Raw genomic sequence first — 55176 nt, 5'->3', positions numbered from 1 at the left:
GTCGCCGCGGGGCAGATCGGGCTGGCAAGCGGCAGCGCAACCGTGTCGTCCGCCGTGCTCGTCCCGGCTGTCACCACCTCGCCTTCTTTCTCCGAATATTGCAAGGTGCAGGGCTCGATCGCTCCGCTCTCCGCGGGTGCCGATCCGATTCGCTTCCAACTCAACCTGCCCACCACTTGGAATGGAAAAGCCGTCATGGTCGGAGGCGGCGGCTTCAACGGCACGCTCGTCGATGCAGTCGCCGCGCTTCGCGACGCTGCGCCTGGCCAGGCGCAGCCGATCACCCAGGGTTTCGCGACCTTCGGCACCGACTCCGGTCACGACGGCACGGCTTACGGAGCGACCGACCCCGCCAAATTCGCATTGAATGACGAGATGCTGCTGAACTTTGCGCATCAGTCATACAAGAAAGTCAAGGACGTCGCGCACGTGTTGATGCGGCAGTACTACCGGCGCGCACCGTCCAGACAGTATTTCTACGGCGGCTCGGAGGGCGGGCGCGAGGGCCTCACCATGGCGCAGCGCTACCCGCAGGATTTCGATGGCATCGTCTCCGTCGTGCCGGTGATTCAATGGACAGGGCTCTTCAACGGCTTCGTCAACTACCAGTTGCCGCAGTTCGCCGGAGGGGCCATCAACGCCAGCAAGGTGCGCGTGCTCGCCAATTACGTGAACACCGCGTGCGACGCGCTCGATAACAGCGCGGACGGCGTGGTGAGCAACTACCTTGCCTGCCCCTCGCGCGTCGACCTGCAGACCTTGCGTTGCCCGGGCGGGAAGGACACGGGGGACACCTGCCTGTCCGATGCGCAACTCGCCGTCCTCAAGGCATCGTACGGGCCGACCGTGATGCCTTTTCCTCTTGCCAACGGCCTCACCACCTATCCGGGCCGCCTGTACGGCGGTGAGATCCAACTCGGCGGCGAGGGCGTGGGACGCTGGGTGACGACCGGCAAAGCGCCCAACCTGCCACCGACTGCGGCAGACGCCCGCGGTGTGATCTACGGCAGCAGCTACGCGCGCTATGTGATCGCGAAGAACGCCGCTTTCGACATCCGCACATGGAACGCCGCGAACTTCAAATCGCGCGTTCAGGAGGTGTCGGCGCTGATGGACTCGACCAATCCGGATCTTGCGGCTTTCCGCGCGCGAGGCGGCAAGCTCATCATCCGCGAGAACGCGGGCGACTGGGCTCAGAGCCCGGTGGCGGGCATTCAGTATTACCGCAGCGTGGTCGACAAGCTGACCCAGCCGGTCGTCGACGAGTTCGTGCGCCTTTACGTGTCACCGGCATCGAACCACGGCGGTACGGCGGCCAGCCTCACGACAGGCACCGAAATTCCCACCAATCACGATTTGCTCACGACGCTCGACAACTGGGTGACCGGCGGCAGCGCGCCGGCCGACGCACTCGTGCAGGTGCGCAACGCGCCCGCCGCCCCTTTTGCCACGCTTGCGACGCGCCCCATGTGCCGTTACCCGAACCACCCGGCGTATCTGTCGGGCGATGTGACGAAGGCTGAAAGCTATCGCTGTGTCGCATCGTTGCCCTGACTCCTTGGGCGTCTGCGCAATCAGGTCTATGGCAGACGAAGCCAAGCGCTTGGCAGGCTGAAGCAAGGACGGCGGTGATCACCGCCGTCAGCTTGCCATCCGCCGCGATGCGATGGACGTTGGTCGTTGCCTGCTCAGTCGGCCGCCGCGCCTGACTTCTTCACCAGTTCGGCCCAACGCGGAATCTCCCTGGCCATGTGGTCGCGCAGTTCTTCCGGCGTGCTGCCCACCAGCTCCATCGCAAGTTGGCCCGAGAGCTTGGCCTGCACGTCGGGCTGCTTGAGCGCCTTCACGATCTCGGCGTTGAGGCGCTGCACGATGGGCTTGGGCGTGCCTTTGGGCGCGTACACCGCCTGCCACGACGACATTTCGAAGCCCGGAATGCCCGACTCCATCATGGTCGGCAGGTCGGGCACCAGCGCAATGCGCTTGGCGGTGGTCACGGCCAGCAGCTTGAGCTTGCCGCTTTTTACCAGCGGCAGCGCGGCCGTCACCTGGTCGAACATGAACGGCACCTGCCCCGCGGCCACGTCGGTCAGGGCCGGAGGCGTGCCCTTGTACGGCACGTGGGTGAGCTTTACGCCGACGAGGTCGCGAACATTTCGCCGGCGAGGTGGGTGGAGGTGCCGGCGCCCGAAGAGGCAAAAGTGCGCTTGCTCTCGTCCTTCTTCAGCAGGGCCACCAGTTCGGCCACGGAGTTCACGCCGAGCTGGCTGTTGACGATGAGCACGTTGGGCAGGCGCGCGACCAGCGAGACGGGTTCGAAGTCCTTCATCGGGTCGTAGGACAGCTTCTTGTAGAGGCTGGCGTTGATGGCGTGCGTGCTGATGGTGCCGCCAAAGAGCGTGTAGCCGTCGGGTGCAGCCTTGGCTACATAGGCCGCGCCGATGCCGCCGGCCTGCCCGGGCTTGTTGTCGACCACCACCGACTGCTTGAGGCTTTCCCCCAGCTTCTGCGCCAGCGTGCGGCCCACGATGTCGGTGGAGCCGCCGGGGGTGAAGGGCACCACGTAGACGATCGGCTTGGCGGTGGGCCATTCGGGGGCCTGGGCCATGGCGGCCACAGGAACGAGCGCGGCCGAAAGCAGCGCCGCGGCGAGGCGGAGGAATTGCATGACTTTGTGTCCTTGGATTTTTGCCGATGGGCTCAGCGGCCCGTGGTCTGGCGCCACGCCGCGAAGTCGTTGCGGCTTTGCTCGTCGGTGGGCGGATAGAGGCCGAGGATGGAGCGGCCCTCGAGCACCTTCTCCTGCACGAAGTCTTCGAAGGCGGTCATCTCAGTGGCTTCGGCCGCAACCTCGTCGGCCATGTGGGCCGGAATGACGATCACGCCTTCGGCATCGCCCACGACCACGTCGCGGGGGAACACGGGCGCGTCGCCGCAGCCGATGGGCACATCGATATCGATGGCCTGATGCAGCGTGAGGTTGGTCGGCGCGCTGGGTCGCTGGTGGTAGGCGGGAAAGCCGAGCTTCGCGATGTCGGGGCTGTCGCGAAGGCCGCCGTCGGTGACCACGCCGGCCACGCCGCGTTTCATCAGCCGCGTGACCAGGATGCCGCCGGCCGATGCGGCGCGCGCGTCCTTGCGGCTGTCGATGACCAGCACCGCGCCTCGGGACACTGCTCCACGGCCTTGCGCTGCGGATGGTCGCGGTCCAGGAAGACGCTGATCGGGTTGAGGTCTTCGCGCGCCGGCATGTAGCGCAGCGTGAAGGCCTCGCCCACCATGTTGGGCAGGCCGGGGTCGAGCGGCCGCACGTCCTGGATGAACTGGTGGCGCAGGCCGCGCTTGAACAGGGCCGTGCACAGGGTGGCGGTGCTCACTTTCATGAGCAGCTCGCGGGTGACTGGATTCACGTGTCGTCTCCGTTGTCGATTGAAATGAAATCGGGTGGTCGAAGTTGCGGGGCGGGTCAGAAGATGTCGGGCTCGGGCACCGGCTTGCCGAAGCTGGTCTCGAGGAAGTCGAAGTCGCAGCCTTCGTTGGCCTGCTTGATGTGGCGCCCGAACATCCATCCGTAGCCGCGCTCGTAGCGCGGCGGCGGCGGTGTCCACTGCGCCTTGCGGCGCGCGAGTTCCTCATCGCCGATGTCCAGGTGGATGCGCCGCGCGGGCACGTCCACGGCGATGCGGTCGCCGGTCTTCACCAGTGCGAGCGGACCGCCGATGGCGGCCTCGGGCGAACAGTGCAGCAGACAGCCGCCATAGCTGGTGCCGCTCATGCGTGCGTCCGACAGGCGCAGCATGTCCTTCACGCCCTGCTTCAGCAGCTTGGTGGGAATCGGCAGCATGCCCCACTCCGGCATCCCGGCACCGCGCGGGCCGGCGTTGCGCAGCACCAGGATGTCGTCGGCCGTCACATCGAGCTCAGGGTCTTCCACGGCCTTCTTGAGCGCGGGGTAGTCGTCGAACACCAGCGCGCGACCGGTGTGCCGCAGCAGGTGCGGCGCGCAGGCGCTGGGCTTGATCACCACCCCGTCGGGCGCCAGGTTGCCGCGCAGCACGGCCAGGGCGCCTTCGGCGTAGATAGGGTCGGACAGCGGCCGGATCACGTCGTCGTCGTAGACCTCGGCGCCTTCGATGTTCTCGCCGAGGGTGCGGCCGTTGACGGTGAGCGCTTCGGTGTGCAGGTGGCCGCGGATGCGCTCCAGCATCGCGGGCAGGCCGCCGGCGTAGAAGAAGTCTTCCATCAGGTACGCGTCGCCGCTGGGCCGGATGTTGGCGATGACGGGCACGCGGCGGCTGAAGGCGTCGAAGTCGTCCAGACTCACGGCGTGGCCGGCGCGGCGCGACATTGCGATCAGGTGCACGACGGCGTTGGTGCTGCAGCCCATGGCCATCGCGCAGGCGATGCCGTTCTCGAAGTTGGCGCGCGTGAGCATCTTCGCGGGCGTGAGGTCTTCCCACACCATCTCGACGATGCGGCGGCCGCAGTCGGCGCTCATGCGGATGTGGTTGGCATCCGCTGCGGGAATGCTCGAGGCGCCCGGCAGGCTCAGGCCGACTGCTTCGGCGATGCCCATCATGGTGGCGGCCGTGCCCATGGTCATGCAGGTGCCATGGCTGCGCGCGATGCCGGCCTCCATCTCGGCCCAGGCCTGCTCGCCCAGCCGACCGGCGCGGCGCTCGTCCCAGTACTTGAAGGCGTCGGAGCCCGAGCCCAGCACCTTGCCCTTCCAGTTGCCGCGCAGCATGGGACCGGCGGGCAGGTAGATGAAGGGGACGCCCATGCTCAGCGCGCCCATCACGAGGCCGGGCGTGGTCTTGTCGCAGCCGCCCATCAGCACCGCGCCGTCCACCGGATGGCTGCGCAGCAGCTCTTCGGTTTCCATCGCGAGGAAGTTGCGATAGAGCATGGAGGTGGGCTTGACCATGCTCTCCGAAAGCGAGATCGCCGGCAGCTCCAGCGGGAAGCCGCCCGCCTGCAGGATGCCGCGCTTGACGTCTTCCACGCGCTGCTTGAAGTGCGAGTGGCACTGGTTGGCGTCGCTCCAGGTGTTGACGACGGCGATCACGGGCTTGCCCATCCAGTCGGCATAGCTGTAGCCCATCTGCAGCACGCGCGAGCGATGGCCGAAGGAGCGGAAGTCGTCGGGCGCGAACCAGCGGGCGCTGCGCAGGGATTCGTAGGGGCGTTTCATCAGGGTTGTCTCCACGGGCGCCGCACGGTGGACGCCGCCTTGCCGATGGCAATCCGGAAATTAAAACACTAGTATATTAGTGCGTCAATGACACAATCACCGGCGATGAGCGCCACTCCCAAGATCCGACTCGACCGCACACGCCTTGCCGCGCCCCAGGTGCTGGAGAAATTGCGCGAAGCCATCCTCGCACTCGAACTCGTTCCCGGAACCGTGCTGGCGCGGCAGGAGCTGGCGGACCGCTTCGGCGTGAGCCAGACGCCGGTGCGCGAGGCGCTGCTGCGCCTGAGCGAAGAAGGGCTGGTGGACGTGTTCCCGCAGCATGCGACATTGGTCAGCCGCATCGACATGGCAGCCGCGCGCGAGGCGCACTTTCTGCGCCGCTCCATCGAGCTGGAGCTGGTGCATCAACTGGCGCAGCAGGAGTCACCGGGACTGGTCGAGCAACTGAAAGGCGTCATCGCCCAGCAGTCGGCGCTTGCCGCGTCGCAGCGCTACGGCGACTTCGTCAACGCCGATCGCGCGTTCCATCGCCTGATGTACGAAGCCGGCGGCGTGCTGGGTCTGTGGGACCTTGTAGGCCGGGTGTCCGGGCACGTGGACCGCTTGCGGCGCCTGCACCTGCCCACCGCCGGCAAGACCGAGGCGATCCTGCGCGACCATCGCGCCATCGTGCGTGCCATCGAGGCGAAGGATTCGGCCGCCGCTCAGGCCGCGCTTCGCAAGCATCTCTCGGGCACGCTGAGCGCGGTGAACGAGATCTGCAAGCAGTATCCGGACTACGTGGTCTCCTGATGCCCAGGCGCTCTTGCCTCGCCGCGCGGGCTAGGGCATCAGGTGCTTCGCGTTGGCGTCGACCTGGTGGGCGATCCTCTTTGTGAACGGACCCTCCAGACCAAAGTCTTGCGCGCGGACCCGCAGGCGCGTCGCGACGTCCCGGGCCAGGTCGATCTCCTTGTCGGCCCACCCGGTGTCCAGGCCGCCCTGGGCGGCCAGTTGCAGAAGGTCCGCGCGCCTGATGGTGCGCGCTTCGCCGCAGATGTCCATCTGATGCTCTGCGCGAGGGCCTTCGTTGAATGTCAGGTCATAGCCCGGCGCCAGCTTCCAGGTCCTGTCCCGGTCCAGGCGAAAGCTGAAGTTCTTCGGGTGGTCGTCGCGGTTGTTGAACACGACGTTGAACACGGCTCGACCGAAGGCCTTCTTGACCTCGCGCTCATCGCGAGTGAGCACGCGCGTGGCGCGCAAGAACGTGGTGTAGTCGACCGAACCCGGCATCGCAAAGTTGGCGTGCAGCAGTCCCGCCAGCGTGTGCGTGGGCACCCGCATGCCGTCTTCGACGTCGAATCGGCATGTGGCGAAGGCGGCCAGTTCCGGACCCAGGTCCGTGTGGCTGGTGCGCGGCATGTCCACGCCGCACTCGCGTGCGAGCTGGGCGTACAGGTCCTCCAGGGCGCAAACCTCCTTGGGCTCGCCGGCCGCTTGAAATTTCACCAGCCAGGCCTGCGAACCCGGCTGGGCGCTCGTGCTGATGTACCCGTCCTGGGTTCGATGCACCAGAACCTTGGGCCGCGCGCCGTGGGGCGAGCCCCCCAGCATCGCCAGTTCCCCGAGCGCCTCGGACTCCTCGCCTGAGAGCACCCGTTGGGCCTCGGTGGCGAGTGTCAGCAGCGCCACGTCGTGGTCTTCGAGCGGCGGCGCAGTCGCCGGCTCGAAGGACAGCGCGCCGATGGCGCGCGTTCCGACGAAGGCCAGGCGGTCCAGCGAAGACAGCTGCGCAGGACGGATGCCGCTGCGGCGGGCCAACCGGTCCAGGACGAGCCGTCCCCAGCCGTCCGGCAACGCATCCGCGATCAGGCCCGGCAGGCCGAACAGATGCTGCGGGAAGTTGCCATAGGCCTGGCGCCGGAGCTTGAGGCGAACCGGAGACAGCTCCAGCTTCTCGTCGAGTGCGCGCTCGGAGTATTCGAACAGCACGTCGCGCCCGTCGTCGGCCAGCGTGCCCAGCGACCAGTCCTGCGCCCAGCCCTGGTAGCGAACATCCAGCTTCTTCATGGTCGAGGCCTTCGAGGCGCGCGCTTGCGGGAGGGGCCCTGGGCACTCTCCATATCGGCGATGCTCCTGACATTGAGCTTGAACAGCGACTGCAGCTCGCCGATCAGACCCAGAGAATGCACGACGCGGATGAAGGAATCCATCGAGGCCTGGCCCGTGGTCTCGATGTGGCGTACGGTCCCGTAGGACACCCCCGCTCTTTGCGCCAGGTCGCGCTGGCTGATCCCCTGCATGAGCCGCTGCGCGCGAATGCGCGCCCCGAGCTCGGCGCACACTTCTTCGGCAATGGAAAATTCAAAGTCCATATTTATTGCTATTATCGGCAAGAATCCAGCTTAAATACCATTATTCTGGTGTTTATGGTGCGACGTCAATCTGCCGGGATGCTCCGCAGGCCGCGCTTGAGCGCTTTGCCGCACGGCTCGCGCGGCGAGGTCAGGGAAGGCTCATCCCGGCTGGCATCCGTTGTGCCACCTTCGCTAGCGCCCTTCGCGACTCAAGCAGGTGCTGCTTCGGCGTTGCTCGGGTTCATCCAGATGTTGGCAGCGCTCGGCATCCTCATTGCGTCGTTCGGCGGGCATCAGCCATCCTTTTTGCATCCAGCCAGGCTGACTTTCGCGCACGACGGGCTTCAGGCCCATGGCCGAGTCAGTCATCGGTGATACCAGGCTTGGAAGCGGCCCTCGAATGCGCCGGACATCGATGAGCTTCGCAGGTCGTGTTGTGCCCAAGAGTTGCGCAGCGCGTCGAGGATTTGCTGAAAGATGCTTCCTTCCACCTGCAGCCGCCGCTGAAGTGTGCGTGTGCTCAAACCAAGCTTCTTGCAGACTGCCTGCATGGACAACTCACCAGCAGGCAGTGCTTCGAGCAATGCGCTGCGCAAGCGCTCGCTGGCATGGCTTCCCAGGTCGGCGAGCCACTGGCGCAATGCCGGTTCGAAGAACTTCCACATGCCGTGGTTGGCCGTCAAAAACGGGCGGCGCACGTCCTCTGTCGCGAACACAACCGTCGGAACGCGCAGGTCTTCGACCGGAGCGCCGAACCTGTCGGCATATGCGCTCCTGCCCGCTTCCGAGAGGTTGGGTGCAGGCCACCCCACGCGCAGCGCATGCACCGAACTGCGCGAAGCCAAACGGGCCAGTTGCACGAAGAAGACAAGCTTGAACGCCATGAGCACGCCCGGCGGCGCCAGCACCTTGTGGAGAAATTTCAATGTCACGTCGTTCGCCGATCGCCGGCTTCAACGCGCAGCACCATCGAACCGCTCAAGCGTTTGTACTTTGCGAGGCGGCCTAGGGCACCCCCCATGTTGACTGCTTCGATCCGCGAATTTTTTGCGCATGGAGGCGATCTGCACCACCGAGGGAGCGGCGAAGCGACAAGCGCGGCTTGCCATGCCCGACAGCGCCCAAGCCCCAGCAATCGCCCGACAGCGGCATCGGTGCGAGTGCTTGGCGCTGTGCCTGCAGTCCGCGCTTTTCTTCCTCTGCCTCCCGTCGGATTGGAGTCCGGGCGATCTGTCAGAGCCGCATGCCGCCGGAGCTCTCGAGAAGCACGATGTCGCCCGAAGCAGACCTTCCAGCTACCGGCCGTCAACCCAAGTTCTCGCAGGAGTAAAAAGAGGCAGCTACCCGGGGCATACCCGGGGCTTGCGCAAGTCGTGTCGCTTGGGCTGCCTGGTACCGACCCCATGCGGACTTGGCATCGAGGAAGCGAGCCGGACGTCCGCTGGCCGGCTCAAAGGAAATGAGTTTGCGCGCCCTTGCAGCTTCTGACTGCAGTGTCTCAAATCGAGTGGGTGCGGAGGCGGTGTCCGGCAGTCCCTGGATCAGGTCGAGCACGCGCTGCGGGGTGCCGAGACCGGCCGCCCTCCCGCGCAGCCTGACGCGTCCAGGCTGCTGGCCCAGTTCTCCGCTGCCGCTTGAACTTCGCGGCACGTCCTGTCTGGAGATCGACGACACACCAGCGTTGTGTCTGCCGGTTCTGGTGGCCAAGTCGTTCTGTGTCGCGATCCGCCTGGCGCGCCATCGACTTCGAAGTGCTCAGGGCTGTGTATTTGTACAACTTGGCGAAGAGCCACCGCTTTCACATACCGGGCGAAGCAGGCCGGGAGGCCGGCACGGGAAAACGTCCTAGTCGATTGATTAATAAGAAAAAATAAGCACTGATAAAATCAACAAGGTAGGGCCACGTTGCGGCTCTGGACCCGGAGGCAACATGAAACTCGAGAGCAAGCTGCAGATGTCGCTGAGCAAGCGCGCCGATCACGTCGTGCTCCGACGTGAACTCGCGCGACTTGGGGGCAAGAGCCAACTCACGGAAGCCATCAAGCGCCTCATTGGAGAAGGCCGGCTGATGCGTCTTGCCCCCGGCGTATATGCCAGGACCCGCCGCAATTCGCACGGCGCAGTGGAGCTCGCTGCACCTCCCCAGGTCATTGCCGACGAAGTCCTGGCCAAGACGGGACGCGCCGCCGCCATCCGTCGGGTCGACTCCGGTGGTGGTCTGCCGAAGTTTGAGGCCAAGTTCGCCAACGTGCTGGCGAATGCCTCTGCGGGTGGAGTGCCGCCTCGGCGCAAGCGACGTGCGGCGGCATTCAAGCTTCCTAGCGATGTGGCCCAACTCCCCGTCAAAGATGTGTCGACCTACGTTGCGAGTTTGGCTGCGGCTCACGGGGTCGTTTTCCAGCGCACCCGGCTGGATGACTTCGCTGAAGCGGTCACACGTCTGGCTGGCGACGATGAGCGGCTCGACGCTACTGGCAAGCTCCTCGCATCCCTGCGCAAGAAGTCGGTCATCAATGGGGCGCAGCTCGCGCGGCTGATGACGAACCACATGAGAGAGCAGAAAAATGCCGTTCGATCCGTTCGGTGACTTCAGCACAGCCGGCTACCTCAGGAACATCGAAGCTGAGCAGGATATCGATCTGGTGAAGGCGCAGGAGAAGGTCTTCTTCGAGGCCCATCTCGAGGAGGCACTTGCCTTTCTGCGTGCGATCCGAGGGCCCGTAGCCTACGCACACTTTCGCGAGGTCCACGCGATTCTCTTCCGGGAGTTCTATCCGTGGGCTGGGCAGGACCGTCAACAGTTGGCCGTTGCGACCCAAGTCAGCAAGGGCGGCGTCGTCGATTTCGAGCAAGCCGCTCTCATCGGCCAAGCGGTGCAATGGGGCCTGACCATGGGCAACGACGTGGAGCGTATGCGCCAGCGGCCCGGGGCGGTCATGGGCGCCTTTGCATGGGCGCATCCATTCCTCGACGGCAACGGCCGCGCCATGATGCTGGTGCACACCGAGCTGTGCCGTCGCGCCGAGATCCTGATCGACTGGCCATCGACAAACAAAGCAGCGTACTTGGGCGCCTTGACCGCTGAACTGAAGCACCCCGATGCCAAGCACCTGGATTCCTACCTCGCGCCATTCGTGCGGAAGTCCGGCCGAGCCGATGATCTGGTCACGCAACTTCGCGAGCTGCCAGGGTTGGACGGGCTGACCGCAGCCAGTGCGGACGACATCACCTACGATGCGAGCGACGAGAAAGCGATGGCGTCGTACCTTGAGACGAAACGCTCTAGAGGTGAGGAGCGGGACACAACAGGCGAGACCCGCGCCTGACTGCGGCCCGCCTCCGCACGCTCATGGGTTGCGAGCTCAGTGAGCCGACTGCATAGCCATGCGTGTTCACGCATGCACCATCCTCGAACTTCGTATCGCTTTGGACACTCAGCATGGCACGACCAGGCGCAGCGGAGTCCACGCCGCATGGCGCGTTTCGGGCATCCACTCGGTCATGGACAACGACGGCACGCCCAAGACGGCGTCGATCAGATCACGGCTGACGCGTCATGCGCGCTTTCACGTGCACTTCAACCCCGACCTCGGCGTCGAGGCTCAACCAGGTCGAGCCTCGAGATCAACAACGCCAAGCCGAATCCTTTGTCTGGTCGAAGACCGCCGAAGACATCCTCGCCAGTGTCCAGAGGTTTTGTCTGCGAACTTCTAACTCACGACACTGGCGCTCAGGCAGTCCCGTCGCCAAGCATTTCCAATGCTGCCTTGATGGCCGCCCGGTACCCACCGGGCCCGAGGCCGGCGATCACTGCGGTGACAACGCTGGACATGTACGAGTGGTGGTAGATTTCCTCGCGGCGATGGATGTTGGAGATGTGGACCTCGATGACCGGACCGGGAAACATCTTGAGGGCATCCATGATGGCCATCGAGGTGAACGAATAGGCCGCCGGGTTGATGACAATCGCACTGCCCGTGTCGATGGCCTCGTGAATCCAGTCGATCAGCAGGGTCTCGCTGTTGGACTGGCGAAACTCCACCGGGACCATGCCGGCTTCGTCTCGGCACATGGCTTCGATCTCGGCGAGTGTGGTCTTGCCGTAAATAGCGGGCTCGCGCTTGCCGAGACGATTGAGGTTCGGCCCATTCAGGATGAAGATTGGCTTGGTCATGGATGAGTGCGGTGAGAACGGGATCCCGGCTTATCCCTTGTAGCCCATCAGGCGCGGCAGCCACAGGACGGTTTCGGGGATGAACGTGATGATCGCCAGCACGACGATGGCCATGCCGATGAAGGGCAGCGCCTCGCGCACCAGAGCCATCAGCGTCTGCTTGGTCATGTTGGCCACCACGAAGAGCAGCAAGCCGAACGGCGGCGTCAGCAGGCCCAGCATGATGTTGACCACCACGACCACGCCGAAGTGCACCGGATCGATGCCGAGCGCCTTCGCCGCGGGAATCAATATCGGGACGATGATGAGCAGGATCGTGGAGCCTTCGAGCAGGCAGCCGAGCACCAGCAGGATTGCATTCACGAGCAGCAGGTAGACCAGCGGCGTCAGGTGAAAGCCGCTGATGAACTGCTGCACCGACAGCGGGATCTGCTCGATCGTGACCACGTAGTTGAAGACCAGGGCGCCCGCGATCAACATACCGACCGAAGTTGTCGACCGGGCGCTGCCGAGCAACACGTTGTAGAGCTGCCGCCATGTCATCGAGCGATAGATGAGGGCGGACGCCAGCAGCGCGTAGGCCGCTGCGGCCGCGGCGCCTTCGGTGGGCGTCATGACGCCGCCGTAGATGCCGAACAGCAGGACCACGGGCAACATCAGCGCAGGCAGTGCGTCGAGCGTGATGCGCGGAATCTCGCGCATCGGCACCGGCGGCTCGACCGGGTAGTTGCGCCGCCGGGCGATGAACGCGTTGGTGATCATGAAGGCCACGCCCAGCAAGAGCCCGGGGATGACCCCGGCCAGGAAGAGGTAGCCGATCGACGTGTCCGACACCAGCGCATAGATCACCATCGGGATCGACGGAGGAATGATCGGGCCGATGACCGCGGCTGAGGCGGTGATGGCGCCCGCGTACGCAATCGGGTAACCGTTGCGCGTCATCATGCCGATGATCACCTTGCCGATGCCGACGGCATCTGCGATGGCCGACCCCGACATCCCCGCGAAGATGATGTTGGCCACGACATTGACGTGGCCCAGTCCGCCGCGAAATCGTCCGACGAGGACGAGGCAAAACTTGAGCAACCGGTCCGTCAGGCTGCCGCTGTTCATGAGTTCGGCCGCGAGAATGAACAGGGGCACCGCCAGCAGCACGTAGCTGTTGAACAGCCCGTTCAGGATCTGCTCGGCGGCCGTACCGAGGTCGAGGCCCGCGATGAGCAGATAGAAGATCGAGGCACCGATCATCGACAGCCCGATCGGCAGGCCCAGGATCGCCAGCACCACCAGGACGATGACGCAGAGTGTGAAATGGCTGGGCATCGTCAGGCTGCGTTGTCCGGCATGCTGCCGGTTTCGGAAGGGGCGCCTTTGAATGCGCGCCAGGCAAGGAAGACGTGTTTCACGATGATGGCCACTGCAAAGATCACGTAGACGACGTAGAGGACGTCGAACCGCATGTGCAGGTAGGCGGTGTGCTCGCGCTTCATGAACGTCACGTAGTTCCAGGTGGCAGGGAGCGACACCACAAACAGCACGACGATCGCGATGCTGGACGCCACCGTGAAAGCCCGCCGGGTACCCGGCGCGACGGCCCCGTACACGATGTCGAACCGGATTTCGTCCTGGTCCGAGAGGACGAAAGCCGCGCACCAGAGCACGGCCCACACCCAGCACAGGACCGTCACCTCGTCGGTCCACCCCAGCGGCTGATTGAGGAAATAGCGGAATCCGATCTGCAGCAGAAAGGACACGAACATGAGCGCCATGAGCGCCACGGCGACATCGTTTGCGCGCCTGCGCAACCACGATCCCGCCGCGTGAAGCCGAGTGAGCATCGTCTGGGTTTCCTGCTGTCGCCGGCGCGCGCCGCCGGCCATCGAGTGAAAGGTGAGGTCTCCCGCCACGCAGGCGCGGCGGGGCGCAGGTCAAAGGGCGTTGATACGCTCGAGTGCGCCCTTTGGCCACTCGCTGCCGTACTTGTCGACGTACTTCTTCTGGGCGTAGGTGCGGAAGGCGGCGAGGTCCGGGGTATAGACCTTCTTGCCTTCCTTCTTGAAGTATTCCAGCACCTCCTTTTCCTGGGCCACGAACTTGGCCGTGTAATCGTCGATCGATTTTTCCGCCGCCGACTGGAACTTTGCTTGCTGCGCGGGCGTCATTGCATCCCACAGCTTGGTCGTCATGACCATCACGTCGTAGCCCAGCACGTGCCCGGTGAGCACGAACTGCGTGGTGACTTCGTTGAACTTCATGAGGCGGCTCGCCACCAGCGGGTTGTCCTGGCCGTCGATCGCACCGGACTGCAGCGCCGTGTAGACCTCGGCGTAGGCCACCGGCGTGGGATTGACGCCGATCGACTCGCCCAGGAACTGCCAGTACTCGCCCGGGGGCATGCGCAACTTGATGCCGGCGAGATCGGCGGGCGTCTTGATTTCCTTGGCCGGCTTGAGGTTCACGTTGCGCGAACCGAAGTACACCGGGGTGATGATCTGGATGCCGAGCTGGTCGCGCGCCATCTTGATGAACTCGCGACCCACATCGCTCTTGAACGTCTTCTTGAGGTGATCGACGTCACGGAACAGGTAGGCCGACGTCATGAGCGACCACGCGGGGATCTGCTTGCTGATGTCGGCCGGCGCGAGGTTGCACATCTCCAGATTGCCGCGCTGCAAGGCCACCAGTTCCGTGCCCTGTTTGAACAGCGTGTTGCCCCAGTAGGGCTCGAAGTCGTAGCCGTCGTTCTTGATCGAAGCGGCGAAGTTCTTGTAGGCCTCGGTGCGCAGGTCCTGTTCGGTGAAGGCCGAACTGAAGCGCAGCTTGGTGCGGGATTGGGCGAATGCAGTGGACAGGGCGCCCAATGCCAGGGCCGAGGCACCGGCGGCGAGTGTCGCGCGACGCGAAAAAGTCGAATTCATGAAGTCTCCGTTGTGAATGCCTCGAAGGCGGCCCCGTCTCGACTGCGATGCGTCGCAGCAGACCGGTTTGATCGTAGGGGATCATCGGAGCATAAGCAATACATCTGATGATTAGGGTATTCTCTGATGATCGGCACTGCGATCAAAACAGGCGCTATGCTGATCTCTGACGCGTCCAGGAGCGACCTTTGCTGACTGACACTTCCCCCGATCCCTCAGACACCACCACCGTCGGCGAAGTCGCCTATCGCCGGATTCGCTCGGACATCGTGCTGGGCCGGTTGACGCCAGGACGCCGCTTGCGGCTTGAACGGATGAAGGAGGCCTACGGCACCAGCATCAGCACGCTGCGAGAGCTCTTCAACCGCCTGGCCACCGAAGGCTTGCTCGTTGCCGAAGGCTCGCGCGGCTTCCAGGTGACCGCGGTCTCCTCTGCAAACCTTCGCGAAGTGGCATCGATGCGGCTGCTGCTGGAGAGCCACGGACTCAAGGAGTCGTTCCAGCGCGGCGACCTCGAGTGGGAAGGCCGCGTGGTCGCGGCATATCACAAGCTCGCCACGATGGAAAAGAGGATGGCAGCCAACGATCCTTCCTCGCCGGAAAGCTGGCGCCAGTACGACTGGGCGTTTCACGTCGCGCTGATCTCCGCATGCGGCTCCGACTTGCTGCTGCAGACATATGCGTCGATCTGCGACAAGTATCTGCGCTACCAGATGATCGCCGCCACCTTCCGTGGCCAGGAGGCGGCCGACGAGCACCGGGTCTTGCTCGAGAGCGCGCTCGCCCGAGACTGGCAGCGAGCGCAGCAGGTTCTGGTCACGCACGTCGAGGATTGCGTCACGCAGATGACATCTGTGCTGGACGCCGCCGCCTGAACCGGATTCCTGTGAGGTCCTTTGCCATCGAAGCCAAGGCCTGCGCTGGATTCCCAGCCGAGGCCGAGTCGTTTCACGGTCCCGTGCGCTTCGGCTGGGACGGATGGATGGGCGCCACCCGGGCTGAGTCGATCGACATGGCGATGACGCTCGATGCAATTGCGGCCGGCAGCCGCCAAGGCATTTCGATCAAGATCGAACGATAGGCAGAAAGGGCAAAGACAATGTCGCTTCTAGGCAGCGCAGCACTGGCCATGTGGTGGGACATGGCGCCCGAGGTGAGGGCCGAGTTCGAGGACTGGCACTCTCACGAGCATTTTCCGGAGCGGCTCGCGGTTCCGGGCTTTCATCGCGCATCACGCTGGACCAGTGCCTCCGGCGGCGAAGGCATCTTCGTTATGTACGAGCTCGCGTCGTACGCGGTTCTCTCATCGAGTGCCTATGTCAGTCATCTGAACACGCCAACGCCCTGGTCTACGAAGATGATGCCCCACCACAGGAACATGGTGCGCAGCCAGTGCCACGTGCTGGAGTCACGCGGCGGGAGCGCTGCGCAGCACGCATTGACATTGCAGATCTCGCCGCAGCAAGACAGCGCTGAGGACCTGCGCGCGTTTTTCCGAACGCTTTGCGCCGCTTTGGTCCAGCGCTCGGGACTTGTGGGTGCGCACCTGTTGCGACACCGGACACCATCCGTCGCGCAAACCACAGAACAGCGCATCCGCAACTCAGCGGATCGCGCGGCCGATTGGGTGTTCGTGGCGGTGGGATACGATGCATCTGCCCTGGAGTCGCTCGTCCATGCCGATCTTGCCGAGACAGCTTTGCGGGCGGCCGGCGCTGTCGCTGGCGCGGTGAGCGGCCTCTACACGCTCTCGCATTCGGCAACGTCCGAGGATATTGCCGACGCCAGACGCCATCCTTCATAGGCAAGGGACCAACATGCCCGCTCAGGCCATTCACCACATCAACATTCGTGCACGCAAGGCGCTTGTGGGAGAGCTGAGAGACTTCTATGAGAGCGTGCTCGGGCTTCGCGCGGGCTGGCGACCGCCTTTCCAGTCAACCGGGCATTGGCTGTATCTTGGGGACACGCCGGTACTTCATCTTGTCGAAGATGAATCGGTGGGAGGCCCGGTACAAACCGGAAGCCCACATGTCGATCACGTCGCTTTTTCATGTGTAGGCATGAGAGAGTTTGAAGACTTGTTGCACGCGAAAGGCATCGCCTTCCGTCAAACAAAAGTACCGGAAACCTCGCTCATCCAGCTGATCTTCCTGGATCCAGCCGGGAACGGGGTTGAGCTTCAGTTTGCTGATGTCGATGCCTGATCTTGTGCCGGCTTTCGCAAGATTCACTTAATAAAAATCTTTGGAATCTGTTCGAATGAATGGGCCACGTCTGGTATCAGCCGAGTCGCTGCTGAAATCCGGGCCGGGGGCGCCGAAGACGGGCCCATCTGGCTGCCCTGCGCCAACGTGGCTGCGCGCGTCAGCAACGAGGTGAGCTAGGCCTGCTTTGATCGGCAGATCCATGGCTTCGTGCTGATGGGATGGGTGTTTGCGTAGGCGCACGGCCGTCGCAGCTTTGCTGCGCGGCGCTGGATGGCCAGGGTTCCCAGGGCGTCGCGAAGTCCTTGCCGTTGAGAGCGACGTTCGGTCGCGATGCGCTCATCGGGCGCTCGATGATGAGGTCGACCTGTTCCGCGTCGCGCACCGGCTGTGCAGTCGGGCCGCGGTGCCAGCCTTCGGCAACAGCGAGCACGCCGCCGCCCGCTTCGATGACTTCGCAAGTGAGAGTGTCGCTTCCGCGCGCTGTGGTTTGCTGCAACCCGAAGGGCTTCACGCGGCCACATCGGTCCAGCACTCCATTCAAGACAACCGCGTACATACGTCGATTCAGCTGTTCATTTGGCGACTTCAACCTTGGGTGCCGCGTCCGTGGCACCGCCGGAAACTGGCCTCAGTTCTTTGCGCAGAATTTTCCCCACTGCTGATTTGGGCAGCGACTCGAGGAACGTGATGTGGCGAGGCACCTTGTAGGCGGCGAGGAGCTTGCGGCAATGCGTTTCCAACTCTTCCGCCCTGAGCCCAGGTACGCGGCGGACGACGAAGAGATGAGGGACCTCCGCCGAGCGCTCATCAGGCACCCCGACGCACGCGCATTCGAGCACGTCCGGGTGCATGGCGACCACGCCTTCAATTTCGTTCGGGTAGACATTGAAGCCTGAGACCAGGATCATGTCCTTCTTCCGGTCGACGATGTACATCAAACCCTGTGCATCCATGGTGACGATGTCCCCGGTGCGGAACCAGCCGTCCTGCGTGAAAGACCTGCGCGTCTCGTCTTCGCGGTTCCAGTAGCCCGCGAAGACCTGCGGCCCCTTGATCAGCAACTCGCCGGGCGTGCCAAGCGGCACCGGTTCGCCCGCCTCGTCAACGATGAGAACGTCGGTCGATGGAACAGGCGCGCCGATGGTGCCGTTGCGCCCCGGCGCATTGAAGGTGACGCTGGGCGACGTTTCAGTCAGCCCATACGCCTCGGTGATGGGGGGGCCGCCGGCCGCAACCCACTTGGCTGCAACGGCTGCCTGGATCGAGGCGCCTGCGCCGATGACCACGTTGCAGCGGGAGAAGTCGATGCCGGACAACTCGGGCAGTGTCACCAAGGCATTGAACATCGTGTTGACGCCTATCAGCATGTCGAAGGGCGCCCGCTCGAGTTCGGCGCAAAGCGCCTTGGCGTCGCGCGGGTTGACCACCAGGCGGTTGTGAGCGCCGCTGGCAAGGGCCGTCAAAGCCATCCCGAGCGGAAAGATGTGATACAGCGGCAACGGCGTCACGATCTCGAAGTTGTCGATGTCGAGTGCCAACCGCAGCCATGTCCGCATCTGCAGCGAACTGGCAAGCACGCTACGGTGTGTCAGGCAAGCGCCCTTGGAAACACCTGTCGTGCCGCCGGTGTACTGCAGAAAAGCCAGGTCGGAGGGGTGCATGTGCGCGCTGGCGAAGTCGGCGTCCGGCAGCGCGGCGGTCGCGTCGCGCAAACCGACGACGCGAGGCCCATCGTTCGCAGCTGGCGCACCTGCATCGCTGCCCGTCGCAAACAAGGCTTGCTTCACCTGTTGCATCGGCACAGTCATGACATACCGAAGCTGTGTCTGGCCGAGAACCTCGGTGACCACACCCATGAACGGCTCAGCAGCCACCAGTGCGGACGCCCCCGAATCGGCCAGTTGGTACGCCAGCTCGCGTGCCGTGTAGAGCGGGTTCATGGTCACCGCCACCATGCCCGCGCGCAGGATGGCAGCCAAAGCCACGGGGTAGATGAGGTTGTTGTGCAGCAGCAGGGCCACCCTGTCACCGCTTTTGAGCCCGGCCGCTTGCAGGGACCGCGCGAGGAGCGCTGACGCATGCTCGACTTGCGCGAAGGTCAGCGATTCTCCGGCGCAGGTGACGGCCGTCCTGGCACCGTGCTTCGTGAACGCGCGTTCAAGCAAGGTGACGAGGGTTTCACTGTCGTCCAGGACGATCTCGCGGGGAAGCCCTGCGGGGTAAGAGGCATGCCAGGGACGGTGTTCCATGAATTTCCCTTCGTGTGATTGACGGCGAGTCAAGACAGGGCTTCGCGAACGAAGTCCATGCGGTCCTGCCCGAAGAACATCTGGTCGCCGACGAAGAGCGTGGGTGCACCAAACACGCCGCGCTCGACCGCTTCCTGCGTCGTGGCCTTCAGCGCGGCCTTGATCTCTGGGTCCTGCGCCAGGCGATCGATCTCCGCGGGATCAAAACCGCCTTCGGTCAGGATGCGGGCCGTGAGTTGCGCATCGTTCAGGTTGAGCGCGTCGATCCAGAGCGCTTTGAACACGCAGCCCAGCAATTGCTGCAGCTGCTCGGGGCGGCGCAGCTGAATTCCGGTAATCCCGCGCATGAGGAACAGCGTGATGACCGGGAAGTGCGGATTGCCCTGGAACGGCACGCCATAGCGGCGCGCATGGCGCTCATAGTCCATCTGCGTATAGCGCCCCTTGACGGGAATAGTGGCAGGCGAGGCATTGCCCGTGGCCTGGTAGATGCCGCCCAGCAGCATCGGCCGGTAGACGAGGTCGGCCCCGTGGTTGGCACACAGGCCAGGCAACTGCGTCCACGCGAGGTAGGACGAGGGGCTGCCGACATCGAAGAAAAAATCAACCGACTTGCGCATTCATGGCTCCTTTAAGTTAACGGACGTTTGGTAAACGGAAGCTATGTGATTGCTGGAGTGCCGTCAACGGGGTTTCACTGGGTTCTTCTTCGATTGACAAACGAACGTTCACTGATTAACGTGTCGATGACTTAACGGACGTTTTTTTAAAGGAGACCGTATGGACCTATCAGCCAATCACCGCGGCGTGGCCCTCGTCGTCGGCGCGGGCGACGCCACGGGCAGCGCAATCGGCGCGCGCTTCGCCCGCGAGGGCTACGTCGCGTGTCTGTCCCGGCGATCGGCCGACAAGCTGGAGCCGGCCGTCGGGCGCATTCGCGCGGCCGGCGACCAGGCGTTCGGCTATGGCAGCGACGCGCGCAAGGAAGACGACGTCGTCGCCCTCATCGACCTGATCGAGAAGGAGCGCGGCCCGATCGAGGTGATGGTGTTCAACATCGGCGCCAACGTGCCCAGCAGCATCCTGGAGGAGACGGGGCGCAAGTACATGAAGATCTGGGAGATGGCCGCCTTCAGTGCATTCCTGAATGCGCGCGAGGTCGCCCGCAGGATGGTCGCGCGGGGGCGTGGCACGATCCTCTTCACTGGTGCGACGGCCGGGACTCGAGGCGCAGCGAATTTCGCGGCCTTCGCCGGCGCCAAGCATTCGCTGCGCGCACTGGCCCAGAGCATGGCGCGCGAACTCGGACCGCGGGGTATTCACGTGGCCCATATCGTGGTCGATGGCGCGATCGACACGGAGTTCATTCGCAGCAATTTTCCCGAACGCTACGCACTCAAGGAGCAGGACGGCATCCTGAACCCCGAGCACATCGCAGAAAACTACTGGTACCTGCACACCCAGCCTCGAGATGCATGGACGTTCGAGATGGATCTTCGTCCTTACATGGAAACCTGGTGAAAGACACATGAAAACACGCATCACTGAACTCTTCGGCATCCGTCACCCGATCATCCAGGGCGGCATGCACTACGTCGCTTTGCTGAGCTCGCCGCGGCGGTCTCCAATGCCGGAGGGCTCGGGCTCATTACGGGCCTGACCCAGCGACGCCGGAGCTCCTGGCCAAGGAAATCAGCCGCTGTCGTGAGATGACGGACCAGCCCTTCGGCGTCAATCTCACGTTCCTGCCGACTCTGTCTTCGCCGCCATACCCCGAGTACATCGCGGCGATCGCAGAGGGTGGCGTTCGCATCGTCGAGACAGCGGGGCGCAGTCCCGAGGCCTACATGCCCGCGCTAAAGAAGGCCGGCATCAAGGTCATCCACAAGTGCACATCCGTGCGGCACGCGCTGAAGGCAGAAGCGATTGGCTGCGACGCCGTGAGCGTGGACGGTTTCGAGTGCGGCGGCCACCCGGGCGAGGACGACATGCCGAACATGATCCTGCTGCCGCGCGCGGCCGAGGAGCTGAAGATCCCGTTCGTCGCCTCCGGCGGCATGGCCGACGCGCGCAGCCTGGTGGCGGCGCTGGCGCTGGGCGCGGACGGCATGAACATGGGCACGCGCTTCGTTGCCACGCAGGAAGCACCGGTGCACCAGAACGTGAAGGACGCCATCGTCGCAGCCACGGAGTTCGATACGCGGCTTGTGATGCGCGGTCTGCGCAACACCGAGCGCGTCCTCACCAACGCATCCGTCGAGCAGTTGATCAGGATCGAGAAGGAAAAAGGCACCGATCTCAAGTTCGACGACATCATCGACCAAGTCGCGGGCATCTACCCGCGCGTGATGCTGAAAGGCGAGATGAATGCGGGCGCCTGGAGTTGCGGCATGGTGGTCGGCTTGATCAACGACATTCCGACGGTGCAGGAATTGCTCGATCGCATCATGGACGAGGCGGACCGGTTGATTGCCAAACGGCTTGCGGGGTTTCTGGACGCGGTACCAGCCTAGTTCACAGACGGACGGGAGCCAACATGGGCGAAAAGATCGGCAAGCCGACATTCGTCTTCGCGCACGGGGCATGGCACGGCGGCTGGCGCTGGTGGGAAGTGATGCAACTGCTCGCTGAGCAAGGTCGCGGGAGCGTGCCGCGAGCATCTATTCGCCGCACAGCCGACCGCGCCATCCCGATCGCTGCGCAGGACTACCGGATCGCGCAAGCCGATGCGTTGACGCCTGGCAACAGGTTCGCTCATAAGTCGCCGCCGACGAGCCATTCTCTGCTCGTCTCGGCGCCGGCTGACTTGGCGACTGCGCGGGTTTCCCTCGCGTAGCTGGGCCAGGCCGAGCGACAGCAAGGCGTTGGCCGCCCGGTTCGCCTCGTGCTCCAGTTGCCGGAAGCTGGATGCCGCGTCCGATTCGAGAAAACGCACCGCGATCTTGTCGGGCGTGGCAACCGCGAAGCGGCTCAGGTGCTACATGTCACCCGCTCAGAAGAGATCGACGGCCGGCTCCATCACCGCGGACGAGCCGGCCCGGATCTCGCCGCACAGCGCCGCCGTCTGGGGCAGCAGGCGTGGAAGTAGAAGCGGGCCGTGGCAATCTTCGATGCATAGATCGGGTCGGTCGACCCGGAGTGCTTCAACGCCACTTCGGCCATTCGCGCCCAGCTCCACCCGAGGGCCAGGTGCCCAACGAGGCGAAGGTAGGGCGCAGCGGCCGCGCCCGCGGCATGCGGGTCTTGCGCAGACGCGGCCACGAGCTCGCCGGTGAGCTGCCTGATGTCGGTGACCAGTTTGGCGAGCGGCTGCGCGAATTCGCGCATTGGCTCGCGCGGGCCGCAGGTCTCGGCGAATGCGCCGGCCATGTCCAGGAAGACGCCCATCTGCCGGCCCTGGTCGGCCAGCACCTTGCGCCCGAGCAGGTCCATGGCCTGCACGCCGTTCGTGCCCTCGTACAGCCCTATGATGCGCACGTCTCGCAGGTGCTGCTCGACGCCGTTCTCGCGGATGTAACCGTGCCCGCCGAACACCTGCATGGCCAGCAGCGTGCACTCCACCGCGAGGTCGCTGGACAGCGCCTTCACGAGCGGGGTCAGGAGGCCCAGCAGTTCGGCCGTCTCGTTGCGTGTGGCGGGATCGGGATGGAGGCGCTGCACGTCGCTCAGCTGCGAGGTCCACAGCGCCAGCGCGCGTGCGCCCTCGATGTTCGCCTTCTGCGTGAGCAGCATGCGGCGCACGTCGGCATGCCCGATGATCCGGTCGGCCACGTCGCCGGACGATCTCACCCCGCTGGCGCGACCCTGCAGGCGCTCCTTCGCATAGGCCAGGGCTTTCTGGTAAGCCGCTTCCATCAGACCGATGGCGATCGTGCCGACCAATACGCGCATGTGATTCATCTGCACGAACATGCCCGCCAGTCCCTTGTTGGGCGCCCCCAGCAGCCAGCCGGTCGCGCCGTCGAAATTGATGGTGCAGGTCGAGTTGCCGTGGATGCCCAGCTTGTGCTCGATGGAGCCGCAGACCACTGCATTGCGTGCCCCGGCAGCGCCGCTCGCATCGGGCAGGAACTTGGGGACGATGAAAAGGGAAATGCCCTTCACGCCGGGCGGCGCGTCCGGCGTGCGTGCGAGCACCAGGTGCATGATGTTCTCGGTCAGGTCCTGCTCGCCGCCCGAGATGAAGATCTTGCTGCCGGTGATGCTGTAGCTGCCATCGGCCTGCGCCACGGCACGGGTTCGCATCAGGCCCAGGTCGGTGCCCGCGTTAGGCTCGGTCAGGCACATGGTGCCGGCCCACTCGCCCGACGCGATCTTCGGCAGATAGAGTGCCTTCTGGTCTTCCGATCCGTTGGCCGCCACGTTCACGTAGGTGGCATGCGACATGCCGGGGTAGGAGGCCCACGCCATGTTCGCGCCACCGAAGACTTCGTAGACCGCATTGGCCACAACCGAAGGAAAACCTTGGCCCCCGAACTCGGGGCTGCAAGACAGTCCGGGCCAGCCGTTCTTCGTGAATTCGTCGTAGGCTTTCTTGAAACCGGGCGGTGTCTGCACCACACCGGCCGAGGGCATGCTGCAGCCGTGCTCGTCTCCAGGCGCGTTGAGCGGCGCAATCACCTCGGATGCGAACTGTCCGGCCGCGGCAAGCACCTGGTCGATCGTCTCGGCATCGAGCTCCGGCTGGCCACAGGCCTCCAGCATGGCCGGCACCTGGAGCAGCTCGTGCAATACGAATTGGATCTCACGCAGCGGGATTTCGTAGGTCATGGCGATGCTCCTTGCCTCAGGCGACTTCGAACAGGCCTGCGGCGCCCATGCCGCCGCCGACGCACATCGTCACCACGACGAAGCGCACGCCGCGTCGCTTGCCCTCGATGAGCGCGTGCCCCACCAGCCGGGAACCGGTCATGCCGTAAGGGTGGCCGATGGTGATGCCGCCGCCGTTGACGTTCAGTGTCTCCGGGTCGATGCCGAGCCGGTCACGCGAGTACAGCACCTGGCAGGCAAAGGCCTCGTTCAATTCCCAGAGACCGATGTCGCTCACCTTGAGCCCATGGGTCTTCAGCAGCTTGGGCACGGCAAGGACCGGACCGATCCCCATTTCTTCGGGGGCAAGGCCCGCCACCGCGATGCCGCGGTACGTGCCCAAGGTCTTGAGCCCGCGGCGCTCGGCGACCGCTCTTTCCACGAGCACGCAGGCCGATGCGCCATCCGAAAGCTGGCTCGAATTGCCCGCGGTGATGACGCCGCCTTCGATGACTGGCTTGAGCATGGACAGGCCTTGGAGTGTTGTGTCGGGGCGATTGCCCTCATCGCGGTCCAGCGTGACGTCGCGGTAGCTGATCGCGCCCGTCTGCTTGTCGGCCACGGCCATGCTCGCCGTGATTGGAACGATCTCGTCATCGAACAGACGGTGCTCCTGCGCCAAGGCAGTGCGGCGTTGTGCTTGCGCGGAATACGCGTCCTGCGACTCGCGCGAGATGCCGTACTTCTTCGCCACGAGCTCGGCCGTGTTCAGCATCGGGATGTAGGCATGCTGCACGCGTGCGACGAGCAGCGGGTCGGCCTCTTCGCCCACCCACTTGACGAAAGGGTTCTGCACGGCGGAAATGTTCTCCTGACCACCGCCCACGGTCACGTCCATGCCGTCGACGATGATCTGCTTGGCTGCCGTCGCAATGGCCATCAGCCCGGAGGCGCATTGCCGGTCCATCGTCTGTCCCGGAACGGACTGCGGCAGTCCCGCCGCGAGCGCCGCCAAGCGTCCGATGTTCATGCCCGCGGTGCCGGCGGCCATCGCGCTGCCGATGACCACATCCTCCACTTCCCCCGGGTCGATGCCGGCCCGCTGGACGGCATGGTGAATCGCGTGGCCCGTCAGTCGGCGACTTGATGTTGTTCAACGCGCCGCGAAACGCGCGGCCGATGCCCGTGCGTGCGGTGGAAACGATGACGGCTTCTCTCATGATCAGACTCCGAGGGGTTGGCTAGATAAGTTGGTGCAGCGGCTCGCCGCGGTGGAGCGGTTCAGGCACAGGGTGGGCGAGAGTTCCATATCGCCATCGTCTCGCTGGCCTTACTTTAGATAACGATCGTTTGATAAACGATGGTGAACTATAGATTTGGAACGAAGGCGGCGTCAACACGTTGGAGCGGAATTGCGGCAGGGAGAAACCCTCGCCCGGAAGGTCGATGGGTTAATGGAAGTGAGAGCGTTTAACAAACGGTCGGAATGCTATGATGGGTGCTCCACGATCTGTAGAGGCCCACCCATGCGCTATCCGGCAAACCACAAAGAGGAAACCCGCAAGAAGCTGGTCGCGAATGCCCGTGCGATCGCCAAGAAGGGCGGCTTCGGTACAACCGGTGTCGATGAGCTGATGGCGGGCATCGGCCTGAGTGGGGGCGCTTTCTACGGCCATTTCCCCTCTAAAGAAGCGCTGTTCGCCGAGCTCGTCGAACTCGAAGTTGCGAACAGCGCCGAGATGCTCGCCGGGGACCGTGAGTCGCCGCCCGACCATGTCGCGAAGCGGTTGCGCAGCTACCTGAGTTCGTATCACGCCCTGCACCCGGAAACCGGTTGCGTCTTGCCGGCCTTGGGACCCGAGATCGCAAGGGCGGGACCCGAGGTGCGCGCTGCGGTAGAGGAGGGCCTGAAGCGCTTGCAGAAGAGCTGGAGCTCACGCATCGGCGACCCGGACGCGGCATGGGCACTGCTTGCTCAGTGCGTCGGCGCCCTGGTCCTGTCGCGCGCGGTCGAATCCGAGCGCACCCGCAAAGAAATCCTGGCCTCCAGCCGCCGCTTCATTGACCAGACACACGCATTGGACGAGGCCCCCGCAAAGCCGTCCAAGGCATCCTGACGGTCGACGCCGATGTCGTCTCGGCGCGCCACTCTTGCAGATGCACGGATACAAACGCGCTCTGCACCGCAGGCCAGCGCGGCGGCTGCCGCGAGCCTTCAGCGTTCCGCCTGCACCGACACCCAGGCGCATCAACTCGCTCGCCTGGTCAGGCAGCACTACGACGCGGAGCTGAGCAAGGTCGGCCTCAGAATCACGCAGTACCGGCTGTTGATGGAAGTCGTGGCGCATGGGCCGGTGCGCCCCTGCGACTTGGCCGAGATGATGTCGCTCTCCCCCTCAACGCTGACGCGCACTCTCAAGCCCCTCATCTTGACGGGTTGGGTGGCTCTTGGACCGGGTAGCGACGGGCGCACTCGGAGCGTGCGCATCACCGCTGCGGGCCGCGGCAAGTGTGCCGAGGGCGTGCCTCACTGGAGCGTGGCCCAAGCCAAAGTGCACCACTTGATTGGAAGCCGAAATGTCAGCGCATTGCATGCGCTCATCGGGGAATGCCTGATGCGCATGTCTGCAGTGGAATGAGCCACGTCAAGCCATGTCCCGGGTTTGCGACGTGGAGAGAAAGGGATGCGTCGAGGGGTGCTCGATTGCCGCACGGAAGAAGGTTCCGGCCGCTATGTGAAGGCGGGTGAGTTGCGGTCTGCGAGCAGCGTCGCGATTGCATCGGACGAGCGCACCCGGTGCGGCGGCGTCAAAGCCCTTCAGGTTCGCGTGACCGCCCGATTGAATTTTCGAAGCCCAGTGCGGATCGCCGAGCAAAGCACGGCCGACGGCAATCAGGTCGAACTCGTTGCGTTCCATGCGCTCGACGACGCGCTGCGCGCTCGCCGCTTTCGATTCATTGCCGGCAAAGGCGTTCAGGACGTCGCTGTCCAGGCCGATGGAGCCCACGCTGATCGTGGTCGTGCCGGTCAGTTTCTTGGCCCAGCCCGCGCAGTTCAGGCCGTTATCGCCGTCGAGTTCCGGAAATTCCGGCTCCCAGAAACACCGCTGCGAGACGCACGGTCAGGTCCTGCTGCTTCCATTGGCTCACGCGCATGATGATCGGAAAGTCCAGACCCAACGCCTTGCGTGTGGCGACCACGATCTCGCTGGCGAACCGCGAATGCTCCTTGAGCGTGGCGCCGCCATACCGATGCGGCCACCGGCCGCGTACACGGCATCGATCGCCCCCTTCCAGCCGGTCAGCGCAGCTTCGCCGTGGAAGAACGGGAGGCTGGGATCGTTGCGGGAGGCAGGGCGATTGACGACCTTGCCCTTCGAAAGAATCGGCCCGACCTGGCCTTGTGCACGGCGTCGCCTGGGCACGTGCGCTTCGTCGATGCGCTGTCGACCGCGGGGGCGGGCAAGGTGCTGCGGCGGTTGCTCAAGGACATTGCCTGGTGCCGGGAAAACGACCATGGCCAAAGCCTTGGCAGCCATGCCGGGCTCCCCCAAAGTGCATCTTCACGCGGATGATTTTTGGCATTTCATCAAGCAGGGAGCCATCTCTCTGTTTCTGGAGTCGACGCATGGGTTGCACCTGACCGCGCGTTGCCAACCGTGCCAGTTGCACGAAGAACTCCAGCTTGAACATATGGCTTTCGCCTCAATGGCTTCCCGAGTTGGAAAAAATTCAAGGCAAACGTTTTGGCGAGAAATAAATCGCCCGGCAATTGCGCACGACGCAATACAGAGGTTGCGAGCCCCGCATCCTGCATCAATAGCCGCCAGCCCCATCATCAGCGGCCCGAAGCCTGCTCCATTCAACGGGGGCAAGTGATCGAACTGCCGCGCGACACGTTCTACTCTCGGGCCAACGAGCCGTCGTGGCCTTGAGCGATCTTCAGGTGGCTCAGCTTATCGAGAGCATCCAGGATGAGCTTCCCGGCTACGGCTTTCGCCGTGTAACTCATGAGCCGGAGGCTTCAGAAGCATTCCAGGTAGCGCCGTGCGGCGAGGAGTTTCCGCGCTTTCTTTCGAGTTCACCAAGTCGAGCTACCTCAACTTCGAGCATGCGAATGCGCGATTCCAAGTCCGCTACATAGGACTCGTCCATACCTTCAAGCGCCAGCATCAATTTCCGCCAGAAGCCTGGCGCAGTTTTTTCTGTAGCACCGCAGTCATCACTCATTTTGATTTCCCCCGTCCAAGTGCTTGCAAAGGGTCGTGCACGGACGGCACCTATCGAGTTGCAACCGCGTCGGTTCCGCTTGCTTGCCAGCCGCCCCCCAATGCCTTGAAGGCGGTGACCGCGGCGCGTGCCGATTCGGTCTGGGCCTGTGCTTGTGCGTCGGAAGCGCGCAGCAGGTTCTCGTCTGCCTGAAGCACTTCGATCAGGCTGACGACGCCTTTCTGGTAAGCAGCGAATGACGCGTCTCGCGCACGGCCGAGCGAGTCGACGCCCTGCGCAAGAACGCTGGCTTGCTCCTCGCGCTTGACCAAGGTCGAGAAAGCGTTTTCCACATCTTCGGTAGCACGCAGCACGGCCAGCCGATACGCGGCTAGCAATTCGGCATCCTGACCCTTGGCGAGATCGATCTGCGCGTTGATGCGGCCAAAGTCGAACAGGCGCCAGCGCAGGCCCAGCACGCCAGTGGCCTGGCTTGCGCCGCTGGAGAACAGGTTGCCGCCGGACACCGATGTCGCGCTGCCGATCAGGCCGCTCAGGGAAAGCTTGGGGTAGTACTCGGCAATGGCGACACCGATGCGAGCATTCGATGCGGCGAGGCGACGCTCGGACGCGATCAGATCGGGCCGTCGCCTGAGTAAATCGCCGGGCGTTCCCGCGTCCGTGATCTGCGGGGCGACCGGGATGGCGCCCAGGTCTGCCAATTCCGCCCGGTGCGTGCCCGGGGGCGAGCCCAGCATCACATCCAGCGCATTCATGGCCGCGTCCAGCCCCGACTCGAGCGCCGGGACGGATGCACGAACCTGGGCCAGCGCGCCTTCGGCCTGCCGCACCTGAAGTTCGGCCGTCAACCCCTTGCCATACAGAAGATTGACCTTGGACAGCAACTCCTGCTGCGTGAGCATCTGCCGGCGCGCCACGTCGAGCCGGGTCTGCAGTCCGCGGATGCTGATATAGATGTCGGCGGTCTGCGCCGCCACGGTCAACCCTGTTGCGGCCGCGCCTGCTTCCGAAGCCTGGTACTCGGCAAGTGCCGCTTCGCGTCCACGGCGCAGGCCGCCGAAAACATCCACTTCCCAGCTTGCACCGAGGTTCGCTTCGTAGGCGTTGCCGTAGCGGTCGAAGCCGGGCCTCGAGTTCAAGACTTGTCCCAACGGCGTTTCAACGGACTGATAAGCCCGGGCGGCTTGTCCACTGATGTTTCCCGAGGGCAGTAAAGTGGCATTGGCCGCGCCCAGACCCGCGCGCGCTTGAGCGACGCGTGCGGACGCCTGCGCAAGATCGAGGTTCTGCGCCAGTGCAAGCGTGACGAACCGAGCCAGTTGCGGGTCGCCGAAACCTGTCCACCATGCGAGTCGGTCGACGCTCGTTGAGGCAGGCCGTGCATCGACAGCCGCCTGACCGAGGTACTGCTGTGGCAGGGGCATATCAGGCTGGACATAGTTGGGACCGACAGCGCAACCTGCGACGAGGCTGACGGCGAAGAGCGGGACAAGAACGCGCTGGAGCATGGGCTTCTCTTGGAAAGAGGGCGGGAAAGAAAACGTTGAATTGATGTGACTATAATTCAAAATGGTCACTCGTTGTTGATTTTCCTCGCTCGCGGTAAGCTGCCGCCCCATGAGCAATGCAACTCTTTCTCCGGCTGTGGCGCGCGGCCCCGCCGACCACGACGTGCGGGACCAGATCGTTGTCGCGGCCACCGAGCACTTCAGCCGGTATGGCTACGAGAAGACGACCGTCTCCGACCTCGCCAAGGCCATCGGATTTTCCAAGGCCTACATCTACAAGTTCTTCGAGTCCAAGCAGGCGATCGGTGAAATGATCTGCGCGAACTGCCTGCGCGAGATCGAGGCCGAAGTCCGGGCGGCGGTCGATGCCGCCGACCGCTCCCCCGAGAAACTGCGCCGGATGTTCAAGGCGGTGGTCGAGGCAAGCCTTCGGCTGTTCTCCGAGGATCGCAAGCTCTACGAAATCGCGATCTCGGCCGCCAGCGAGCGCTGGCAGGCCGTGGTCGTCTATGAAGAGCGCATCCGGCAACTGCTCCAGGACATCCTGCGCGAAGGCCGGGAAATGGGCGAGTTCGAGCGCAAGACGCCGCTGGACGAGGCGGCAGGCGCCATCTACCTTGTCATGCACCCCTACATCAATCCGCTGCTCCTGCAGTACAGCTTCGACCACACGGCCCAAGCGCCGGCGCAGCTGTCCGGGCTGGTGCTGCGCAGCCTTTCGCCATGAGCTGAATTCATCGTGACTATTGACTGAATTGGTCACTAGTACCAAAATGCGGGTCCTGATCACTTCGTCACCGGGATCCTCATGTTTTGGCGCCGCCTTGCTACCTCTGCAGTCATCTGCGCATTGCCGTTCGCGCTGGCCGCTTGCGGCGAAAAGTCGCCGTCCGATCCGCGCACCCAGGCGCCGCAAGTGCGCACCGCCACCGTCCAGGAGGCCGGTGCCACATCACGCGCCTTCACTGGCACCGTAGCCGCCCGGGTCCAGAGTGACCTGGGATTCCGAGTTTCCGGCAAGGTGCTGGAACGGCTGGTGGATGCGGGGCAGGCCGTCAAGCGCGGTCAGTTGCTCATGCGCATCGACCCTGCCGATCTGAAGCTCGCGGCCCATGCCCAGCTGGAGGCGGTCGCCGCCGCGCGGGCGCGCTCGCTGCAGACGGCGGAGGATGAAGCCCGCTACCGCGATCTGCGCGGCACCGGTGCGATCTCGGCATCGGCCTACGACCAGATCAAGGCGGCTGCGGACGCCGCCAAAGCCCAGCTCGGCGCGGCCGAGGCCCAAGCCGACGTGGCCCGCAACGCGAGCCGCTATGCCGAGCTCGTGGCGGACGGCGATGGCGTCGTCATGGAAACGCTGGCCGAACCCGGTCAGGTCGTGAGCGCTGGGCAGGCCGTGGTGCGCGTGGCCCGGGCCGGTCCGCGCGAAGCCGTTGTCCAATTGCCGGAAACCCTGCGTCCGGCGGTCGGTTCCGCCGGACAGGCCGCGCTTTTCGGCCAAGAGGGCGTGACGGTGCCGACCACGCTGCGGCAGCTCTCGGAGGCCGCGGATCGGCAGACCCGCACCTTCGAGGCGCGCTACGTGCTCAAGGGCGACCTTGCCAATGCGCCGCTGGGCGCCACGGTCACCATCCGGATTCCGGACGGGCTTTCCCCTGCGCAAGGTGCCTTGCAAGTGCCGATCGGCGCCCTGTTCGATGCTGGCAAGGGGCCGGGCGTGTGGGTCATCGGCGCAGAGCCGGCCAAGGTCAACTGGCGGTCGGTCGTGGTCGGGCGCCTGGATGACGAAGGCGCACGCATCGTCGGCGGCCAACTCAAGCCAGGCGACCGGATCGTCGCGCTCGGCGCCCACCTGTTGCATGAGGGCGAGCAGGTGCGGGTAGCGGGCCAGACTGCTGCTGACGGGGTCCGCCCGTGAGCGAAGGCCGATTCAACCTGTCGGCGCTTGCCGTGCGCGAGCGCTCCATCACCCTGTTTCTGATCTGCCTGATCTCGCTGGCGGGTCTTGTTGCGTTCTTCAAACTGGGCCGGGCGGAAGACCCCGCGTTCACCGTCAAGGTGATGACCATCATTACGGTCTGGCCTGGTGCCACCGCGCAGGAGATGCAGGACCAGGTCGCCGAGAAGATCGAGAAGCGCCTGCAGGAACTGCGCTACTACGACCGCTCCGAAACCTACACCAGGCCCGGTCTCGCCTTCACGACCCTGACGCTGCTCGACAGCACGCCACCTTCGCGGGTGCAGGAGCAGTTCTATCAGGCCCGCAAGAAAGTCGGCGACGAGGCGGGCAACCTTCCGGCCGGTGTGATCGGGCCGATGATCAACGACGAATACGCGGACGTCACTTTTGCGCTATACGCGCTCAAGGCCAAGGGCGAAGCACAGCGCTTGCTGGTGCGCGACGCGGAGACGCTGCGTCAGCGTCTCCTGCATGTGCCGGGCGTGAAGAAGGTCAACATCGCCGGCGAGCAATCCGAACGCATCTATGTCGAGTTCTCGCATGAGCGCCTGGCAACCTTGGGTATCGGCCCGCAGGACGTGTTCGGCGCGCTCAACGGCCAGAATGCCCTGACGCCGGCGGGCTCCGTCGAAACCAAGGGGCCTCAGGTGTTCATTCGCCTGGACGGCTCTTTCGATGAACTGCAGAAGATCCGCGACACGCCGGTCGTGGCACAGGGCCGCACCCTGAAACTGTCAGACATCGCCACCGTCAAGCGTGGCTATGAAGACCCGGCGACCTTCATGATCCGCAACGGCGGCGAGCCGGCCCTGCTGCTGGGCGTGGTCATGCGCGACGGCTGGAACGGCCTGGACCTGGGCAAGGCGCTGGATCACGAGGTCGGTGCCATCAATGCCGAACAGCCGTTGGGCATGAGCCTGGGCAAGGTCACGGACCAGGCCGTCAACATCAGCGCCTCGGTTGACGAGTTCATGGTCAAGTTCTTTGCCGCGCTGCTGGTGGTCATGCTGGTGAGCTTCCTGAGCATGGGCTGGCGCGCAGGCCTCGTGGTTGCCGCAGCCGTGCCGTTGACATTGGCTATCGTCTTCGTGGTGATGGCCGCGACCGGCAAGAACTTCGATCGCATCACGCTCGGGTCGCTGATCCTCGCGCTGGGCCTGCTGGTGGACGACGCCATCATCGCCATCGAGATGATGGTGGTGAAGATGGAGGAGGGCTACAGCCGTGTGTCCGCTTCTGCCTATGCCTGGAGCCACACCGCGGCGCCGATGCTCTCGGGCACGCTGGTCACGGCCGTCGGCTTCATGCCCAATGGCTTCGCGCCATCGACCGCGGGCGAATACACCAGCAACATGTTCTGGATCGTCGGCATTGCGCTGATCGCGTCCTGGGTCGTCGCGGTGGTCTTCACGCCCTACCTGGGCGTCAAGCTGCTGCCCGATTTCAAGAAGGTTGAGGGCGGTCATGCCGCGATCTACGACACGCCGCGCTACAACCGCCTGCGCGGGGTGCTGGGGCGCATCATTGCGCGCAAGTGGCTGGTCGCCGGTGCGGTGGTGGGCCTTTTCGTGGTGGCCATTCTCGGTATGGGACTCGTGAAGAAGCAGTTCTTCCCCATCTCGGACCGGCCCGAGGTTCTGATCGAGGTGCAGATGCCTTATGGCACGTCGATCACGCAGACCAGCGATGCTGTGGCGAAGGTGGAGGCCTGGCTGGCCAAGCAAGAGGAGGCCCGTATCGTCACGGCCTACATCGGGCAGGGCGCGCCGCGTTTCTACTTCGCGATGGGGCCGGAACTGCCCGATCCGTCGTTCGCCAAGATCGTGGTCCGCACGGGCAGCCAGGAAGAGCGCGACGCCTTGAAGCTACGGCTGCGCCAGGCGATCGCCGATGGTCTGACCCCCGAGGCGCGCTCGCGCGTCACCCAACTCGTGTTCGGCCCGTATTCGCCGTTCCCCGTCGCCTACCGGGTCACGGGTCCGGACCCCGACAAGCTGCGCAGCATCGCAGCCGAGGTGCAGCAGGTCATGAATGCCAGTCCGATGATGCGTACGGTCAACTCTGACTGGGGTACGCGCACGCCCACGCTGCACTTCATCTTGCACCAGGACCGTTTGCAGGCCGTGGGGCTGACCTCCAGCGCGGTGGCACAGCAGCTGCAGTTTTTCCTGAGCGGCGTGCCCGTGACGGCGGTGCGCGAGGACATCCGCACGGTGCAGGTCGTGGCTCGTTCGGCCGGCACCACTCGCCTGGATCCGGCGAGGATCGCGGACTTCACGCTGTCCGGCGCGAACGGGCAGCGCATTCCGCTGTCCCAGGTCGGCGAGGTCGACGTACGCATGGAAGAACCAGTCATGCGCCGGCGCGACCGCATGCCGACGATCACCGTGCATGGTGACATCGCCGATGGCCTGCAGCCGCCGGACGTGTCGACGGCCATCACCGCACAACTGCGGCCCCTCATGGACAAGCTGCCGGCCGGCTACCGCATCGATCAGGCCGGCTCCATCGAGGAGTCGGAAAAGGCAACCAAGGCCATGCTGCCGCTGTTCCCGATCATGCTGGCGATCACGCTACTCATCATCATCTTCCAGGTGCGCTCCATCTCGGCGATGGTCATGGTCTTCCTGACGAGTCCGCTGGGCCTGATCGGCGTGGTGCCGACGCTGATTCTTTTCCAGGCGCCATTCGGCATCAATGCGCTGGTCGGCCTTGTTGCGTTGTCGGGCATCCTGATGCGCAACACGCTGATCCTGATCGGGCAGATCCACCACAACCAGCAGGAGGGGCTGGACTCGTTCCAGGCGGTCGTGGAAGCCACCGTGCAGCGTGCGCGACCGGTCATCCTGACCGCGCTGGCTGCGATCCTGGCCTTCATCCCCTTGACCCATTCGGTGTTTTGGGGCGCGCTCGCCTACACGCTGATAGGGGGCACCTTGGCGGGCACGGTTCTGACCCTGGTGTTTCTGCCGGCCATGTATTCCATCTGGTTCAGGATCGGGCCGAGTCACGGCCATCCTGCGCCACATTGACAACGCTCGTCGCCAATTCATTCATACCGAAGGAAAGCATCATGTCGGCTTTATCGGTTGTCCTTGTGACCGGCGCGTCATCGGGCATCGGACGCGTCGCTGCGGAAACCTTTGCCGCAGCGAGGCTGCCGGGTCTTCAGCACTGCGCGCGACCGACGGCCGAGGCCACGGCGCTATTCGACGCCAACGTCTCGGGCATGCTTTGCACCACGCGCGCCGTGCTCCCGTACATGCGCGAGCAGCGTCGCGGGCGAATCGTCAATGTCAGTTCGGTGTTCGGTGTGCTGCCGGCGCCGTGCATGGGAATGTATGCGGCCACCAAGCATGCAGTCGAAGGACTGTCGGAGTCGCTGGATCACGAGGTGCGACAGTTCGGAATTCCCGTGACCCTGTGCAGCCGGCGTTCACCCGGACCAACCTTGACGTCAACGGGCCCCGCGCGAGCGCCCCGATCGCGGACTACGGCCGCGAACGCGACCCGATCGAGCGCTCAATGGCCGAAGGCGGCACTGGGTCCCTGGCGCATGTGTTGCACGCCACTGGGACAGGCGTTCATCCTGACGAAACTGCGTCGCTTCATGCCCTCAGGCCCCGTCGATGCGAGCCTCAGGAAAAAACTCGGTCTCACCTGAAGAGTTCGTCTTGGGATTTTTACAGCAGGGAGAATCCATTGGATAGCCTGGATCTCTTGAGAACCTTCAGCGAAGTCGCAGGCTCCGGCAGCTTCTCCCGCGCCGCGAGTCAGCTGAAGCTGTCCAGAGGAACCGTCAGCAAGTACATCGCGACGCTGGAAAGTCGCTTCGGTGTCCGTTTGCTGAACCGCACCAGCCACGCTGTAAGTCTGACGGACGCCGGCGTATTGCTGCTCGAAAGAAGCAAACCAATGCTGGAACTGGTGGAGGAAACTCAAACGGAACTCCAGAATCGAGCGTTGACTCCCCGCGGACGTCTGCGCATTTCCGCGCCGCATGGCATAGACCAGACGCAGCTTCCAGCGCTGATCAATACCTTCCTGGGCCACTACCCGGAAGTCAGCATCCACCTGGTCCTCACCAACCGGATCGTAGATCTGGCGGAGGAAGGCATTGACATCGCGCTGCGGTTTGCGCCGACGGCCAACGAGAATCTTATTGTTCGAAGATTGATTGCGATGGAGTTGAGCGTTTGTGCAGCGCCGATGTATTGGGCAGCGCACGGCATGCCGGCTCATCCCAATGATCTCGCCAGCCACAACGCGCTTGTCAGCACCCATCTGAACCCTCAACCGAAGTGGCGTTTCGAAGTAGACGGTGCTCCATTGGAAGTTCCGGTGGGCGGACGCCTGGACGCAACGGAGGCGGCGCCGCTGATTCAGGCCGCGCTATTGGGAGCAGGGGTTCTCTACTTGCCCACGGCCATGCTGGCGCCCTACATCGAGAGCGGGCGGCTGGTGCCGGCGTTGTCGAAGTTCGTTCGCAGCGACATGTGGTTGTCGGCTGTTTACTTGCAGAGGCGACACAGTACGGCTGTACAGCGTGCCTTCCTGAACTTTCTTGAGGACCGGATAAAACCTCTCAAGCCTGCCCGCAGTGCTTGAGCGAGAACGTTCGACTTGCGCGACCTACTGCGCGATGAGGGATGAGGTTTCTTCTTTGAAGACGCGGCGTTGCCGCGTGACCGTATTCAGACGGCAATAAAGCACAGGAAAATTTCGTTCTCCGGACGACAACTTTCAGATCGATGAAAGTTTGATCCGAGAAAGTATCAGTCGAAAATTTTCAAGGACCGACATGAAGAAGATTCAAATTGCTCAGGGCGCTATTTTTGCGCTTCTTTTTGCTTCAACTGCCCAAGCAGAGGTTTACGACGGCGTGCTCCAAAGCTCCGGCGTTCGCTCTCGGGCGGACGTCGACGCAGAGGCCGCAACCGTCGCAAAAAAAGAAGACCCTTACCGGGAGTCCGCATCGAGCGGAGTCGTTGCTCCACTCGGGTATTCGAAGTCCCGGGATACCGTCAACGCTGAAGCAGTGAAAGAGGCGCATTCGGCAAATCAGAATCTCACCGGAAAGGCCTACTACAGAGACGCTATTCCCTCCCAGTACCTGAATCAGCCACAGCAGGTTAACGCCGCGAAGTAGAAGCCCCGGACCCGTCGATACCAGAAGTCGATGTGCAGGGCGTTCATCTTGAGTGGTACAGGGTGGGTGGAGTTGATGCCATCGGCAAAGGTCGAGAAAGCAGGTTCTTTTGCTACAGGCCGCGTTCGACCATGTCGGGCAATTGCTGCTCCAGTGCGGAGATTGCTGTGGCATGCATCCCGCGCAATGGCCCATCGGTGAGGAGCAGCGCCAGCCCGTGCACCGCGCTCCAGACGAGGTATTCGGCATCGGTGCGGCGCACTGGCTCGAGCGCTCCAGGTTCCACGAGTCGCTCAATGGCCTTTACCAGCAGCTGAAACGAGTCCGGTCCACCCGCATAGTGAAAGCCGTGCGGAATACGCCAAGCTCGGCCTGAGCACAGCGCAGATACGCCGCAACTGGCACTGATTCGCCTCCCGCACCCGCTTGGGAATTTCGAAGGGGAGCTCGCGACAGACGGTTTCGTTTGCGGAAACCCGGCGTGTCCCGATCGCATGACTGCCGGCGTCGAAGTTGGCGCAAGACTTGAGCTGCAGGTTCTCGCGATGAGGCCCGCAGGCGTCTTGCCCAAACCTTTTCTCTGGAGTTTCAATGAATCTCGCCAAAGCCGTGACGATTGCTTCCATCCCTGTCCTGACCTTGCCGCTCTCTTCTGGCGCTCACGCAGAAGCGTACGACGGTGTTCACGGTGCCCTTTCCACCAGGACACGCGAAGAGGTGAATGTCGAAGCCATGCGCACCGCTGCGGCACCAGACCAGAACGTGGTTCGCGGGTCTCGCGGCCCCGAGACCATAGCGGTTTCGAAGGAGCGCTCCCTCGTCGAAGCCGAGGCCATCCGCGCTGCCTGGGCGCCCGACCAGAATGTAGGCTCTGGTTCCCGTGTGAACAGCAAGGTCATCTCGACGATGCCGCACCCGGCCGACCGGCGCACCAAGGCCGATTGAGTAGAAGGGGCCAATCTGTCGCCTGCTCTGGCTCCGACAGGATTCCTCGGTAGCCAATGACCGCCGTTCCCGACCTTGCCGCATGGCAGCCGAGCTGGTGCACGTCGGGCCCTATTCCTGCTCAATGCCGCGGCGTCCTCAAGAGTCCAGGAATCTCTGTGCATCCAAGGCGGCCATGCAGCCGCTTCCCGCACTGGTGACCGCCTGCCGATAGACGTGGTCCTGAACGTCCCCTGCCGCGAACACACCGGGGACACTGGTCATGGTGGCATACCCATCAAGGCCAGACCGCGTCCTGATGTAGCCATCCGCCATTGACAGCTGCCCTTCGAAAAGAATCGTATTGGGTTGATGCCCTATCGCAATGAAACAGCCATTTACCTCCAGCTCACTGCATGCCCCCACCCGGTCGTGAAGCCGTACACCCTTGACGCCTGCTTCGTCACCCAGCACCTCTTCGACCACGCAGCTCAGCTTCAGCTCGATCTTGCCCTCTTCGATCTTCTTGTGCAGCCGGTCCAGGAGAATCGGCTCGGCCCGGAACTTCTCGCGCCTGTGAATCAAGGTGACCTTCCTCGCGATGTTAGACATGTAGAGGGCCTCTTCCACTGCGCTGTTTCCACCGCCCACAACACAGACATCCTGATCCACGTAGAAGAATCCGTCGCAGGTCGCGCACCCTGAGACACCCCGGCCGCGAAACGCTTCCTCCGAGGGAAGCCCCAAGTACTTGGCCGACGCGCCGGTGGCGATGATCAGGGCATCGCAAGAGTAGGAGTCGCTGTCTCCCTTGAGGACGAATGGTCGACTTTGCAGATTCACATCGCGGACGTGGTCGACCACCACGCGTGTATTGAAGCGCTCCGCGTGTTGCAAAAACCGATCCATCAGCTGCGCCCCCATGACGCCTTGGACATCGGCCGGCCAGTTTTCCACGTCGGTGGTCGTCGTAAGCTGGCCGCCCTGTACATTGCCGGTGATGAGCATGGGGGCAAGATTTGCTCGCGCTGCGTAGATGGCGGCGGTGCAACCGGCAGGGCCTGAACCCAGAATGATCAGTTTGGAATGCTTGAGCATGAGGAAGTCACAAATGAAGGCCTCACTCTAGGGGGCACATCGCAGCAACGCTATTCAATGTGCAGACAGGACCTTCGCTCAAGTCGATGGCGCGTCCGAGACGGGACGGATGCCAACCCACCTCCGATCCTCTAATGCCTCGCGAATCAAGTTGTCCAATAAATCGTAGACGGCGGTAGCGTCGATCCGAGCGGGAGGTGCTCTGAGGTGCACAACACCACGTTTCTCGAAATGTCCAGCGAATTGATCACCGGCGAGCGGTCGGTCCGGCTCTTGAGGTGCTTCTGCAGTGCGGACGCGGGGAGAATCGTGTGGGCGTTGCCGGTTTCTACGGCGTCGACCAAGGTTCGGAGGGAGTCGACTTCCGCAAGCGGCTCGATGTTGATTCCATGCGCGGCCAGCCCGGCTTGCACGATTCGTCTCATGCCCGTCTGGCGGCTCGAAAGAAACAGCGGCAACGTCGCAACCTCGGCGATCGACATCCCTTCATGGCGCGGCCGGATTCCCGACTCGGCGGGAGACACGAGATAGATCATCTCGTTGAACAAAGGCTGCTCCACGATGCCGGGCGATGGCTCGAATTGGTAGGTGACGGTCATGTCGAGCCGTCCCTGCAGGACCATCTCTTTCAACAGGTAGCTCATGCCCTCGGCCAGATGGAGCCTGACCTGCGGCAGCCGCGCCCGCGCCGCCACCAGGAGGTCGATCGCAAGGAGGTCTTGCACGACCACCGGCAAGCCCAGCGAAGCGGGGCCGCCCACCTCGGCGGCCGAGCGTTCCACATCCTGCGCGGCACGCTCCACCTGCCGCAGTATGGCGACCGCGTGCTTGTAGAGTGTCTTGCCGGCCTCTGTCGGAGTCACACCTGTCGAGCGGCGGGTCAACAGCTTTTGATGAAGGCGGGTTTCCAGGCTCGAGATCTGCAAGCTCAGGGCCGACTGAGCAACACTGAGTTCCACCGACGCTCGCGACATGCTGCGTTGCTCGACGATCTTGACGAAATATTTCAGCTGGCGAAGGTCCATATAGCACTCATTGGCTCGGAAGACGCGGCGCGCCATCTTCGGTTTCGATGCCCGAATCTTTCGATTGAATAGCGGGCCTCCTTGGGATCGGGATACTTCCTTTGGTACCCATCACTACTACAAGGCTCCTCCATGAGACAAGCTCCCGTGATTCGCCGACGTACGCTGCTAGGCGCTGCAACTGCAGCCTTGGGATTGTGCGTCCTGCCCGCTTTCTCGCAAAGCGTGAAGCCTTTGCGCCTCGTCGTCCCCTTTCCGCCTGGTGGCGCCGTTGACGTAACTGCCAGGCTGCTGGCCGAGAAGCTGCCAGCAGCGCTGCAAGGCAGGGCTGTGATTGTCGACAACCGTCCAGGTGCGGGCGGCAACATCGCGTCGGCTTTTGTGGCGAAGGCCGAGCCCGATGGCGCTACCCTGCTGCTAACCGCGAACAATCACACAATCAATCTGGCCATGTACCAAAGGCCGGGATATGCCCTCAGCGACTTTGAGCCAATCGCGCAGATCGGCGTCTCGGGGTTCGTCATCGTTGCGCATCCTTCGACCAAGTTCAGGACATTGGCCGACTTGCTGGATGCGGCACGTGCGAAGCCGGGCTCAATCTCGTTTGGCACAGGCGGCAATGGCCATCCAGCGCATCTCGCGGCCGAACTGCTGAAGGATCGTGCCAAGATCTCCATGCAGCACATTCCATACAAGGGCTCTGGGCCGCTCGCGTCTGATCTGGTGGGCGGCCAAGTACCGGTCGGCTTCCTTTCCACCTTGGCGGCTCAACCCTTCGTAGTCAGCGGACAACTCATCGGATTGGCGGTGACTACCAAGGAACGCTGGCCCGATTTGCCGACAGTTCCGACAGTAGAGGAATCTGGCTTGCCGGGCTACGAGTATATTGGCTGGATCGGATTGCTTGGTAGAGTCGGGATGCCGGAAGCCGAGATCGCGGCTCTTGAAAAACAATTGCTCGCGATGAACATGACCGAGGAAGCGCGCGCGAGACTGTACAAGCAAGGCATCATCGCGGCGCCGAAGGGACGAGTGGCATTCAAGGCGGCGATTGCTCATGACGCCGTCGTGAATCGAGATCTCGTCAAAGCTATCGGCTTGCAGCTGGATTGACCCACGGTTCCAAGGCGAATGGCGGCGCTGAACATTCGCCGAGTGGGTTGCTGAACCGACCCGCATCGTCGCGCCATTGTTTGCGGCCATGAACTGAAAGATTCGAGCCATTCGCAAGACGTTGCTCGCAGTCCTCGTCAACTTGAACTGTTGGTCCACACGCTGGAGCCCACGGTAGAGCCTCTGGCGGACGCGGCCGACCGTTTTGCCTCAGCCGAAGTGCTCTTCAATGTGCTTGCGATTTTGTCTGCGCTTACCGCGCAGCCAGGGTGTCGAGTCGTCCTCGCGTCAACCGCACTGCCACCCCAGCGCGTCGCGTGTCTGGCCGCGTGTGGTGTGACGCACCGCTCGCGGCACACCTGCATGAAGTCGCGCGTGTCACATGGCGCTCAGCTCTTTTCGAAATGTGGACGCGCGTGCTCTACGGTCTCGGGTGCCTCCCGTGTCCATACCCGGGCGTTGAGTTCACGGGTGCCTGCATCCGGCGGACAGCGATCTCCAATTGGGATAGCGGATTCAGAAAACGGTATCGGTTTTCCGCGTTATCCCAGTGCCTGTGGTTTGAACTAAGGGTGAAGATGGATCTATCGCAGATCAGACACCCGGAGAGATAGGAAGAGCATGAACATTGTCATCACCGGCGGCGCGGGCTTTTTAGGGGCGCGCCTCGCACGAACATTATTGCGAGCAGGTACCTTCGCCCTTGCCGGGGCCCCCACGTGCCCCATTCGTCAAATTGTGTTGATGGACCAAGTGGCCCCACCCGCTGATCTCACCGCCGATGTGCGCGTCGCTACGGTTGTCGGCGACCTCGTCGAGCAACTTGCCCAACCGGAGGTCCGGGCATGGGGCGAGGCAGATGCCATCTTTCATCTCGCGGCTGCGGTGAGTGGCGAGTGCGAGCAAGATTTTGACCTCGGGATGCGTAGCAACTTCGCGGCCACGCACGCACTCCTCGAGCGCGTACGCGCATCGGAGACAAGGCCCGTGCTGGTTTTCTCGAGTTCACTGGCGGTGTTCGGCCATTCTCCCGAGCAGCCATTGCCGACGATGATTGACGACACGACCACACCGACTCCGCAAACAAGCTACGGTATCCAGAAATACATTGGCGAACAACTCGTGGCCGATTACACGCGCAAGGGTTTCGTACGCGGTCGCAGTGTCCGGGTCATGACGGTGAGCGTACGGCCGGGAAAGCCCAACGGTGCGGCATCCGGGTTCTTCAGCGGCATGATCCGCGAACCGTTGGCGGGCATTTCCGCGGCTTGTCCGGTGCCTGACGAGACGCCCGTGGCAATCGCCTCACCGTCGCGAACCATTGAAGGCATCCTTCAGGCTGCGCTGGCCAGCGACTCCGATTGGGGGCCACGCACTGCGCTGAACCTTCCTTCCCTTGCAACGACGGTTGGGGAAATGGCAGTCGCTCTTGGAAGAATTGCGGGATCCGCAGCAACTGACCTGCTCGACCGCACGCCTGACGCTGCGATTCGGCGCATCGTCAAGACGTGGCCGGGCCGATTCAAGACCACACGCGCAAACGCTTTGGGGCTGAGGGCGGACGAGAGCTTCGATGCTGTCATCCGCGACTACATCCTGGAGAATCCGGACGCAGTGAAGCTTCAAGTCTCGACATAGCCGAAACGGCCCCGTGGGCGGCGACGCCGCTTCAGTCGGGCGGCGGTGCGATTGCCTTCACACCTCGCCATTCGTTGCTTCGAATGTGCTGAAGTATCACGTGCTCCATCATCGACAGTACGCGTTCCGTCGACTTTGTGCGTGGTAGCGCGGGTTGTGCGCAAAGCAATGCTGTCCGCCGCACCGAGGGATTGACAATCTCGACTGCTGTAAGTAGTCCTTGCTCGACCTCCGCGCTGATCGCTCCCCATCCCAAGACGGTCGGCGCGATGCCGGCAGCGGCGGCCTGCTTCTGCAGCGCGATTGAATTCAGCTCAGCACAGGGCGGGCAGAGAGATAGCCCCAACTTTGCGAGTGAACGTTCCAGATACGTGCGCACGCCCTTTCCCGCAGTCGCCGTGAGCAGCGGGATGTCCGCGAGCTCGGCCAGGTCGATTGATTCGCGCCCGGCAATTTTTGAACCTCGATGAACCACGAGGAAAAGGCACTCCTCAAAAAGAGGCGTGGTGGCCAATCCTTCCATGCTGGTGTCGTCGAAGATGATGCCGGCGTTGAGTCTGCCCGTGTGCATCCAGCTGAAAACAGTGTCTGCAGTTTCCTCATGAACTTGCAGCCTTATCCGCGGGTAGCGCGCGCGCACGGCAGAAACGATCGGAAGCGCGAGGCTCGTCGTGAGGCTGAGCGGCATCCCGATGGAGACAACACCCGTCAACTCGAAAGACGACTCCTTGACCCGCGCTTTGGTGTCATCGGCACATTGCAGGAGCTCCTGCGCATGGCGGTAAAGGCGTGAGCCTTCTTCTGTCGGCTTGACTCCTCGACCCGTGCGATCCAGCAGAGCCACGGCCAGCTCTTCTTCCAGCGACGCAATGTGATTGCTAAGCGCTGACTGGGCGACGCCCACGACGATCGCTGCCTTGGAAAGGCTTCCCATCTCCACGATCCGCACAAAGTAGCGCAGTTGCTTCAGCTCCAAGACGCTCTCCTCAACACTTGAACAGCTGCGCTGCAGGCCGGTGGCCCAGAAGCGCCGGGCGCTTTGAGACTCAACCGCCTGCGCACCGAGGGCAAGGCGCTGGCCTCATCCAAATTTTAGGACACCAAGCACGAGGGTGCCGTATAGCGAGGAGCACTCATGGCGGTGGTCGACGGATCTACATCTATTCGGCAGGAGGAGTATCTGGGATGGGGATAGCGACATATGAAAACAGTATCGGTTTGCCGCGTTAACCCGATGCCGTCGAGGCTGGCTCAAAACTATCGTGGCTGCCAGTTCTTGAATCGGTAGAAGCTCTTGTACAACTCCACGCAATACCACGAATTTCCTGACTTCCAACTCGCCTCGGGCCGGACACTGCCAGCGAGAATTGCGTACGTCACGCTTGGCGAGTTGAACGACCAGCGTGACAATGTTGTGCTGGTCGCGCACGGCTTTACCAGCAGCCATCGCTTCATCCTGCCGGACTCTGTCGCAGCCGAAGGATCTTGGGCTGAATTGATCGGCCCGGGAAAGGCCATCGACACGAATCGGTACTTCGTGGTCTCCTCGAACGCACTGGGATCCAGCTACGGCACCACCGGCGCCGCCGACATCGATGTCGCGACGGGCGGGCGCTTCGGATGCGACTTCCCGGAGATCGGGTTCTCGGACATTGCCGCGCTTCAGCACGCATTGTTGCAATCGATGGGTGTCACCCGGCTGCGGGCTGTTGTGGGTGTATCGATGGGCGGCTTTCAGGCCTGGCAGTGGGCAGTGCAATACCCGGATGTCGTCGAGCGGGTGGGGGTGATCTTGTCTGCGTTCTGTACCGCCCGGGGCGCGGCGGCGCTCGAGGCCACGCTGGCGACCGACGGTGCGTGGAACGGCGGCCACCCCGCGGCAGGGGCGATGGCGCCGCTGCTGGCGCGAATCCGTGCGGACACGCTGCGACGCTACGGTATGGGCGCCTGGCTCGAGAAGAACGGGATGACCGACAGCGAGATCGACGCGCAGTTGCAAGCGCAGGCCCGCGCATGGGCCTGCGAGTTCGATCCGTGCGCATTGCTTGTGCTCAGGCGGGCGATGGACGCATTTGACGTGCGTCCTTGCCTCAACCGCATTCAGGCTTCCGTGCTACTGGTTCTGAGCACCACCGATGTGCTCTTTCCCGCCAGTTCCGGGCCCGAGATGGTGGCGCAGTTGCAGGCAAGCAATGTCCGGGCGAAGTTCCATGTCCTGGACAGCGCTTACGGCCACCTCGCCAGCGGTCTCGACTGGCAGAAGTGGCGCGGTGTGCTCAAAGACTTCATTGACGGCTCAGAGTCCCGGGCCGATCTGCAGTAACGATCTTTTCAAGAGAAAGCCCATCATGAATCCTTTTTTGCGTTCGATCGTCGTCGCCGTCCTCGCGTGCGCCTCCCTCGCGGCGTCAGCCGAGAAGTATCCCTCGCGACCGGTGACCCTGATCAGTCCCATTGCCGCAGGTGCCGGGGTCGACGTCGCCGCCCGAGCCTGGATGAATTGCGTTTCGGATCCGAAGCGCGCCGGTGAGCAGTTTGTATTGCTGAACAAGCCTGGTGGAAACGGGGTAGTCGCCGCCAACGTCTTCCGACACGCTCCTGCCGACGGCTACACCATCATGCTCGCCGGGATGTCTCAGACGACCATCACCCCATACACGTACAAGAAAATGCCGTACGACCCTGAACAGGAGTTCGAAGGTGCCGCCATGTTCGGGGTCACCGATCTCGTACTGGTGGCAACTCCGGAATCGGGGATCAAGAGCGTGGCAGATCTGAGGGCCTACGCACAATCCCGCAGCAACATCGACTTCATCATTCCCGCGCGAGCCTCGCCCGCGCATCTGCTGAGCGAGGCCCTTGCAGCCAAGTTGGGCATCAAGTCCACCATGGTGCCGGTGGTCGGCGAGGCTGCGGGCATTGCGTATTTGCTCGGACAACAGGCTCCCGTGATGATCCTCTTGACGGGGTCGGCCGCCTCTTATGTCGAGTCGGGCAAACTCGTCCCGATCATGTCGTTCTCCGAGGCGAGGCTGGCGAAGTTTCCCAATACTCCGTCTGCTGTTGAGGCATTGGCCGACCCCTCGTTTGTCAAGAGCGCCTGGATTGGAATCACGACCAAGGCTGGCTCCCCTCCAGAAATACATAGTGCATTGGCCAAGTGGACGGAGGAATGCCTGAAGACACCGGAATTCCGCACCAACTTGGAGAAAGCGTATTTCACGCCGAAGTACAGCTCGCCTACGGAGTACACAAAGACGGTTCGAAGCGACATCGAATTCTGGAAGAGTTGGATTCTGCGGGCTGGTGTCAGTCTCGACTGAGAGGACGGTTTGCCTGCAGCTGGCAGTCGTCGATGCCTGCTCGATGATTCGGAACCTGACGTTGACGATCCGCGAGTCACAGGCGTGCCACTGCGGCGATCCAGGGTCAAGCGCGGCCATGGGTGTTCTATGGCTCAAGCAGAACAGCGACCAATTGGGCACCATCTCTTTGCTGCCAACAGCCACCCGGTGCCTTGAACGCACTCATCGCTCTGCGCGCCGATTCCGTTATTGCTTGCACTTTTGCATCCGCGACGGGGGCCGCCTGAGGAGGGTCAAGCGCCCTGGGCTGAGATGTTGCCGCTCGCGGTTTACCTGACATCTGTCGTGAGAAGTTTCACATGATCACGCTCTACCATTGCATGAGTGCCCGCTCGTTCCGTCCGCTCTGGATGTTGGAAGAATTGGGCTTGCCATACGAGTTGAAAATGTTGCCGTTCCCGCCGCGCGTGATGGCGCGGTCGTACTTGAAGATGAATCCCTTGGGAACAGTTCCCCTTCTGGTCGATGGCACTACGCGGATGACAGAATCGGCAGCCATCTGCCAGTACCTTTGTGCGTCGAGCGCGCCGAATACCCTGCAGGTACTTTCAGACGCGCACGACTTTGGCGCTTTTTTGAACTTTCTTCACTTCGGTGAAGCAACGCTCACGTTTCCCCAGACTTTGGTTCTGCGTTACGCGCGGTTCGAACCAGAGCATCGGCGCCAGCCGGGTGTGGCGGACGACTATGCAAAGTGGTTCCTCGCGAGACTGCGAATTCTCGAGTCCCACCTGTCGTCGCATGAATTTCTCTGCGCAGACCGATTTACCGCTGCTGATGTGTCGGTCGGGTATGCGTTGATGCTGGGCGATTACCTCGACCTTTCCGAGAGCTTCACATCATCGGTGACTGCCTATTGGAAGCGACTCCAGCAGCGCACTGCTTACCAGCATGCAATGGTCGTACAAGAGGAGGCTGCCGCTTCGCAAGGAATTTCTACAGTTCCCTCGCCCCTCTTGGCAACTGAGGCCGCGCAAGCCATCGCCCAGGGCCACGCTCGATGATTTCAACAAGGCTGGTTCCTGAGCTGGGTGATGGACTTGCCCCGTTTCAACGGACGGTTATTCGCTTGATTCTCAAGCCTGATTTGTCAGCCCCGCAGGGTTGTGCACGGCGTCGGTCGGCGCTTGCGACGAACCGAGCGACGCGGTGTGCTCGATCAGGCCGGTCCCTCGGCAGGGATCACTGGCGCCGATGTTGGGGGTGTCGGCGATGAAGGCAGCGACAGCGCAACAAACGCTGGCACTGATTCTTGCAACAACGTTCCGATAGTCTTGGAAGCGCCCGCGCCGCAACTTTGCACCAGGCTGCGCGCACGCGGCCACAACTTTTGCCTTGAATTCAGCGCTGTGCCTGCGCCGCGAATTGGGGTTCACGTCCATAAACGTCCAGTTAGAAGTTAACTGGACAGCATCGCTTGGCCACCGGTTCCACCCAAGGTGAGGCGGCTGGCTGCTTACCATGGAAATTCGCGCCGGCACCAAACGGCTGTTGGCAAACGTGCTGAGGGTTTTCGGCGCCGCGCAGCCGTGTTACGGGCATCTGGTATGCCAGCGCACGGCATACACGCATCAAGCTGACGGTGCACGACGGCCCCGCTCAAGGCCGTGAAGGTGGAGCGTTCGCTGACTGTGATGTGCCGGTTTGCCCGAACTACGCAGACACGGTCATCATCCAGGAGCTCTGATCCTGCGTCCGCTTGCTCGAGCCTCACCTGGGCCGCTCTCATTACCCACGGTCGGCAATGAGAATGGCAGCAGTCTATTGTGATTATTCCCAAAGCCCTCTGGGCAGGGGAAGCCCGTCGAGAACGTCACTCGTCAGGCGCCTGCCCAGAGCAATGCCGTCCGACTCCGCCCACGAAATAATCTGACGGGTGTGTTGCGCCGAATGCCAAACCGACCGCTCGAGGAATACGTGGATCGGATGAACGCCGTAAAACATCTTCAGTTCTCGGGTGCAACTGCGATCGTCAAGTTCGCGCCACCAGTCAGCCAGTTCCTTCTTCTGCCTTTCGGCGTACGCAAGAATTGCCGGGAGGTCGGTACCAGGTGGCGCGCTTTCCGTCGTCACCACCGACCAGTCCTCAATGCCGTTAACCACAGTCTGCAAGAAAGCATCCGGTACCTGAAAGATGTGGTTCGCGATGTCCCGGATGGAGCGTGGCCGGGCGGCCGGCCTCTCGTCCAAGCGTGACTCGGGCACACGAGCGATGGTGTCCGTTGCAATGTCCAGGATCGACATCCACCGGTCGACGAGTTCCGCAGGCGGCAAGCGTTCCGCCCTGTGTCCCACGCCGACAAACTTTGCGACGTCGTCAAGCGACTGGGCAAACACATAATCTTTGCCGCGCACGACGACGGGGATTGTTCGAACACCCAATGTCGCGAGAAACTTCATTGCTGCGGGATCTGCGGCCACATTCACCGAGGTGTAGCTGACTTCCTTGTCCGCAAGGAACTCCTTGACCCTGACGCAGCTAGAGCATCCAGGGGCCCAGAAAACCTTGACTTCTTCCATGATCGACTCCGTTCGTTTGTGAATGGCAAACTTTAGAACGGCAGTGACGCAGTCGCTATTCAACTTCGATAAGGCCGCTTCAGTTAAGACGATCCCATCGCAGTGCGATAGGCAACGACCGCGAGCGAGCCGGTGCCGTAAACAGTGAACCACCGATCCGAAAGCGTGAGCTCACCAACGGCGGAAGATCAGCAGCGCCTCATGGTTGAAGACCGCCAGCGGCGCAACCGACAGTTCCACCCGGTGATCGGGGGTAGACGGCATCATCAGCATGCCAATCTACAAAGCGGGCATGGTGAAGAGTGCTTCGATCTCCTGGGTCGCCGCGGCGACGGCCGCCTGCAGGCTCTTCAAGTGGCTGGGCGATGAGTACCGCGTGCAGGTGCCTGACAGCGAGAGTGCTCCCAACAACCTGTTGCGCGTGTCGAAGACGGGCGATGCAACGGCTGCGAGTTCCGGATCTCGCTCGCCCAGGCTTGTCTGCAACACGTCCGGGGAACCAGTGGGCCTGCCAGTTTCGAACTGGCGCATGACCCGACCACTGGCGCCTCGTTCCGTCGACAGGGTGTCGCCGACCTTCAGAACGTGGCTGACGGCCTGATTGCCGAAGGCGACTGCAACGCACAAACGCAGGTCGCCGTGAGGCACGAAAAAACTCGCGGTCTCTCCGGTGTTTGCCGCCAGGCGATTCAGGGTCGGCTGGACCACGGCCGCGATGCCTTGTGTCGCGTTGCCAGTGCGCTCGAGCACCGCGATGGCCGGTCCCAGCCGATAGCGCTCCTCGCCATCCTTCAACACGAATGAGTACTGCGCCAGCGAGCGCAGCAGGCGGGATGCGGTGGCCTTGTCCAGACCCGTAGCACGGGCCACCTCGCTGAGCTTCTGGCCCTTGTCATAGCGCAATGCCATCAACAGGCGAAGCCCTCGCTCCAGCGCATTGACGCGGAGCGCGGATGTCCCTGCCGGGGAGTCTTCTTTTGACATACAGCCCTTTCAACGTTAAAGTTGTTTCACTAAGCGATCATATAGGATCATCAGATGAAACACAATACCGAGAACGACAACGCCCGACTGCCGCTGGCCGGGCTGAAAGTCCTGGACTTCGGCCACACAGTCATGGCTCCCACATGCGGCCTGATCCTGGCGGATCTTGGCGCGGAGGTCGTGCGCATCGAGCGTGTGGAAGGCGATCCGACGCGCAGTCTCAAGGGCTTCGGGTCGGGCTTCTTCGGCTATCTCAACCGCAACAAGGAAAGCGTTGCGATCGATCTCAAGAATCCGCTCTCGCGGCCCGCGCTCGAGCGCGCCTTGCGGTGGGCGGACGTCGTCATCGAGAACTTCGGACCCGAAGTGATGGAACGCCTGGGCTACGGGTATGCGCAAGCGAGCGCCATCAATCCGCGGCTTGTCTACTGTTCTCTCAAGGGCTTTCTTCCGGGCCCGTACCAGGCAAGGCCTGCGCTGGACGAAGTTGTGCAGATGATGGGCGGGCTGGCCTACATGACGGGCCCGGCCGGCCAGCCGATCCGCGCGGGAGCCTCCATCGTGGACATGACCGGAGGCATGTTCGGGGTCATCGGTATCACTGCGGCCTTGCGTGCCCGCGAAACAACCGGCCGGGGAGCGTTCATCACGAGCGCTCTGTATGAGACCACCGCGTTTCTGGTGGGGCAGCACATGGCCATGGCGCAGTTCGGCGACACGCCGGTCGTACCCATGCCGGCGAGGACGCAGGCCTGGTGCCTCTACGACCTCTGCCAATGCGGCGACGGCCAGATGTTCATCGGCATCACCAGTGACGCGCAGTGGAAGCGGTTCTGCATCGCATTCGGGCTCGAGGAGCTTCTGGACGATCCACGCCTGGCGGACAACACGAGCAGGACCCGCGAGCGGCCCTGGCTCCTTCCTCGCCTTAACGAAACGTTCGTAAAGCTCTCGATGGCAACCCTGGAGGCCCTTTGCAAGAAAGCCGAGATTCCTTTCGGACCGGTCCGAACTCCCTTGGACCTGCTTGACGATGAGCATCTGCGCGCCAATGGTTCTCTTCTGGAGGTGACGGTCGGCGACCGGAGCGCCAGCTTACCGGCGATGCCCTTCCGCATTGATGGCCACTCCCCGGCGGTTCGGCTGCAGCCGCAAGACGTGGGTGCGCAGACGGCCAAATACCTTCGCGCCTGGGGCCTCACCGAGGCGGAGGCGAATGACTTGTTCAGCCGGAACGCCGTTGCCGGAGCTCGTTAGCAGACAAGGTCGATCCAGTTCCCCCCACAGCAAAAAAGGAGACAACACCATGAGCCCACTGAACCGCCGCAGTTTTCTTGCAACTTCCGCGCTCCTGTGCATTCCACAGCTTGGTTTCGCAACCGAGACCTACCCGAGCAAACCCATCCGCTTGACCACGCCAAACTCTGCCGGCTCCGGAGCGGATGGAATGGCGCGGCGACTTGGGGACCACTTGGGCAGGGCGCTGAAACAACCCGTGTTCGTCGAGAACCTTCCTGGAGCCGGAGGTTTGATGGGCAGCGAAAACTTGCTGCGCTCGGCGCCCGATGGCAGCACCATCGGCCTGATCAGCTCCAACTACGTCGTGTTTCCTCATCTGTACAGGAAGTTCGCTTTCGACGCTGTGAAGGACATGACGCCCGTCGCGGGTGTTGCCTCCACGCCCATGGTGCTGGTCGCGCGAGCGGACCTCCCGGCGAGCAACGTGAGCGAACTCAAGGCTTTGGCCTTGAAGAGTCCGGGCAAGCTGACATTGGGATCTTCGGGCAACGGCACGATCCTGCATTTGATGGGCATGTACATGCAGGAAAAGGGGCAGTTCACACTCACCCACGTGCCGTACAAGGGCGTGGCCCCCGTCATCCCCGACCTGGTCAGCGGCACCATTGACGTCGCGTTCTTCTCTTATGCCAGTGTCGAGGGACTCGTGAAGCAGGGCCGGCTCAAGCTTCTCGGGGTCTCGAGCGCGAAGCGCTCGCCCGCCATGCCCGAGGTGAAGACCCTTGACGAGGTCTTTCCGGGCTGCATTCTTGAAGCCTGGTATGCCGTCATCGGCCCCAAGGGCATGCCACCGGAGATCACTCAGAAGCTCAATGAGAGCATTACCGCCATCGTGCAGTCCGACTCCTTCAAGGGCCAGATCGCAGGGGAAGGAGCGGTGCCGATGCCAATGGCGCCCGACGTGCTGCTGGCGTTCATGAAGAGCGAATACACCAAGCATGGCGCGCTGGTGTCGCGCTCCGGTGCGATCATCCAGTGAGAGGCGCCGCCATGACCGCCGGCACCCTCTTCGAGAAGCTGTGGGATCAGCATCGCATCGCCGACCTGCCCGGCGGCGAAACCTTGATCCACATCGATCGCCATCTGCTTTACGAGATCACGAGCCCTCAAGCCTTTGACGGCTTGCAGCAGGCGGGCCGGCGTGTGGGGAACCCGGAACTGACTTTCGGGACTACAGACCACCTTGTTTCGACGCGGCGCAATCGCGGCGACGAGACTGTGGAAGGAGGGGCGTTGCTGATTCGCGCGTTTCGCTCCAGTACGCGCGCCCACGGGATCCGGCACTTCGATGTGCAAGATGCCCAACAAGGGATCGCCCATGTCATCGCGCCGGAACTCGGCATCGTCTTGCCGGGCATGACGGTGGTGTGCGGTGACAGCCACACGGGCACCGTCGGCGCGCTGGGTGCCTGGGCCTGGGGCATCGGTACATCCGCCGTGGAGCAGGTACTCGCGACCCAGACTCTGGCTGTGCGCAAGCCGAAGACGATGCGTATCGTGGTCGATGGCGAGTTGGGTACCGGCGTGACCCCAAAAGACCTCATCCTTTACCTGATCGGAGAAATCGGCACGGCAGGCGCGACCGGCTATGCCCTTGAACTTGCGGGGCGAGCGATCTCCGCCATGCAAATGGAGGGACGCTTCACCCTGTGCAACATGGGCGTGGAAGCTGGCGCTCGCACGACATTCATCGCGCCCGACGACATTGCGTTCAACTACATCCGGGGACGCGAGTACGCCCCCCAGGGCGAAGCTTTCGATCGTGCGGTATCGGCCTGGCGAATGTTGAGCACCGATGACGACGCGGTGTTCGACAGGGAAATTCGACTCGATGCGGGCGCTGCCGCTCCTCAGATCACTTGGGGCACCAGCCCGGAGCAGGTCATGGCCATCGATGCGATCGTGCCCGATCCTTCACGGTTCGCGCAGGTCGAGCAACGCAGCGCCGCCGAGCGCGCACTCTCCTACATGGGGCTGCAGGCAGGCGCATCCCTGCTCGGACTGAAAGTCGACGCCGTTTTCATCGGCTCTTGCACGAACAGCCGGCTGTCGGACCTGGTGGCAGCGGCTGAAATCGTACGTGGGCACAAGGTGGCCGATCATGTGAGGGCATTGGTGGTGCCGGGCTCCATGACGGTCAAGCGCCAAGCAGAGGCGCACGGCCTGCACCGCGTCTTTTTGGACGCCGGTTTCGAGTGGCGAGAGCCGGGATGCTCGATGTGTGCCGCAGTCAACGATGACTTCGTTCCACCTGGTGCACGTTGCGTCTCCACCTCGAACCGCAACTTCGAAGGGCGCCAGGGGCCGCGCGCGCGCACCCACCTGGGAAGCCCTGCCACGGCGGCTGCTGCAGCGATCGCCGGCGTGATCACCGACGCTCGACGCACGGGAGGCCGGTCATGAATCCATTTACCCAATGGCAAGGCATCGCCGCGCCGATGCCCAAGGCCAACGTGGACACCGACGCGATCATCGCGGTTCAGCATGTCTACACGCTGAAGAAATCGGGCTTGGGCGACTACCTGTTTCATCGGTGGCGGTTTGCGCCGGACGGATCGGAGATACAAGACTTCGTGCTGAATCGCGCACCGTTCCGAAGGGCGTCGATTCTTGTCGCCCGATCGAATTTCGGGTGCGGAAGCTCGCGCGAACATGCGGTCTGGGCGCTGGCCGACTTCGGCATCCGCTGCATCGTCGCGCCGAGCTTCGCCTCGATCTTTCATGAGAACTGCATTCGAAATGGCGTCCTTCCCGTGAGATTGGACGAGGAGGTCGTCGACCGTCTTCTGAACATGCTCGAGCGCGATGAAAACAAGGAAGTGGCAGTGGATCTCCAGGCATCCAGGATCATCCTGCCCGACGGATCCGTGAATGCTTTCGTGCTTGACGAGGCTCAACGCGAGATCCTGCTCAAGGGGCTGGATTCCATCACCGTCGCGGAGCGGCACAAGGACGACATCGCGGCCTTCCAGCAGAGGGACCGTCAGGTGCGTCCGTGGATCTGGCGCTCGAACAGCTGACTCGTCGAAAGAAACCATGCATATCACCATCACTGAAGTCGGACCGCGTGACGGCCTGCAAAGCGAGAAGACCTTCATTCCTACCGCCAGGAAAGTGCAGATCATCGATGCGATCTTCGCATCGGGCATACGCTCTGTTGAGGCGACCTCGTTCGTCTCCCCTTCCGCGGTTCCGCAGATGTCGGATGCCGCGGAAGTGTTGAGGCAGATCCAGAGGCCGGAGCGTTCCGTGGTGAGCGTGCTCGCACCCAACGTCAGGGGCGCACACGGCGCCATCCGCGCTGGCGCCGACGAACTGGTCGCGTTCGTATCAGCCAGCGAGACGCACAATAGAAAGAACCTCAACCGCAGCGTTGCCGAGTCCCTTGCCAACATCGAAGAGGTCGCCGAACTGGCAACTCAGGAAGGCGTCAAGTTGCGCGCTGCCATAGCCACTGCTTTCGGCTGCCCATTTGAAGGGAACATCACTGTCGATTCTGTCGTTCGCGTCGCCCGGGCGTTCGTTCGTGCGGGGGTAAGGCATCTGACCTTGGCAGACACGACGGGAATGGCCACGCCCAGCATCGTGCGGGCCGTATGCGAAAGCGTGCGTGACGCGGTTCCTGACGTGAGAATCTCCCTCCACTTCCACAACACGCGGGGCCTCGGCCTGCTGAATGTCGCCGCCGGCATTGAACTGCAGATTCAAGAATACGAATCGTCGATCGCAGGCGTCGGCGGGTGCCCGTTTGCACCGGGCGCCACAGGGAATGTTTGCACGGAAGACCTTGTGCATTACCTGCACGAGGAAGGCCACAGCACGGGTATCGACCTCGATTCGCTCGTGCACGCGGCATGGTTGATGGAGGAAGTGCTGGGTCGTGCCTTGCCAGGCCAGGTGATGCGCGCGGGCAAGAGGCTGCGGCGTCATGACGCCCGTCAATCACCCGATGCCAAAGCTCGGTGATCCGATGCACGGTTTTCCCCTTTCATCATGGTCGCCAAAGCAGGGCAGCGAAATGAATATCAACGGCAAGGTTTTTATCGTGACCGGTGGCGCTTCGGGCCTCGGCGAAGGCACGGCGCGGATGCTGGCGGCCAACGGCGGCAAGGTGGTCATCGCCGACATGCAGGCTGACAAGGGCGAAGCCGTTGCCAAGGACATCGGCGGCGTGTTCGTCAAGTGCGACGTGAGCCAGGAAGCCGACGGCCAGGCCGTGGTGGCCGCCGCCCTCAAGCTGGGCAAGCTGGTCGCCTGGTCAACTGCGCCGGCATTGCCCCGGCCGAGAAGACCGTGGGTAAGAACGGGCCGCACGCGCTGGCCGTGTTCAGCAAGACCGTCACGGTCAACCTGATCGGCAGCTTCAACATGATCCGCCTGGCGGCCGACGCCATGGGCAAGAACGAGCCCGAAGCCACGGGCGAGCGCGGCGTGCTGATTTCGACCGCCTCGGTCGCGGCCTACGACGGCCAGATCGGTCAGGCCGCCTATGCCGCCTCGAAGGGCGGCGTGGTCGGCATGACGCTGCCG

The 55176-nt window shown here is 63.1% G+C and carries 52 protein-coding genes and 8 pseudogenes (1 of these 60 only partly in view); 32 read left to right on the top strand and 28 right to left on the bottom strand.

Translation table 11 applies throughout. The features are described from left to right. Positions 1-1554: the 3' portion of a tannase/feruloyl esterase family alpha/beta hydrolase gene (locus BMG07_RS08405; protein WP_198084161.1), read on the top strand. Its footprint begins 258 nt before the window's first position; 1554 of the gene's 1812 nt are visible here — the last part of the coding sequence; its start codon lies off the left edge, out of view; its stop codon occupies positions 1552-1554. A 134-nt stretch (positions 1555-1688) separates the two neighbouring features. On the opposite strand, the pseudogene BMG07_RS08400 reads toward BMG07_RS08405, so the two are convergent. The 3 genes and pseudogenes from BMG07_RS08400 to araD form a co-directional block, all read right to left on the bottom strand. Continuing rightward, positions 1689-2668 (bottom strand): annotated as a pseudogene (locus BMG07_RS08400) (Bug family tripartite tricarboxylate transporter substrate binding protein). 32 nt (positions 2669-2700) lie between these two features. Further along, positions 2701-3410, bottom strand: a pseudogene (locus BMG07_RS08395) (ribonuclease activity regulator RraA). 56 nt (positions 3411-3466) lie between these two features. Continuing rightward, complete coding sequence (araD, locus tag BMG07_RS08390; protein WP_198084160.1) at positions 3467-5194, bottom strand: L-arabinonate dehydratase; 1728 nt, start codon at positions 5192-5194, stop codon at positions 3467-3469. Positions 5195-5299: 105 nt separating this feature from the next. Between araD and BMG07_RS08385 the strand changes: the two genes are divergently transcribed. Next, the gene (locus tag BMG07_RS08385) at positions 5300-5989 is read left to right on the top strand and encodes a GntR family transcriptional regulator (RefSeq protein WP_198084159.1); all 690 of its coding nucleotides are present in this window, start codon (positions 5300-5302) and stop codon (positions 5987-5989) included. Between the two features lie 30 nt (positions 5990-6019). On the opposite strand, the gene BMG07_RS08380 is transcribed toward BMG07_RS08385, so the two are convergent. The 4 genes from BMG07_RS08380 to BMG07_RS08365 all read right to left on the bottom strand — a co-directional run bounded on the left by BMG07_RS08380 (position 6020) and on the right by BMG07_RS08365 (position 8465). Then, on the bottom strand, positions 6020-7246 hold the full coding sequence (locus tag BMG07_RS08380) for a type II toxin-antitoxin system HipA family toxin (RefSeq protein ID WP_198084158.1): 1227 nt from the start codon (positions 7244-7246) through the stop codon (positions 6020-6022). Further along, positions 7243-7551: a helix-turn-helix domain-containing protein gene (locus BMG07_RS08375; RefSeq protein WP_198084157.1), complete on the bottom strand. Its 309-nt coding sequence runs from the start codon at positions 7549-7551 to the stop codon at positions 7243-7245. Before BMG07_RS08375 ends, BMG07_RS08380 begins: the two co-directional genes overlap by 4 nt. Before the next feature lie 174 nt (positions 7552-7725). Continuing rightward, on the bottom strand, positions 7726-7902 hold the full coding sequence (locus BMG07_RS08370) for a hypothetical protein (RefSeq protein WP_198084156.1): 177 nt from the start codon (positions 7900-7902) through the stop codon (positions 7726-7728). Further along, on the bottom strand, positions 7899-8465 hold the full coding sequence (locus BMG07_RS08365; protein ID WP_198084155.1) for a helix-turn-helix transcriptional regulator: 567 nt from the start codon (positions 8463-8465) through the stop codon (positions 7899-7901). Before BMG07_RS08365 ends, BMG07_RS08370 begins: the two co-directional genes overlap by 4 nt. A 998-nt stretch (positions 8466-9463) precedes the next feature. Here BMG07_RS08365 and BMG07_RS08360 point away from each other — a divergent pair. From BMG07_RS08360 to BMG07_RS44750, 3 genes and pseudogenes are all read left to right on the top strand, one after another. Further along, a complete protein-coding gene (locus BMG07_RS08360; RefSeq protein ID WP_198084154.1) occupies positions 9464-10120 on the top strand; it encodes a hypothetical protein in 657 nt (218 codons plus the stop codon). Then, complete coding sequence (locus tag BMG07_RS08355) at positions 10098-10859, top strand: Fic family protein (protein ID WP_198084153.1); 762 nt, start codon at positions 10098-10100, stop codon at positions 10857-10859. The genes BMG07_RS08360 and BMG07_RS08355 overlap by 23 nt, the downstream gene beginning before the upstream one ends. Positions 10860-11022: 163 nt before the next feature. After that, positions 11023-11239 (top strand): annotated as a pseudogene (locus BMG07_RS44750) (IS630 family transposase); the annotation flags it as partial. Positions 11240-11263: 24 nt separating this feature from the next. On the opposite strand, the gene BMG07_RS08350 reads toward BMG07_RS44750, so the two are convergent. From BMG07_RS08350 to dctP, 4 genes are read right to left on the bottom strand one after another with little or no spacing between them, the layout of a single operon-like run. Continuing rightward, entirely contained in the window at positions 11264-11707 is a 444-nt protein-coding gene (locus BMG07_RS08350) for a type II 3-dehydroquinate dehydratase (RefSeq protein ID WP_198084152.1), read from the bottom strand. A 30-nt stretch (positions 11708-11737) separates the two neighbouring features. Next, entirely contained in the window at positions 11738-13030 is a 1293-nt protein-coding gene (locus tag BMG07_RS08345; protein ID WP_198084151.1) for a TRAP transporter large permease, read from the bottom strand. A 2-nt stretch (positions 13031-13032) separates the two neighbouring features. Beyond that, entirely contained in the window at positions 13033-13587 is a 555-nt protein-coding gene (locus tag BMG07_RS08340; protein ID WP_198084150.1) for a TRAP transporter small permease, read from the bottom strand. A gap of 48 nt (positions 13588-13635) precedes the next feature. Continuing rightward, positions 13636-14625, bottom strand: a complete 990-nt coding sequence (gene dctP, locus BMG07_RS08335) for a TRAP transporter substrate-binding protein DctP (protein ID WP_198084149.1) — start codon at positions 14623-14625, stop codon at positions 13636-13638. A 188-nt stretch (positions 14626-14813) separates the two neighbouring features. Here dctP and BMG07_RS08330 point away from each other — a divergent pair, with 188 nt between their 5' ends. The 4 genes from BMG07_RS08330 to BMG07_RS08315 are packed head-to-tail and all read left to right on the top strand — an operon-like array spanning position 14814 to position 16832. Then, positions 14814-15500 carry a GntR family transcriptional regulator gene (locus BMG07_RS08330; protein WP_198084148.1) on the top strand — a complete coding sequence of 229 codons (687 nt, stop codon included), beginning with the start codon at positions 14814-14816 and terminating at the stop codon, positions 15498-15500. Between the two features lie 11 nt (positions 15501-15511). Continuing rightward, entirely contained in the window at positions 15512-15706 is a 195-nt protein-coding gene (locus BMG07_RS08325) for a hypothetical protein (protein ID WP_198084147.1), read from the top strand. Between the two features lie 48 nt (positions 15707-15754). Further along, positions 15755-16429 (top strand): hypothetical protein, encoded by a 675-nt coding sequence (locus tag BMG07_RS08320; RefSeq protein ID WP_269758767.1) that lies wholly within the window; start codon positions 15755-15757, stop codon positions 16427-16429. Positions 16430-16442: 13 nt separating this feature from the next. Beyond that, the gene (locus BMG07_RS08315) at positions 16443-16832 is read left to right on the top strand and encodes a VOC family protein (RefSeq protein WP_198084145.1); all 390 of its coding nucleotides are present in this window, start codon (positions 16443-16445) and stop codon (positions 16830-16832) included. 160 nt (positions 16833-16992) lie between these two features. Here BMG07_RS08315 and BMG07_RS08310 read toward each other — a convergent pair whose 3' ends face one another. The 3 genes from BMG07_RS08310 to BMG07_RS08300 are packed head-to-tail and all read right to left on the bottom strand — an operon-like array spanning position 16993 to position 19704. Beyond that, positions 16993-17391, bottom strand: coding sequence for a hypothetical protein (locus tag BMG07_RS08310; RefSeq protein WP_198084144.1), 399 nt, complete (start codon positions 17389-17391; stop codon positions 16993-16995). Positions 17392-17407: 16 nt separating this feature from the next. Further along, complete coding sequence (locus BMG07_RS08305; protein WP_198084143.1) at positions 17408-19084, bottom strand: AMP-binding protein; 1677 nt, start codon at positions 19082-19084, stop codon at positions 17408-17410. 29 nt (positions 19085-19113) lie between these two features. Next, complete coding sequence (locus tag BMG07_RS08300) at positions 19114-19704, bottom strand: 2-hydroxychromene-2-carboxylate isomerase (RefSeq protein WP_198084142.1); 591 nt, start codon at positions 19702-19704, stop codon at positions 19114-19116. Between the two features lie 160 nt (positions 19705-19864). On the opposite strand from BMG07_RS08300, the gene BMG07_RS08295 reads away from it, so the two are divergent. The 3 genes and pseudogenes from BMG07_RS08295 to BMG07_RS08285 all read left to right on the top strand — a co-directional run bounded on the left by BMG07_RS08295 (position 19865) and on the right by BMG07_RS08285 (position 21920). Next, positions 19865-20605 carry an SDR family oxidoreductase gene (locus BMG07_RS08295; RefSeq protein WP_198084141.1) on the top strand — a complete coding sequence of 247 codons (741 nt, stop codon included), beginning with the start codon at positions 19865-19867 and terminating at the stop codon, positions 20603-20605. A gap of 7 nt (positions 20606-20612) precedes the next feature. Beyond that, positions 20613-21597: pseudogene (locus BMG07_RS08290) on the top strand (NAD(P)H-dependent flavin oxidoreductase). A gap of 23 nt (positions 21598-21620) precedes the next feature. Continuing rightward, on the top strand, positions 21621-21920 hold the full coding sequence (locus BMG07_RS08285) for a hypothetical protein (RefSeq protein ID WP_198084140.1): 300 nt from the start codon (positions 21621-21623) through the stop codon (positions 21918-21920). A 156-nt stretch (positions 21921-22076) separates the two neighbouring features. Here the strand turns inward: BMG07_RS08285 and BMG07_RS08280 are convergent. Further along, positions 22077-23854: pseudogene (locus BMG07_RS08280) on the bottom strand (acyl-CoA dehydrogenase C-terminal domain-containing protein). A gap of 16 nt (positions 23855-23870) precedes the next feature. Beyond that, a pseudogene (locus BMG07_RS08275) lies at positions 23871-25053 on the bottom strand (acetyl-CoA C-acyltransferase). Positions 25054-25359: 306 nt separating this feature from the next. Between BMG07_RS08275 and BMG07_RS08270 the strand changes: the two are divergent. Further along, positions 25360-25950, top strand: a complete 591-nt coding sequence (locus tag BMG07_RS08270) for a TetR/AcrR family transcriptional regulator (protein ID WP_198084139.1) — start codon at positions 25360-25362, stop codon at positions 25948-25950. A gap of 12 nt (positions 25951-25962) precedes the next feature. After that, entirely contained in the window at positions 25963-26472 is a 510-nt protein-coding gene (locus BMG07_RS08265) for a MarR family winged helix-turn-helix transcriptional regulator (RefSeq protein WP_269758766.1), read from the top strand. Between the two features lie 6 nt (positions 26473-26478). Here the strand turns inward: BMG07_RS08265 and BMG07_RS08260 are convergent, their stop codons facing one another. The 4 genes from BMG07_RS08260 to BMG07_RS08245 form a co-directional block, all read right to left on the bottom strand. After that, positions 26479-26841: a hypothetical protein gene (locus tag BMG07_RS08260; protein ID WP_198084138.1), complete on the bottom strand. Its 363-nt coding sequence runs from the start codon at positions 26839-26841 to the stop codon at positions 26479-26481. Positions 26842-27316: 475 nt separating this feature from the next. Then, positions 27317-27526 carry a hypothetical protein gene (locus BMG07_RS08255; protein ID WP_198084137.1) on the bottom strand — a complete coding sequence of 70 codons (210 nt, stop codon included), beginning with the start codon at positions 27524-27526 and terminating at the stop codon, positions 27317-27319. A gap of 315 nt (positions 27527-27841) precedes the next feature. Further along, positions 27842-28063, bottom strand: a complete 222-nt coding sequence (locus tag BMG07_RS08250; protein ID WP_198084136.1) for a hypothetical protein — start codon at positions 28061-28063, stop codon at positions 27842-27844. Between the two features lie 50 nt (positions 28064-28113). Beyond that, the gene (locus BMG07_RS08245) at positions 28114-29571 is read right to left on the bottom strand and encodes an efflux transporter outer membrane subunit (RefSeq protein ID WP_198084182.1); all 1458 of its coding nucleotides are present in this window, start codon (positions 29569-29571) and stop codon (positions 28114-28116) included. A gap of 109 nt (positions 29572-29680) precedes the next feature. Here BMG07_RS08245 and BMG07_RS08240 point away from each other — a divergent pair, with 109 nt between their 5' ends. The 6 genes from BMG07_RS08240 to BMG07_RS08215 all read left to right on the top strand — a co-directional run bounded on the left by BMG07_RS08240 (position 29681) and on the right by BMG07_RS08215 (position 36680). Beyond that, positions 29681-30298, top strand: coding sequence for a TetR/AcrR family transcriptional regulator (locus BMG07_RS08240; RefSeq protein ID WP_198084135.1), 618 nt, complete (start codon positions 29681-29683; stop codon positions 30296-30298). An 81-nt stretch (positions 30299-30379) separates the two neighbouring features. Beyond that, a complete protein-coding gene (locus BMG07_RS08235) occupies positions 30380-31489 on the top strand; it encodes an efflux RND transporter periplasmic adaptor subunit (protein WP_198084134.1) in 1110 nt (369 codons plus the stop codon). Then, the gene (locus BMG07_RS08230) at positions 31486-34563 is read left to right on the top strand and encodes an efflux RND transporter permease subunit (RefSeq protein WP_198084133.1); all 3078 of its coding nucleotides are present in this window, start codon (positions 31486-31488) and stop codon (positions 34561-34563) included. The genes BMG07_RS08235 and BMG07_RS08230 overlap by 4 nt, the downstream gene beginning before the upstream one ends. Then, entirely contained in the window at positions 34560-35195 is a 636-nt protein-coding gene (locus BMG07_RS08225; protein ID WP_269758765.1) for an SDR family NAD(P)-dependent oxidoreductase, read from the top strand. Before BMG07_RS08230 ends, BMG07_RS08225 begins: the two co-directional genes overlap by 4 nt. A 38-nt stretch (positions 35196-35233) precedes the next feature. Further along, positions 35234-36139, top strand: a complete 906-nt coding sequence (locus tag BMG07_RS08220) for a LysR family transcriptional regulator (RefSeq protein ID WP_198084132.1) — start codon at positions 35234-35236, stop codon at positions 36137-36139. Positions 36140-36332: 193 nt separating this feature from the next. Continuing rightward, on the top strand, positions 36333-36680 hold the full coding sequence (locus BMG07_RS08215) for a hypothetical protein (protein ID WP_198084131.1): 348 nt from the start codon (positions 36333-36335) through the stop codon (positions 36678-36680). Between the two features lie 112 nt (positions 36681-36792). Here the strand turns inward: BMG07_RS08215 and BMG07_RS08210 are convergent, their stop codons facing one another. Then, positions 36793-36942 carry a hypothetical protein gene (locus tag BMG07_RS08210; RefSeq protein ID WP_198084130.1) on the bottom strand — a complete coding sequence of 50 codons (150 nt, stop codon included), beginning with the start codon at positions 36940-36942 and terminating at the stop codon, positions 36793-36795. A 329-nt stretch (positions 36943-37271) separates the two neighbouring features. Here BMG07_RS08210 and BMG07_RS08205 point away from each other — a divergent pair, with 329 nt between their 5' ends. After that, complete coding sequence (locus tag BMG07_RS08205) at positions 37272-37625, top strand: DUF4148 domain-containing protein (RefSeq protein WP_198084129.1); 354 nt, start codon at positions 37272-37274, stop codon at positions 37623-37625. A gap of 138 nt (positions 37626-37763) precedes the next feature. On the opposite strand, the gene trxB is transcribed toward BMG07_RS08205, so the two are convergent. After that, positions 37764-38702, bottom strand: coding sequence for a thioredoxin-disulfide reductase (gene trxB / locus BMG07_RS08200; protein ID WP_198084128.1), 939 nt, complete (start codon positions 38700-38702; stop codon positions 37764-37766). A gap of 146 nt (positions 38703-38848) precedes the next feature. After that, positions 38849-39727 (bottom strand): LysR substrate-binding domain-containing protein, encoded by an 879-nt coding sequence (locus BMG07_RS08195; RefSeq protein ID WP_198084127.1) that lies wholly within the window; start codon positions 39725-39727, stop codon positions 38849-38851. Between the two features lie 132 nt (positions 39728-39859). Between BMG07_RS08195 and BMG07_RS08190 the strand changes: the two genes are divergently transcribed. Next, complete coding sequence (locus BMG07_RS08190; protein WP_198084126.1) at positions 39860-40840, top strand: tripartite tricarboxylate transporter substrate binding protein; 981 nt, start codon at positions 39860-39862, stop codon at positions 40838-40840. 99 nt (positions 40841-40939) lie between these two features. On the opposite strand, the pseudogene BMG07_RS41755 reads toward BMG07_RS08190, so the two are convergent. Then, a pseudogene (locus BMG07_RS41755) lies at positions 40940-41220 on the bottom strand (transposase); the annotation flags it as partial. A gap of 241 nt (positions 41221-41461) precedes the next feature. Between BMG07_RS41755 and denD the strand changes: the two are divergent. After that, complete coding sequence (gene denD, locus BMG07_RS08185; RefSeq protein WP_198084125.1) at positions 41462-42478, top strand: D-erythronate dehydrogenase; 1017 nt, start codon at positions 41462-41464, stop codon at positions 42476-42478. Between the two features lie 31 nt (positions 42479-42509). On the opposite strand, the gene BMG07_RS08180 is transcribed toward denD, so the two are convergent. Further along, positions 42510-43454: a LysR family transcriptional regulator gene (locus tag BMG07_RS08180; protein ID WP_198084124.1), complete on the bottom strand. Its 945-nt coding sequence runs from the start codon at positions 43452-43454 to the stop codon at positions 42510-42512. 318 nt (positions 43455-43772) lie between these two features. Between BMG07_RS08180 and BMG07_RS08175 the strand changes: the two genes are divergently transcribed. From BMG07_RS08175 to BMG07_RS08165, 3 genes are all read left to right on the top strand, one after another. Beyond that, positions 43773-44801: an alpha/beta fold hydrolase gene (locus tag BMG07_RS08175; RefSeq protein WP_198084123.1), complete on the top strand. Its 1029-nt coding sequence runs from the start codon at positions 43773-43775 to the stop codon at positions 44799-44801. A gap of 25 nt (positions 44802-44826) precedes the next feature. Beyond that, on the top strand, positions 44827-45801 hold the full coding sequence (locus BMG07_RS08170) for a tripartite tricarboxylate transporter substrate binding protein (RefSeq protein WP_198084122.1): 975 nt from the start codon (positions 44827-44829) through the stop codon (positions 45799-45801). Positions 45802-46142: 341 nt separating this feature from the next. Further along, positions 46143-46847, top strand: coding sequence for a glutathione S-transferase family protein (locus BMG07_RS08165; RefSeq protein ID WP_198084121.1), 705 nt, complete (start codon positions 46143-46145; stop codon positions 46845-46847). 72 nt (positions 46848-46919) lie between these two features. Here the strand turns inward: BMG07_RS08165 and BMG07_RS08160 are convergent, their stop codons facing one another. From BMG07_RS08160 to BMG07_RS08150, 3 genes are all read right to left on the bottom strand, one after another. Continuing rightward, positions 46920-47225: a hypothetical protein gene (locus BMG07_RS08160; RefSeq protein ID WP_198084120.1), complete on the bottom strand. Its 306-nt coding sequence runs from the start codon at positions 47223-47225 to the stop codon at positions 46920-46922. A gap of 388 nt (positions 47226-47613) precedes the next feature. Beyond that, positions 47614-48363, bottom strand: coding sequence for a glutaredoxin domain-containing protein (locus BMG07_RS08155; protein WP_198084119.1), 750 nt, complete (start codon positions 48361-48363; stop codon positions 47614-47616). 279 nt (positions 48364-48642) lie between these two features. Continuing rightward, positions 48643-49347, bottom strand: a complete 705-nt coding sequence (locus BMG07_RS08150) for an IclR family transcriptional regulator (protein ID WP_198084118.1) — start codon at positions 49345-49347, stop codon at positions 48643-48645. A gap of 54 nt (positions 49348-49401) precedes the next feature. On the opposite strand from BMG07_RS08150, the gene BMG07_RS08145 reads away from it, so the two are divergent. The 6 genes and pseudogenes from BMG07_RS08145 to BMG07_RS08120 form a co-directional block, all read left to right on the top strand. Then, positions 49402-50604, top strand: a complete 1203-nt coding sequence (locus BMG07_RS08145) for a CaiB/BaiF CoA-transferase family protein (protein ID WP_198084117.1) — start codon at positions 49402-49404, stop codon at positions 50602-50604. 49 nt (positions 50605-50653) lie between these two features. Further along, on the top strand, positions 50654-51625 hold the full coding sequence (locus tag BMG07_RS08140) for a tripartite tricarboxylate transporter substrate binding protein (RefSeq protein ID WP_198084116.1): 972 nt from the start codon (positions 50654-50656) through the stop codon (positions 51623-51625). Positions 51626-51636: 11 nt separating this feature from the next. Next, the gene (leuC, locus tag BMG07_RS08135) at positions 51637-53049 is read left to right on the top strand and encodes a 3-isopropylmalate dehydratase large subunit (protein WP_198084115.1); all 1413 of its coding nucleotides are present in this window, start codon (positions 51637-51639) and stop codon (positions 53047-53049) included. Then, positions 53046-53666, top strand: coding sequence for a 3-isopropylmalate dehydratase small subunit (gene leuD, locus BMG07_RS08130; RefSeq protein WP_198084114.1), 621 nt, complete (start codon positions 53046-53048; stop codon positions 53664-53666). Before leuC ends, leuD begins: the two co-directional genes overlap by 4 nt. Positions 53667-53682: 16 nt before the next feature. Next, on the top strand, positions 53683-54612 hold the full coding sequence (locus tag BMG07_RS08125; RefSeq protein ID WP_198084113.1) for a hydroxymethylglutaryl-CoA lyase: 930 nt from the start codon (positions 53683-53685) through the stop codon (positions 54610-54612). 52 nt (positions 54613-54664) lie between these two features. Continuing rightward, positions 54665-55176, top strand: a pseudogene (locus BMG07_RS08120) (SDR family NAD(P)-dependent oxidoreductase); the annotation flags it as partial.

This window comes from Variovorax sp. E3, from assembly GCF_016082275.1.
GTDB lineage: Bacteria > Pseudomonadota > Gammaproteobacteria > Burkholderiales > Burkholderiaceae_C > Variovorax.
Note: the sequence above shows the minus strand (reverse complement) of the source record. Positions and strands in the feature narration are given on the sequence as shown.

What these genes read in the sequence shown, in the direction of transcription:
- araD (WP_198084160.1), bottom strand. Translation starts at nt 5,194, where the DNA reads ATGAAACGCCCCTACGAATCCCTGCGCAGCGCCCGCTGGTTCGCGCCC.
- BMG07_RS08385 (WP_198084159.1), top strand. Translation starts at nt 5,300, where the DNA reads ATGAGCGCCACTCCCAAGATCCGACTCGACCGCACACGCCTTGCCGCG.
- BMG07_RS08380 (WP_198084158.1), bottom strand. Translation starts at nt 7,246, where the DNA reads ATGAAGAAGCTGGATGTTCGCTACCAGGGCTGGGCGCAGGACTGGTCG.
- BMG07_RS08375 (WP_198084157.1), bottom strand. Translation starts at nt 7,551, where the DNA reads ATGGACTTTGAATTTTCCATTGCCGAAGAAGTGTGCGCCGAGCTCGGG.
- BMG07_RS08370 (WP_198084156.1), bottom strand. Translation starts at nt 7,902, where the DNA reads ATGACTGACTCGGCCATGGGCCTGAAGCCCGTCGTGCGCGAAAGTCAG.
- BMG07_RS08360 (WP_198084154.1), top strand. Translation starts at nt 9,464, where the DNA reads ATGAAACTCGAGAGCAAGCTGCAGATGTCGCTGAGCAAGCGCGCCGAT.
- BMG07_RS08355 (WP_198084153.1), top strand. Translation starts at nt 10,098, where the DNA reads ATGCCGTTCGATCCGTTCGGTGACTTCAGCACAGCCGGCTACCTCAGG.
- BMG07_RS08350 (WP_198084152.1), bottom strand. Translation starts at nt 11,707, where the DNA reads ATGACCAAGCCAATCTTCATCCTGAATGGGCCGAACCTCAATCGTCTC.
- BMG07_RS08345 (WP_198084151.1), bottom strand. Translation starts at nt 13,030, where the DNA reads ATGCCCAGCCATTTCACACTCTGCGTCATCGTCCTGGTGGTGCTGGCG.
- BMG07_RS08340 (WP_198084150.1), bottom strand. Translation starts at nt 13,587, where the DNA reads ATGGCCGGCGGCGCGCGCCGGCGACAGCAGGAAACCCAGACGATGCTC.
- dctP (WP_198084149.1), bottom strand. Translation starts at nt 14,625, where the DNA reads ATGAATTCGACTTTTTCGCGTCGCGCGACACTCGCCGCCGGTGCCTCG.
- BMG07_RS08320 (WP_269758767.1), top strand. Translation starts at nt 15,755, where the DNA reads ATGTGGTGGGACATGGCGCCCGAGGTGAGGGCCGAGTTCGAGGACTGG.
- BMG07_RS08315 (WP_198084145.1), top strand. Translation starts at nt 16,443, where the DNA reads ATGCCCGCTCAGGCCATTCACCACATCAACATTCGTGCACGCAAGGCG.
- BMG07_RS08310 (WP_198084144.1), bottom strand. Translation starts at nt 17,391, where the DNA reads ATGTACGCGGTTGTCTTGAATGGAGTGCTGGACCGATGTGGCCGCGTG.
- BMG07_RS08305 (WP_198084143.1), bottom strand. Translation starts at nt 19,084, where the DNA reads ATGGAACACCGTCCCTGGCATGCCTCTTACCCCGCAGGGCTTCCCCGC.
- BMG07_RS08300 (WP_198084142.1), bottom strand. Translation starts at nt 19,704, where the DNA reads ATGCGCAAGTCGGTTGATTTTTTCTTCGATGTCGGCAGCCCCTCGTCC.
- BMG07_RS08295 (WP_198084141.1), top strand. Translation starts at nt 19,865, where the DNA reads ATGGACCTATCAGCCAATCACCGCGGCGTGGCCCTCGTCGTCGGCGCG.
- BMG07_RS08285 (WP_198084140.1), top strand. Translation starts at nt 21,621, where the DNA reads ATGGGCGAAAAGATCGGCAAGCCGACATTCGTCTTCGCGCACGGGGCA.
- BMG07_RS08270 (WP_198084139.1), top strand. Translation starts at nt 25,360, where the DNA reads ATGCGCTATCCGGCAAACCACAAAGAGGAAACCCGCAAGAAGCTGGTC.
- BMG07_RS08265 (WP_269758766.1), top strand. Translation starts at nt 25,963, where the DNA reads ATGTCGTCTCGGCGCGCCACTCTTGCAGATGCACGGATACAAACGCGC.
- BMG07_RS08255 (WP_198084137.1), bottom strand. Translation starts at nt 27,526, where the DNA reads ATGTTCAAGCTGGAGTTCTTCGTGCAACTGGCACGGTTGGCAACGCGC.
- BMG07_RS08250 (WP_198084136.1), bottom strand. Translation starts at nt 28,063, where the DNA reads ATGAGTGATGACTGCGGTGCTACAGAAAAAACTGCGCCAGGCTTCTGG.
- BMG07_RS08245 (WP_198084182.1), bottom strand. Translation starts at nt 29,571, where the DNA reads ATGCTCCAGCGCGTTCTTGTCCCGCTCTTCGCCGTCAGCCTCGTCGCA.
- BMG07_RS08240 (WP_198084135.1), top strand. Translation starts at nt 29,681, where the DNA reads ATGAGCAATGCAACTCTTTCTCCGGCTGTGGCGCGCGGCCCCGCCGAC.
- BMG07_RS08235 (WP_198084134.1), top strand. Translation starts at nt 30,380, where the DNA reads ATGTTTTGGCGCCGCCTTGCTACCTCTGCAGTCATCTGCGCATTGCCG.
- BMG07_RS08215 (WP_198084131.1), top strand. Translation starts at nt 36,333, where the DNA reads ATGAAGAAGATTCAAATTGCTCAGGGCGCTATTTTTGCGCTTCTTTTT.
- BMG07_RS08205 (WP_198084129.1), top strand. Translation starts at nt 37,272, where the DNA reads ATGAATCTCGCCAAAGCCGTGACGATTGCTTCCATCCCTGTCCTGACC.
- trxB (WP_198084128.1), bottom strand. Translation starts at nt 38,702, where the DNA reads ATGCTCAAGCATTCCAAACTGATCATTCTGGGTTCAGGCCCTGCCGGT.
- BMG07_RS08195 (WP_198084127.1), bottom strand. Translation starts at nt 39,727, where the DNA reads ATGGACCTTCGCCAGCTGAAATATTTCGTCAAGATCGTCGAGCAACGC.
- BMG07_RS08190 (WP_198084126.1), top strand. Translation starts at nt 39,860, where the DNA reads ATGAGACAAGCTCCCGTGATTCGCCGACGTACGCTGCTAGGCGCTGCA.
- denD (WP_198084125.1), top strand. Translation starts at nt 41,462, where the DNA reads ATGAACATTGTCATCACCGGCGGCGCGGGCTTTTTAGGGGCGCGCCTC.
- BMG07_RS08170 (WP_198084122.1), top strand. Translation starts at nt 44,827, where the DNA reads ATGAATCCTTTTTTGCGTTCGATCGTCGTCGCCGTCCTCGCGTGCGCC.
- BMG07_RS08165 (WP_198084121.1), top strand. Translation starts at nt 46,143, where the DNA reads ATGATCACGCTCTACCATTGCATGAGTGCCCGCTCGTTCCGTCCGCTC.
- BMG07_RS08160 (WP_198084120.1), bottom strand. Translation starts at nt 47,225, where the DNA reads ATGGACGTGAACCCCAATTCGCGGCGCAGGCACAGCGCTGAATTCAAG.
- BMG07_RS08155 (WP_198084119.1), bottom strand. Translation starts at nt 48,363, where the DNA reads ATGGAAGAAGTCAAGGTTTTCTGGGCCCCTGGATGCTCTAGCTGCGTC.
- BMG07_RS08150 (WP_198084118.1), bottom strand. Translation starts at nt 49,347, where the DNA reads ATGTCAAAAGAAGACTCCCCGGCAGGGACATCCGCGCTCCGCGTCAAT.
- BMG07_RS08145 (WP_198084117.1), top strand. Translation starts at nt 49,402, where the DNA reads ATGAAACACAATACCGAGAACGACAACGCCCGACTGCCGCTGGCCGGG.
- BMG07_RS08140 (WP_198084116.1), top strand. Translation starts at nt 50,654, where the DNA reads ATGAGCCCACTGAACCGCCGCAGTTTTCTTGCAACTTCCGCGCTCCTG.
- leuC (WP_198084115.1), top strand. Translation starts at nt 51,637, where the DNA reads ATGACCGCCGGCACCCTCTTCGAGAAGCTGTGGGATCAGCATCGCATC.
- leuD (WP_198084114.1), top strand. Translation starts at nt 53,046, where the DNA reads ATGAATCCATTTACCCAATGGCAAGGCATCGCCGCGCCGATGCCCAAG.
- BMG07_RS08125 (WP_198084113.1), top strand. Translation starts at nt 53,683, where the DNA reads ATGCATATCACCATCACTGAAGTCGGACCGCGTGACGGCCTGCAAAGC.